The sequence below is a fragment of the Priestia sp. YIM B13486 genome, assembly GCF_042787865.1.
Taxonomy (GTDB): domain Bacteria; phylum Bacillota; class Bacilli; order Bacillales; family Bacillaceae_H; genus Priestia; species Priestia megaterium.
The window spans coordinates 575,421-633,091 of sequence record NZ_JBHZOZ010000001.1; the positions used below are offsets into that span (position 1 = coordinate 575,421).

55 protein-coding genes and 2 other annotated features (2 of these 57 cut by a window edge) are annotated in these 57,671 nt (G+C 39.4%); of the genes, 5 read left to right on the forward strand and 50 right to left on the reverse strand.

The window, feature by feature from the left end; genetic code table 11:
* Nucleotides 1-825, forward strand: partial view of a YsnF/AvaK domain-containing protein gene (locus ACFX4G_RS02945; protein ID WP_377572809.1) — the 3' portion only. The gene continues 255 nt to the left of window position 1, outside the view; the window shows 825 of its 1,080 coding nt (coding positions 256-1,080); its start codon lies beyond the left edge, outside the window; the stop codon is at nucleotides 823-825.
* Between the two features lie 104 nt (nucleotides 826-929).
* On the opposite strand, the gene ACFX4G_RS02950 is transcribed toward ACFX4G_RS02945, so the two are convergent.
* The 6 genes from ACFX4G_RS02950 to nadB all read right to left on the reverse strand — a co-directional run bounded on the left by ACFX4G_RS02950 (nucleotide 930) and on the right by nadB (nucleotide 7,665).
* Nucleotides 930-1,589 (reverse strand): YhcN/YlaJ family sporulation lipoprotein, encoded by a 660-nt coding sequence (locus ACFX4G_RS02950; RefSeq protein ID WP_013059324.1) that lies wholly within the window; start codon nucleotides 1,587-1,589, stop codon nucleotides 930-932.
* A gap of 94 nt (nucleotides 1,590-1,683) precedes the next feature.
* Nucleotides 1,684-2,649, reverse strand: coding sequence for a phosphotransferase (locus tag ACFX4G_RS02955; RefSeq protein WP_241771328.1), 966 nt, complete (start codon nucleotides 2,647-2,649; stop codon nucleotides 1,684-1,686).
* Nucleotides 2,639-3,919 carry a SafA/ExsA family spore coat assembly protein gene (gene safA, locus ACFX4G_RS02960; protein WP_043976124.1) on the reverse strand — a complete coding sequence of 427 codons (1,281 nt, stop codon included), beginning with the start codon at nucleotides 3,917-3,919 and terminating at the stop codon, nucleotides 2,639-2,641. The genes ACFX4G_RS02955 and safA overlap by 11 nt, the downstream gene beginning before the upstream one ends.
* 214 nt (nucleotides 3,920-4,133) lie before the next feature.
* The gene (gene nadA, locus ACFX4G_RS02965; protein ID WP_377572811.1) at nucleotides 4,134-5,234 is read right to left on the reverse strand and encodes a quinolinate synthase NadA; all 1,101 of its coding nucleotides are present in this window, start codon (nucleotides 5,232-5,234) and stop codon (nucleotides 4,134-4,136) included.
* Nucleotides 5,191-6,084, reverse strand: a complete 894-nt coding sequence (nadC, locus tag ACFX4G_RS02970; RefSeq protein WP_025750594.1) for a carboxylating nicotinate-nucleotide diphosphorylase — start codon at nucleotides 6,082-6,084, stop codon at nucleotides 5,191-5,193. The genes nadA and nadC overlap by 44 nt, the downstream gene beginning before the upstream one ends.
* Before the next feature lie 36 nt (nucleotides 6,085-6,120).
* Nucleotides 6,121-7,665 carry an L-aspartate oxidase gene (gene nadB, locus ACFX4G_RS02975; protein WP_097824630.1) on the reverse strand — a complete coding sequence of 515 codons (1,545 nt, stop codon included), beginning with the start codon at nucleotides 7,663-7,665 and terminating at the stop codon, nucleotides 6,121-6,123.
* Between the two features lie 89 nt (nucleotides 7,666-7,754).
* Here nadB and ACFX4G_RS02980 point away from each other — a divergent pair, with 89 nt between their 5' ends.
* Together ACFX4G_RS02980 and ACFX4G_RS02985 are read left to right on the forward strand one after the other, a co-directional pair.
* Nucleotides 7,755-8,891: an IscS subfamily cysteine desulfurase gene (locus ACFX4G_RS02980; protein WP_377572814.1), complete on the forward strand. Its 1,137-nt coding sequence runs from the start codon at nucleotides 7,755-7,757 to the stop codon at nucleotides 8,889-8,891.
* Nucleotides 8,892-8,906: 15 nt separating this feature from the next.
* Nucleotides 8,907-9,452, forward strand: a complete 546-nt coding sequence (locus ACFX4G_RS02985) for a transcription repressor NadR (RefSeq protein WP_047932161.1) — start codon at nucleotides 8,907-8,909, stop codon at nucleotides 9,450-9,452.
* A 28-nt stretch (nucleotides 9,453-9,480) separates the two neighbouring features.
* Here ACFX4G_RS02985 and pheA read toward each other — a convergent pair whose 3' ends face one another.
* The 23 genes from pheA to ACFX4G_RS03100 all read right to left on the reverse strand — a co-directional run bounded on the left by pheA (nucleotide 9,481) and on the right by ACFX4G_RS03100 (nucleotide 30,080).
* Nucleotides 9,481-10,353, reverse strand: a complete 873-nt coding sequence (gene pheA, locus ACFX4G_RS02990; protein ID WP_377572817.1) for a prephenate dehydratase — start codon at nucleotides 10,351-10,353, stop codon at nucleotides 9,481-9,483.
* A gap of 28 nt (nucleotides 10,354-10,381) precedes the next feature.
* On the reverse strand, nucleotides 10,382-10,831 hold the full coding sequence (locus ACFX4G_RS02995) for an ACT domain-containing protein (RefSeq protein WP_013059332.1): 450 nt from the start codon (nucleotides 10,829-10,831) through the stop codon (nucleotides 10,382-10,384).
* A 33-nt stretch (nucleotides 10,832-10,864) separates the two neighbouring features.
* Nucleotides 10,865-12,151 (reverse strand): GTPase ObgE, encoded by a 1,287-nt coding sequence (gene obgE / locus ACFX4G_RS03000; protein ID WP_013085117.1) that lies wholly within the window; start codon nucleotides 12,149-12,151, stop codon nucleotides 10,865-10,867.
* Nucleotides 12,152-12,202: 51 nt separating this feature from the next.
* The gene (locus ACFX4G_RS03005) at nucleotides 12,203-12,739 is read right to left on the reverse strand and encodes a Spo0B C-terminal domain-containing protein (protein ID WP_013085118.1); all 537 of its coding nucleotides are present in this window, start codon (nucleotides 12,737-12,739) and stop codon (nucleotides 12,203-12,205) included.
* 171 nt (nucleotides 12,740-12,910) lie between these two features.
* Entirely contained in the window at nucleotides 12,911-13,204 is a 294-nt protein-coding gene (gene rpmA / locus ACFX4G_RS03010) for a 50S ribosomal protein L27 (protein WP_013059335.1), read from the reverse strand.
* 16 nt (nucleotides 13,205-13,220) lie between these two features.
* Entirely contained in the window at nucleotides 13,221-13,553 is a 333-nt protein-coding gene (locus ACFX4G_RS03015; protein WP_013059336.1) for a ribosomal-processing cysteine protease Prp, read from the reverse strand.
* A gap of 9 nt (nucleotides 13,554-13,562) precedes the next feature.
* Nucleotides 13,563-13,871, reverse strand: a complete 309-nt coding sequence (rplU, locus tag ACFX4G_RS03020; RefSeq protein WP_013059337.1) for a 50S ribosomal protein L21 — start codon at nucleotides 13,869-13,871, stop codon at nucleotides 13,563-13,565.
* A gap of 14 nt (nucleotides 13,872-13,885) precedes the next feature.
* Nucleotides 13,886-13,957: a sequence feature (ribosomal protein L21 leader region), on the reverse strand.
* 78 nt (nucleotides 13,958-14,035) lie between these two features.
* Nucleotides 14,036-15,505: an Rne/Rng family ribonuclease gene (locus ACFX4G_RS03025; RefSeq protein ID WP_097824632.1), complete on the reverse strand. Its 1,470-nt coding sequence runs from the start codon at nucleotides 15,503-15,505 to the stop codon at nucleotides 14,036-14,038.
* 81 nt (nucleotides 15,506-15,586) lie between these two features.
* The gene (locus ACFX4G_RS03030; RefSeq protein WP_052500270.1) at nucleotides 15,587-16,453 is read right to left on the reverse strand and encodes a M50 family metallopeptidase; all 867 of its coding nucleotides are present in this window, start codon (nucleotides 16,451-16,453) and stop codon (nucleotides 15,587-15,589) included.
* Nucleotides 16,446-17,228 (reverse strand): M23 family metallopeptidase, encoded by a 783-nt coding sequence (locus ACFX4G_RS03035; protein ID WP_043976110.1) that lies wholly within the window; start codon nucleotides 17,226-17,228, stop codon nucleotides 16,446-16,448. The genes ACFX4G_RS03030 and ACFX4G_RS03035 overlap by 8 nt, the downstream gene beginning before the upstream one ends.
* A gap of 120 nt (nucleotides 17,229-17,348) precedes the next feature.
* Nucleotides 17,349-18,149: a septum site-determining protein MinD gene (gene minD / locus ACFX4G_RS03040; protein ID WP_013059341.1), complete on the reverse strand. Its 801-nt coding sequence runs from the start codon at nucleotides 18,147-18,149 to the stop codon at nucleotides 17,349-17,351.
* 2 nt (nucleotides 18,150-18,151) lie between these two features.
* A complete protein-coding gene (gene minC / locus ACFX4G_RS03045; RefSeq protein ID WP_013059342.1) occupies nucleotides 18,152-18,835 on the reverse strand; it encodes a septum site-determining protein MinC in 684 nt (227 codons plus the stop codon).
* Between the two features lie 116 nt (nucleotides 18,836-18,951).
* Entirely contained in the window at nucleotides 18,952-19,470 is a 519-nt protein-coding gene (gene mreD, locus ACFX4G_RS03050; protein WP_013059343.1) for a rod shape-determining protein MreD, read from the reverse strand.
* Nucleotides 19,470-20,351, reverse strand: a complete 882-nt coding sequence (gene mreC, locus ACFX4G_RS03055) for a rod shape-determining protein MreC (protein ID WP_013059344.1) — start codon at nucleotides 20,349-20,351, stop codon at nucleotides 19,470-19,472. The genes mreD and mreC overlap by 1 nt, the downstream gene beginning before the upstream one ends.
* A gap of 19 nt (nucleotides 20,352-20,370) precedes the next feature.
* The gene (locus tag ACFX4G_RS03060; protein ID WP_013059345.1) at nucleotides 20,371-21,396 is read right to left on the reverse strand and encodes a rod shape-determining protein; all 1,026 of its coding nucleotides are present in this window, start codon (nucleotides 21,394-21,396) and stop codon (nucleotides 20,371-20,373) included.
* A 229-nt stretch (nucleotides 21,397-21,625) separates the two neighbouring features.
* Nucleotides 21,626-22,312 (reverse strand): RadC family protein, encoded by a 687-nt coding sequence (radC, locus tag ACFX4G_RS03065; RefSeq protein ID WP_013059346.1) that lies wholly within the window; start codon nucleotides 22,310-22,312, stop codon nucleotides 21,626-21,628.
* A gap of 15 nt (nucleotides 22,313-22,327) precedes the next feature.
* A complete protein-coding gene (locus ACFX4G_RS03070; RefSeq protein ID WP_097824633.1) occupies nucleotides 22,328-22,897 on the reverse strand; it encodes a Maf family protein in 570 nt (189 codons plus the stop codon).
* Between the two features lie 110 nt (nucleotides 22,898-23,007).
* A complete protein-coding gene (locus ACFX4G_RS03075; RefSeq protein WP_377572820.1) occupies nucleotides 23,008-24,012 on the reverse strand; it encodes an SPOR domain-containing protein in 1,005 nt (334 codons plus the stop codon).
* 187 nt (nucleotides 24,013-24,199) lie between these two features.
* Nucleotides 24,200-24,955, reverse strand: coding sequence for a prepilin peptidase (locus ACFX4G_RS03080; protein WP_097824635.1), 756 nt, complete (start codon nucleotides 24,953-24,955; stop codon nucleotides 24,200-24,202).
* Nucleotides 24,952-25,143: a hypothetical protein gene (locus tag ACFX4G_RS03085; RefSeq protein ID WP_377572823.1), complete on the reverse strand. Its 192-nt coding sequence runs from the start codon at nucleotides 25,141-25,143 to the stop codon at nucleotides 24,952-24,954. The genes ACFX4G_RS03080 and ACFX4G_RS03085 overlap by 4 nt, the downstream gene beginning before the upstream one ends.
* Before the next feature lie 185 nt (nucleotides 25,144-25,328).
* Nucleotides 25,329-25,886: a DUF420 domain-containing protein gene (locus tag ACFX4G_RS03090; RefSeq protein ID WP_013059351.1), complete on the reverse strand. Its 558-nt coding sequence runs from the start codon at nucleotides 25,884-25,886 to the stop codon at nucleotides 25,329-25,331.
* A gap of 156 nt (nucleotides 25,887-26,042) precedes the next feature.
* A complete protein-coding gene (locus ACFX4G_RS03095) occupies nucleotides 26,043-27,341 on the reverse strand; it encodes a bifunctional folylpolyglutamate synthase/dihydrofolate synthase (protein ID WP_377572825.1) in 1,299 nt (432 codons plus the stop codon).
* Nucleotides 27,342-27,437: 96 nt separating this feature from the next.
* Nucleotides 27,438-30,080, reverse strand: coding sequence for a valine--tRNA ligase (locus ACFX4G_RS03100; protein ID WP_097824638.1), 2,643 nt, complete (start codon nucleotides 30,078-30,080; stop codon nucleotides 27,438-27,440).
* An 82-nt stretch (nucleotides 30,081-30,162) separates the two neighbouring features.
* Nucleotides 30,163-30,407, reverse strand: a binding site (T-box leader).
* Nucleotides 30,408-30,637: 230 nt separating this feature from the next.
* Here ACFX4G_RS03100 and ACFX4G_RS03105 point away from each other — a divergent pair.
* Complete coding sequence (locus tag ACFX4G_RS03105; RefSeq protein WP_013059354.1) at nucleotides 30,638-30,835, forward strand: hypothetical protein; 198 nt, start codon at nucleotides 30,638-30,640, stop codon at nucleotides 30,833-30,835.
* A gap of 11 nt (nucleotides 30,836-30,846) precedes the next feature.
* On the opposite strand, the gene ysxE is transcribed toward ACFX4G_RS03105, so the two are convergent.
* The 8 genes from ysxE to hemA all read right to left on the reverse strand — a co-directional run bounded on the left by ysxE (nucleotide 30,847) and on the right by hemA (nucleotide 39,484).
* A complete protein-coding gene (gene ysxE, locus ACFX4G_RS03110) occupies nucleotides 30,847-31,896 on the reverse strand; it encodes a spore coat protein YsxE (protein WP_025750608.1) in 1,050 nt (349 codons plus the stop codon).
* A gap of 77 nt (nucleotides 31,897-31,973) precedes the next feature.
* On the reverse strand, nucleotides 31,974-33,125 hold the full coding sequence (spoVID, locus tag ACFX4G_RS03115; RefSeq protein ID WP_097824640.1) for a stage VI sporulation protein D: 1,152 nt from the start codon (nucleotides 33,123-33,125) through the stop codon (nucleotides 31,974-31,976).
* Nucleotides 33,126-33,272: 147 nt separating this feature from the next.
* Entirely contained in the window at nucleotides 33,273-34,562 is a 1,290-nt protein-coding gene (hemL, locus tag ACFX4G_RS03120) for a glutamate-1-semialdehyde 2,1-aminomutase (RefSeq protein WP_097824641.1), read from the reverse strand.
* 16 nt (nucleotides 34,563-34,578) lie between these two features.
* The gene (gene hemB / locus ACFX4G_RS03125) at nucleotides 34,579-35,559 is read right to left on the reverse strand and encodes a porphobilinogen synthase (RefSeq protein WP_097824642.1); all 981 of its coding nucleotides are present in this window, start codon (nucleotides 35,557-35,559) and stop codon (nucleotides 34,579-34,581) included.
* 17 nt (nucleotides 35,560-35,576) lie between these two features.
* Nucleotides 35,577-36,350: a uroporphyrinogen-III synthase gene (locus tag ACFX4G_RS03130; protein ID WP_043976079.1), complete on the reverse strand. Its 774-nt coding sequence runs from the start codon at nucleotides 36,348-36,350 to the stop codon at nucleotides 35,577-35,579.
* Nucleotides 36,350-37,282 carry a hydroxymethylbilane synthase gene (gene hemC, locus ACFX4G_RS03135; RefSeq protein WP_043976077.1) on the reverse strand — a complete coding sequence of 311 codons (933 nt, stop codon included), beginning with the start codon at nucleotides 37,280-37,282 and terminating at the stop codon, nucleotides 36,350-36,352. Before hemC ends, ACFX4G_RS03130 begins: the two co-directional genes overlap by 1 nt.
* Nucleotides 37,283-37,295: 13 nt before the next feature.
* On the reverse strand, nucleotides 37,296-38,129 hold the full coding sequence (locus tag ACFX4G_RS03140) for a cytochrome C assembly family protein (protein ID WP_025750612.1): 834 nt from the start codon (nucleotides 38,127-38,129) through the stop codon (nucleotides 37,296-37,298).
* A gap of 14 nt (nucleotides 38,130-38,143) precedes the next feature.
* The gene (gene hemA / locus ACFX4G_RS03145; protein WP_097824644.1) at nucleotides 38,144-39,484 is read right to left on the reverse strand and encodes a glutamyl-tRNA reductase; all 1,341 of its coding nucleotides are present in this window, start codon (nucleotides 39,482-39,484) and stop codon (nucleotides 38,144-38,146) included.
* Nucleotides 39,485-39,813: 329 nt separating this feature from the next.
* On the opposite strand from hemA, the gene ACFX4G_RS03150 reads away from it, so the two are divergent.
* Complete coding sequence (locus ACFX4G_RS03150; RefSeq protein WP_377572829.1) at nucleotides 39,814-40,299, forward strand: LiaF transmembrane domain-containing protein; 486 nt, start codon at nucleotides 39,814-39,816, stop codon at nucleotides 40,297-40,299.
* Nucleotides 40,300-40,392: 93 nt separating this feature from the next.
* Here ACFX4G_RS03150 and yihA read toward each other — a convergent pair whose 3' ends face one another.
* From yihA to ilvB, 13 genes are all read right to left on the reverse strand, one after another.
* On the reverse strand, nucleotides 40,393-40,980 hold the full coding sequence (gene yihA / locus ACFX4G_RS03155; RefSeq protein ID WP_013059364.1) for a ribosome biogenesis GTP-binding protein YihA/YsxC: 588 nt from the start codon (nucleotides 40,978-40,980) through the stop codon (nucleotides 40,393-40,395).
* Complete coding sequence (gene lon / locus ACFX4G_RS03160) at nucleotides 40,977-43,301, reverse strand: endopeptidase La (protein ID WP_097824645.1); 2,325 nt, start codon at nucleotides 43,299-43,301, stop codon at nucleotides 40,977-40,979. Before lon ends, yihA begins: the two co-directional genes overlap by 4 nt.
* 259 nt (nucleotides 43,302-43,560) lie before the next feature.
* A complete protein-coding gene (gene lonB / locus ACFX4G_RS03165; protein ID WP_029320070.1) occupies nucleotides 43,561-45,228 on the reverse strand; it encodes an ATP-dependent protease LonB in 1,668 nt (555 codons plus the stop codon).
* 152 nt (nucleotides 45,229-45,380) lie between these two features.
* On the reverse strand, nucleotides 45,381-46,646 hold the full coding sequence (clpX, locus tag ACFX4G_RS03170; protein ID WP_153254652.1) for an ATP-dependent protease ATP-binding subunit ClpX: 1,266 nt from the start codon (nucleotides 46,644-46,646) through the stop codon (nucleotides 45,381-45,383).
* Nucleotides 46,647-47,030: 384 nt separating this feature from the next.
* Nucleotides 47,031-48,317 (reverse strand): trigger factor, encoded by a 1,287-nt coding sequence (gene tig, locus ACFX4G_RS03175; RefSeq protein WP_016765666.1) that lies wholly within the window; start codon nucleotides 48,315-48,317, stop codon nucleotides 47,031-47,033.
* Nucleotides 48,318-48,538: 221 nt separating this feature from the next.
* The gene (locus ACFX4G_RS03180) at nucleotides 48,539-49,540 is read right to left on the reverse strand and encodes a tetratricopeptide repeat protein (protein WP_097824646.1); all 1,002 of its coding nucleotides are present in this window, start codon (nucleotides 49,538-49,540) and stop codon (nucleotides 48,539-48,541) included.
* Nucleotides 49,541-49,641: 101 nt separating this feature from the next.
* Nucleotides 49,642-50,232 carry a 3-isopropylmalate dehydratase small subunit gene (leuD, locus tag ACFX4G_RS03185; protein ID WP_013059370.1) on the reverse strand — a complete coding sequence of 197 codons (591 nt, stop codon included), beginning with the start codon at nucleotides 50,230-50,232 and terminating at the stop codon, nucleotides 49,642-49,644.
* 14 nt (nucleotides 50,233-50,246) lie between these two features.
* Nucleotides 50,247-51,662: a 3-isopropylmalate dehydratase large subunit gene (leuC, locus tag ACFX4G_RS03190; RefSeq protein WP_013059371.1), complete on the reverse strand. Its 1,416-nt coding sequence runs from the start codon at nucleotides 51,660-51,662 to the stop codon at nucleotides 50,247-50,249.
* Nucleotides 51,663-51,720: 58 nt separating this feature from the next.
* Nucleotides 51,721-52,830 carry a 3-isopropylmalate dehydrogenase gene (gene leuB / locus ACFX4G_RS03195; RefSeq protein WP_013059372.1) on the reverse strand — a complete coding sequence of 370 codons (1,110 nt, stop codon included), beginning with the start codon at nucleotides 52,828-52,830 and terminating at the stop codon, nucleotides 51,721-51,723.
* 19 nt (nucleotides 52,831-52,849) lie between these two features.
* Nucleotides 52,850-54,385 carry a 2-isopropylmalate synthase gene (locus ACFX4G_RS03200; protein WP_013085140.1) on the reverse strand — a complete coding sequence of 512 codons (1,536 nt, stop codon included), beginning with the start codon at nucleotides 54,383-54,385 and terminating at the stop codon, nucleotides 52,850-52,852.
* Nucleotides 54,372-55,397 (reverse strand): ketol-acid reductoisomerase, encoded by a 1,026-nt coding sequence (ilvC, locus tag ACFX4G_RS03205; RefSeq protein ID WP_013085141.1) that lies wholly within the window; start codon nucleotides 55,395-55,397, stop codon nucleotides 54,372-54,374. The genes ACFX4G_RS03200 and ilvC overlap by 14 nt, the downstream gene beginning before the upstream one ends.
* 64 nt (nucleotides 55,398-55,461) lie before the next feature.
* Nucleotides 55,462-55,974, reverse strand: a complete 513-nt coding sequence (gene ilvN, locus ACFX4G_RS03210) for an acetolactate synthase small subunit (protein ID WP_013059375.1) — start codon at nucleotides 55,972-55,974, stop codon at nucleotides 55,462-55,464.
* Nucleotides 55,971-57,671, reverse strand: the 3' portion of a protein-coding gene (gene ilvB, locus ACFX4G_RS03215; protein WP_155660677.1) for an acetolactate synthase large subunit. Its footprint extends 27 nt past the window's final position; the window shows 1,701 of its 1,728 coding nt (coding positions 28-1,728); the start codon falls outside the window, past its right edge; its stop codon occupies nucleotides 55,971-55,973. The genes ilvN and ilvB overlap by 4 nt, the downstream gene beginning before the upstream one ends.

The window sequence follows — 57,671 nt, forward strand, 5'->3', positions numbered from 1 at the left end:
GGAAACGGCTTGAAATCAAAATTAATCCGCATGGGCATACCAGACTTCTCAGCCGTGCAGTGCGAAACAGATGTAGCTGCTGGTAAAATTCTAATCTTGATAGATGCCGTAAGCTCTGAACAAACTCCAGCGTACGGAACCTATACGGAACACAACGAGCATAGAGCCGTCCAACTACGTGAAGAAAAATTAGATGTCTTAAAAGAACGCGTCCAAGTGGGTGAAGTAAAACTCCACAAAAAAGTAATAGAGGAAGAAAGAACTGTACACGTTCCTGTTACGAGAGAAGAGTTTTATATTGAACGTCGCCCTGTAGTTGATGGAGACTATAACACTGGGCCACTTACAGAAGATGAAATTATTCGTGTTCCAATCATGGAAGAACGAGTGGAAATAACCAAAAGACCAGTTATTGTTGAAGAAGTAATTATAGGAAAAAAACTTATTCAAGAAACAAAAGAATGGACTGAAACAATTAAAAAAGAAGAAGCAAGCGTAGAACCTGATGGACTCGCGAGCCCTGAAGTATACGAAAATATGATGAACTATACAGACCATACTTACGCTCAAGTTTCTGCAGCTCTAGCAAGCGACGTGGAAGCTGAATACGAAAATAGTCAGACAACTAACAACGAGAAGCCAAACACACAAGCTAATGAGACAAGCTCTTCTGCAAAAAATGTAAAAAATACAAAGAGTGTCGCTACGGCACCAGCAGATACGAAAAAAAGAGAAGGTCGCCTCAAACAAAATGAAACTAACGCTCAAAAGGAAGAAGCGGAATCCAAAACAACAAACAAATCTGCTTCTAACAAGAAAAATTAATAGTTACATGTTCGAGGAATAGCTGCCTGGCTTCAATGGCAGCTTTTTTATATGTCTTCTCATCAAAAAAAACAGCCGTCCTTCACAGACAGCTGCTTCTTCATTTAACGATGTTTATGATTGACATTCTCATCGACTGATTCAAATAGACCATTGAAATTAGTTTGAATCGTATTTCGGTCTTTTCCATTTCGAATATCGTCATCAAGAGAGCGAGCGTTCATAAATACATCATGATCTACTTTTACTTGAACATTGTAGTCCTTTGCAATAGGCTTTACTTTATCGAGCACGTTTTGTTTTAAACGGCCGTTATTTATGTCTTTGGCCGGATCCACAGCAACTAATAGCTGATCTCCACGGACAACGGCGCGACTATTTTCTACACCTTTAACGCTTGCAGCCCGATCAGCCACTTTTTCCGTAAAGTCTCTTGGATAATCTTCACCATAATACATATTAGCAACGCCATTTGTACGATCATTTGTATTATTGATGTTTCCATAAGGGTTTGTCGGATTGTCAAAACGTCCATCACTTACGTTTAACGGATAATTAGGTGTTCCATTCCCATCTAAAACTTCAGTCATTGGACCTTTCGGATTATCTACGCGATGTTCATTCGCTTTTTCATTTGTATGATACCCAACAGGCTGTGTCGTATCTGTATAGCGCTGTTCCATACCTTGGTCTTTGTTATTGCAAGCGCCAAGTCCCATCATACATGCAAAAGCTAAAGAAGTTGCTACATACCTATTCAACATAATCGCCCCCTAATTTAAGCTCTATTTACTCTGAGCTTACTATTAGGATTAAAAGACGAGCCGTTTCTTATTCGATGAAGTGTTTATAAACTCTTTACATGTCATGTAGGTTTTGTAAGTGCTGGTAAATCACTCGATAAAAATGTGTACGCTGTGACCATTCTTCGACTGATTGTTGCATTAACCTTTGGCGATTTGCCCATGATAAAGCAGAGGCATTTATATTCCAGTTTCTCATCAGCATCGATGGAAATAGTAAAGAAGCAAGAAAAAAACGCTGCTTGCTTAATTCTTTTATTTTCGAGTGTTGAAGTAGTTCTTTCATCGACCACTGGACGTAAGGCAAAAAGCGCTGCACAAGCTGAACATAGTCATAAAGAGCAGGAGCTTTAGCCGATAAGTCAAAATCAATCATAACAATACCCAAGTGGTTTGTTTTCAAGAAATTATGTGAAGCAACGTCACCGTGAATAATGGAACAGTTCAACTCACTATCTTTGAAACGTTCCATTAAGACTAAAGCTTTTTCTCCCCAATTCACAATGTCTTTATATACATGAAATTGATTAAATTCCCTAAATATATGTGAGGTTTCTCGAAAAGAGGAAAGCCGCTTTTTCCATTTTAAAATAAGATCATACTCAGAAAGCTTGGTATACGCGGCTAGTTTCTTTTTATGAACTTCTCCATGATAGCGGATCAATGCTTGTAATACTTCTTCGCGATCCTGAAAACTTTCATACGTTACCTCTTTTACTTGCTTAACAAAAGGCATCATCGCCCAATACAAATGACGGTCCTTTATATAAAGTTCACCTTCTGGGTAAGCTTCGAAATTAACAGCGTACCCTTGTTGAATCTGAGATAAAAAATGATAAACATGTTCAATTTTACTTTTGTCTCTGTATGCTTTTATTACTTTTTTTCCTTTATTCGTATCCGCTATGATGACATGAGGCTTTTTCATACGATAGGTCTCAACGTGAATATCTCTTTTTTTCAAATAGAGAAAGAGACGATTTAAATTAAAATCGTCTCGTGTATAATAATCAATCTTCATCTTCGTCGTACTCATCATATTCTGGAATACTAAATGCATTTGGGTCAAACGCAGGATACGGAGGTACACCAATCATGCCATATGGGGCTGGATAGGGTGCCCTTGGGTCCTGAAAGCCATAAGGTACCTGCTGTTGGTACTGTGGATAAGGCTGCTGTGGTGCATAGTCTTCAGGTCTTGGTTCACCGCAGCCGCAGTCTCCTTGCTGCTGTGGCGCATAGTGCTGCCCATAATGGTAAGGCGCGTTTCCATAACCATCGGAAGAACTTTCATAATGGCCACCTGTCATAGCTCCTTGTACTTGTGGATACATCGGTGCTTGATGATAGGCCGGATAAACGGGCTGCTGATATCCCCATGGAGGCGGACAAGGAGAACATTGTACCGGTCCATAGCAGCTGTGTGGCATCATTGGATACATTGGCATCGGTGCCATGTGAGCGCCCATCGCATGTTCTTCGAACGACTCGTTTTCATAACCGTGATGATACATTGGAGCCTGTTGATACATTGGCATTGGATATGGCTGCGGTGCATACATTGGCGGATGACACGGCATATAATTAAATCCGCAGCCTGGCATTACAGGCGATATCGGCATGATTGGGTAACATGGCATTTGAGGAGGCATTTCTATACTCTCCATCTCTGGACTTTCTGGCGATTCATGCTTAGGTAGTTCTTTTGGTGCTTCTTTTTTTGGAGCCTGCATCGCCATATTAACGGTGTAATAATTGTTAATATCAATCTCAGGTGCAATTGGCTTTAATTTAGGAAGCTTTGGCGCAACTGGCATTTCTTTTTTAGGCTGCGCAATGGGTGCTTCTTTTTTAGGCTGCGCGACCGGCGCTTCTTTCTTTGGCTGCGCAATCGGCGCTTCCTTTTTCGGTTGAGCAATCGGTGCTTCTTTCTTTGGCTGTGCGATTGGTGCTTCTTTTATCGGTTGCATAAACGGTGTTTGAGCAGGCTGATTAGCTGACTTTTTCTCATCCGGACTTTCATCAATTTCCGTTACTGGATAAGCTTTTGTGGATTGGTCACTATAAGGGTGTTGAACTTTAGGCATTTCTTTTATACCAGGTGAAGGAGCTCCTTCTTTTTGAACAGGCACTCCGCTTGTCGGCACTTTAATTTTCATCCCAGGCATGATCATGTCTGGATTGCTTAATTGAGAATTCGCTTTTTTTAACTCTTCAAAATTAACCCCATACTTTTCAGCGATTTTCCAAAGGGTATCCCCTTTTTGAACGATATGGATTTTCAACGTCATTCCCCTCCCGAGTAGAGTCTCTGCCATCTATATGTGCAAAATCAAAGTAAGTTCTGTTTGTTCATCACAAGATATGCCTTGAACCATTTTTTTATTCATTTTGCCCACAGTTTGGTTCAAGTTTTTATGATAAAGAAAAAAAGACTTATCAACACAAACAATATGTCAATAAGTCTTCTTTTAGACCTTCTCTTTTTAATTGTCTTAAAAATCTTTATGCTCGTTCTAACATATTCGTTAGCGCTTTGATCGCCCCTTGTGCTGTATGTTTATCCACCTTGATTTGATTCACTTCTGTTCCTTCTTCGATGCTTTCTAAAGCCCAAAGCAAGTGAGGCAAATCAATTCGGTTCATCGTCAAACAAGGACACATATAGGGATTAAGCGAAACAATTTCTTTATCCGGATGACTGTTGATAATCCGTTTTACTAAGTTCATTTCCGTGCCAATGGCCCATTTAGAGCCTGAAGGGGCTTTTTCAATTGTATCAATAATATATTTTGTAGAACCTGCATAATCTGATTTTTGCACCACTTCATAAGAACATTCCGGATGAACAATAATATTCATCTCAGGCTGCTTCTCGCGTAAATAATCAATATTTTTAACCGTGAAATTTTCGTGCACAGAACAGTGACCTTTCCACAGAATCACCTTGATAATGTTTATATCCCCTTCATATTCAAGCATTTCTTCAATAGGATTCCAAATGGCCATTTCATCTAGTCCAACACCTAAATCATAAGCTGTGTTTCTGCCCAAATGCTGATCTGGTAAAAAGAGAATGCGCTCTTTTTTAGAAAATGCCCACTCCACCATATTTTTTGCATTTGAAGATGTTACAGTTGCCCCATCATGTTCGCCCACAAAAGATTTAATTGCAGCTGTAGAATTCACATACGTAAGCGGAATAATCGTATCTCCGAAAAGATCCTGTAAGACAGGCCATGCCTTTTCTGTTTGCTGAATAGTAGCCATATCAGCCATTGAACAGCCAGCTCGCATATCGGGTAAAATGACTTTTTGATTTTCAGCTGTTAAAATATCAGCTGTTTCTGCCATGAAGTGAACGCCGCAAAACACAATATGCTCAGCTTCTCTATTTTCAGCTGCTATTTGAGCCAGCTGTAAGGAGTCTCCTACCGCATCTGCAAATTCGTACACTTCATCTTTTTGATAATGATGGCCGAGCAGAAACAATTTGCTTCCGAGCTTTTTCTTGATTTCTAGTACTCTTCTTTTCATTTCATTTTCTGTGAGCTCTATATATTTAGCGGGCAGCGTTTGCTGCTGAAGCGTTTGTAATAAACTCATGATTTCCTGTTCCCCTTTCTGTTAATAAGTCCAAGCTGATATCGATAGCCCCTGCTGAATGCGTTAAAGCTCCAAGTGAAATATAGTCCACTCCGCTGTCCCTAAAAGAATGGAGCGTGCCAAGCGTAATTCCACCGGATGCTTCTGTGACAATATGAGCGGGAACCAGTGGTATCCAATCTTTAATGACTTCTGGAGAACAGTTATCGAACATAATGACATCTGCTCCTGCCTCTATTGCTTCTAGCAACTGACTTTTGTTTTCAATTTCTACTTCCACCTTAACCATATGTCCAACCTGCTCTCTTACTTTCACAACAGCGTCTAGAATAGATCCTGCATGTGCAATATGGTTATCTTTTAACATGACGCCATCGTACAATCCAAAACGATGATTATAACCTCCTCCAGCACGAACGGCATACTTCTCTAACATTCGCATACCAGGCGTTGTTTTTCGCGTGTCACATATACGCGTATGTGAGCTGCCAAGCAGCGCTACGGCTTTGTGCGTCATCGTGGCAATGCCACTCATTCTTTGAAGTAAGTTTAAGATTACCCGTTCACCGGTCAAAATAGATCGCACGGGTCCTGAAACGGTAGCTATTTTATCTCCAGGATTAAGAACATCTCCATCTTTTTTCTCCAAATTCACTTTCACGTCAGGGTCTATTAAATGAAATCCTTCTTTAATCAATTCCACACCTGCGATAATACCTGATTGCTTTGCCGTGAACACAGCTTCCCCTTGGTCAGACGGAGAAAAAATAGCTTCACAGGTTATATCTCCATCTCCAATGTCTTCTATAAAAAAAGACTGCAATAGTTTTTGTAATTTCAACGTGTTCATTGTGCTACCTTCACCTTTCTTTTTAGATTTTCTTGCTTATAAAATCAATGATTGTTTTGTTGAAGCAGCAGACTGCTTAATAATTCGCTTATGCTCCCATTCTTGGTTTTCATGCGGAAAGTCACTTCGGTAATGACCTCCTCTACTTTCTTTTCTAGCAAGAGAGGACTCGGCAATAAGCAGACCTGCAGCTAGCATATTGCAGATGGTCGCAGCTTTCCTCGAATATATAACTTCTTGGTCAAGAGGTATTCCATCTAGATAATTTGTGAATTCATGCACAATAGTAGACAATTCGTTTTCATGACGAATGATTCCTACACAATCCATCATTTTATGCTGAATTTGTCTTGTGGCAGGCAGTGTTTTAGGCATGTCTTTATAGACGTAACGGACGGGGGGATAACGAGATATCGTTCTCGCTTTATGTAAAATATGACGCCCTGTCCGTTTTCCAAATACAAGACACTCTAACAATGAATTGCTTGCTAGACGATTTGCTCCATGAACGCCTGTAGAAGAAGCTTCCCCCACGGCATACAATCCTTCAACGCTTGTTTGTCCGTAACCATCTACTTCAATTCCACCCATTAAAAAATGTGCGCCGGGAGTAACAGGTATTCGTTTTTTGTCCAGTTGAATTTTATACTTCCGACACAGTGCCGTAATCGTAGGAAATTTTTGTTGGAAATGAGCCACTTTTTCAATGTCTAAAAATACGGATCTTCCTTTTTTCATTTCATTAAAAATTGTCCTTGCTACAACATCTCGCGGTGCTAAATCCTTAAAGGGATGAACGCCTTCCATTATGCGTTCATTCCATTCATTTACCAGTACGCCACCTTCACCTCGAACCGCTTCGGATACTAGACCTTTCGCTTCATTTTGATACAAAAGCGTCGGATGAAACTGAACAAATTCTAAGTCCGCTAATTTTGCTCCAGCCCTGTACGCAAGCGCTAGCCCATCTCCCGTCGCAAGCGGCTGGTTGGATGTATGCTTGTACAAAGCGCCGATTCCTCCGGTAGCAATAACCGTTTGACGAGCATGATATATAGTAATTTTGTTGTTTTCACCTTGTCCGATAGCACCTCTGCACGTTCCATCTACAGTTATTAAATGCTGAATCATTTCGTTTTCAATGACTGTAATATATGGCAGTACTTCTTTTTTCAAAAAAGCGAACAGCGCTTGTCCTGTTGCATCCCCACCTGCATGGAGAATACGATTCGTACGATGGGCTCCTTCTTTTCCAAAATGCAGCGTACCATCTGGATTTTTATCAAACTTCATTCCTTTATGAATCAATTCATTTACTACAGCCGCACCTTCTTCCACTAAAGTGCGTACCGCTTGTTCATTGCAATGCTTATTGCCCGCAACCAACGTATCATAGAGATGTTCACTCCAGTGATCGCTGCTTCCAATAGCAGCTGCTACTCCGCCTTGAGCAAGAACTGAGTTATTGCGGTCAATTTTCCCTTTCGTTACCATTACAACTCTGTTATGACGACACAGTTCATAAGCTGCAGAAAACGCTGCTAATCCGCTTCCAATAATTAAAACATCCGTCTCTAACATTTTACACCTCTTTATTTACATGTGTCTTGACACCTATATTTACATATTATTAAATGAAAGACAAGAAGTTTTTTTATCGGAGGGAGAAAATGATTTATCTGGACTATGCAGCAACAACGCCAATGAGACAAGAAGCAATTGAAGTATATACTGAAGCGGCAACAAGCTATTATGGAAACTCCAGCAGTCTTCACACACTTGGAACACAAGCAGAAAATTTACTGACGCTATGCAGAAAAAAATTAAGCCTGTTAGTAAATTGCCGAGAGGATGATCTTTTTTTTACAAGTGGGGGAACAGAAGCTAATTACTTAGCTATTCATTCTCTTTTAAAAGGAAAAAATGATGAAAGAAAACATATAGTGACAACGAAGCTTGAACATTCTTCGGTGCTTCATACGTTGCAGCAGCTTGAAAAAGAAGGATTTTCCCTATCTTATGTACCTGTAGATCAAAGCGGAGTTGTGTCTGTAGACGACTTAAAGAAGACGATTCGACCTGACACTGTGCTAGTAGCCATTCAGCATATCAATCATGAGCTCGGTACAATTCAGCCAGTTGAGGATATTGGCCATTTTTTATCTAAAAAAGAAATTCTCTTTCACTGTGATTGTGTTCAATCTTTTTGTAAGCTTCCTATTGATGTTAAAAAGCTGAAAGCTGATAGCATCTCAGTCTCTAGTCATAAAATTTACGGACCAAAAGGTGTAGGAATGGTATACATGAATTCAAGTTCTTCTTGGAAGCCTATTTACCATAAAGCAACTCATGAAAAAGGCTTTCGCCCTGGGACTGTAAATACAGCGGGCATTGCTGCCTTTACTGCAGCAGCTGAATGCGCATATGCAGAAATGAAGACCGCCCGAAGCCATTATGAGCGCTTAAAATCGTACTTACTGGAAAACCTAGAGCCTCTTGCTCCTTTTATAGAAGTAGAAGGCCTTGGGAACTCTCATTTTCCTGGAATTATGGGACTGACGTTTTCAAACATACAGGGTCAATATGTTATGTTACAATGTAATCGTCACGGAATTGCTATCTCTACGGGAAGTGCCTGTCATGTAAATCAGCAGGAACCATTAGCTTCTCTGCTTGCAATTGGCAAATCGACTGCGAATGCTAAGAATTTTGTCCGTATTTCATTCAGTCAACATTCAACGTTTAAGCATATTGATCGACTCATATCCGTTTTTCATTTATTACAGCAAGAATTTATGACAGTGTAAAAGGAGGGATTAAAGGTGCCAGGAACTCAAAAGAAAATTCTTGGAGAAGAAAGAAGAGAACTTATTCTACAATGGTTAAAAACAGAGAATAAACCAATGACAGGCAGTGAGCTTTCGAAACGAACGAACGTTAGCCGCCAAGTCATTGTACAAGATATTTCGCTGCTGAAAGCTAAAAATGAGCCCATTATCGCAACAAGCCAAGGATATATTTACATTCAAAATCCATCTCAAACTACCGTGCATCAGCGAATTATTGCCTGTCAGCATACGCCAGAAGATGCTGAAAAGGAGCTTCTCCTGCTTGTTGACCACGGCGTTCTCGTAAAAGATGTAACCGTTGAACACCCTGTGTATGGTGAATTAACCGCTTCCGTTATGATTCAAACCCGAAAAGAAGTAGAAACGTTTATAGAAAAAATTCAAGAAACAAACGCAACTTATTTATCTCAGCTAACAGATGGGATTCACCTTCATACGATTGAAGCAGATACAATTGAAAAACTGAATGCTGCCTGCTTAGCTCTTGAAGCGGAAGGCTATTTAGTTTCGAATGAATAAAAAGGTGTTATAACAAAAAAATCCCGCTTTAAAGCGGGATTTCTGTTTCAAGTAGTGTATGGGGATAGCTTCCTAAAAGCTCTACGCTACAGCCTAGTGCCTCAAGTTCAGCCATAGCCCCAGGGATTAATACTTCATCCATTTTTTGTTCAATATCAACGATAAAGAAATAGTTTCCAAGCCCTGTTTTCATAGGACGGGATTCAATTTTAGACAGATTTAGCTTACGCCAGGAGAAGGCTGAAAGCACTTGATGAAGCGCTCCTGCCTGATCAGATGGAAGTGTAATCATTAACGTTGTCTTGCACCCGTTTCCAGCTAAAAATGACACCTCTTGCGCTCCATCTTTATGCAAAATAACAAACCTTGTTGTATTATGATCATAATCATGAATGTTCGGGCAGGCAATATGTAATCCATATTCATGGGCTGCTAACCCATTCGCAATAGCTCCAATATTAAGCTCAGGGTGTTCGCTTACATACTTAGCAGCAAACGCCGTTGATGTCATCTCTTCTACTGCAGTTGACGTACATTCTCCGTGTAAAAATTTATGACACTGCGCAATTGCATGAGGATGAGAATAAATCGTTTCAATGTTTTTCCACTGTTCTGCACGAGATGGATGAACCATTAAATGCTGACGAATCGGAAGCACAATTTCCCCAACAATCGGCAGACGACGTTCATGAATAAGATAATCAAGTGTTAAATTTACAGATCCTTCAAGTGCATTTTCTAACGGTACAATTCCATACTCAATTTCTCCGTTATCCACTGCATCAATGCATGCTGGAATTGTTTTGTATGGAATATGGTCGTGCTGTTTAAATACGCCTTGGACGGCTACATGTGTAAATGTTGCCTTTGGTCCTAAATATCCTACTTTCCCCACAATCATGCCTCTCCTTATCTATATCTGTTTGCCATTATGCCCCTGAACCAAGCACGTCCACTTTATCTACAAACTCTAAGCTTTTCAGTCTTCGCAGCATTTCATTTAATTCAACATTCATGCTTGCTGTATCTAATGAAAGAGTTACGTTGGCACGCCCTTGTAAAGGGATGGTTTGGTGAATCGTTAACACATTGCATCCCGATGATGCAACGGTGCTCAATAAATGTGATAAAGTTCCTGATCGATCTTCAATATGAAAAAATAGTGAAATAATTCGCTGTTTGACAACCGTCTGAAACGGAAAGACCGTGTCGCGGTACTTATAAAAAGCACTGCGACTCAAGTCTACGGCTTGTACAGCATCTGCTACCGATTCAGCTTTTCCCCGTTCAATTAACAGCTTCGCATCCAATGTTTTTTTCATCGCTTCTGGTAATACATCTTCGCGAACTAAATAAAACTGCTTATCGCTCTTATGCAAGTAAAGCCCCTCCCCTTATCCTATGAACAACAATTAGTCAATAAATTCAAATTCATATTCAAACAGCTTTACAATATCGCCATCTTTTGCTCCTCGTTCACGAAGGGCTTCATCGACGCCCATGCCTCGAAGCTGACGCGCAAATCGACGAACTGATTCTTCACGTGAGAAGTCGGTCATCTTGAATAATTTTTCGATTTTTTCACCGCTTAATACGTATGAGCCATCGCTATCACGCGTAATAACAAATTCCACTTCTTTCTTTTCATGCTTGTACAATACGCGGTGCATAGATAGATCTTCCTCTTCTTGCATTGGGAATTCCGGCGTAGTTTCTACAAGATCAGCTACTGTAAATAACAGTTCGCGGATTCCATTACGCGTTGCTGCAGAAATTGGAAAGACTTTCACTTCGTCTCCTACTTTTTCTTTGAATGCAGCTAGATTCTCTTCAGCTTGCGGGATATCCATTTTATTTGCTACCACTACTTGCGGACGTTCAGTCAAACGCATATTATATTGACGCAGCTCTTCATTAATAGTTAAGTAATCTTCATACGGATCGCGGCCTTCTAAACCTGACATATCGATTACATGGACAATAACGCGGGTACGTTCAATGTGACGTAAAAACTGATGACCTAATCCTACACCTTCATGTGCACCTTCGATTAGCCCTGGTAAATCTGCCATCACAAAACTGCGATTATCTTCTGTTTCGACTACTCCTAAATTCGGATTAATTGTTGTAAAATGATATTCAGCAATTTTTGGCTTTGCAGCAGACGTTACGGATAATAACGTTGACTTTCCAACACTTGGAAAACCAACTAATCCTACATCGGCTAATACTTTTAATTCAAGAATTACATTTCTCTCTTTACCTGGCTCTCCATTTTCTGAAAGCTCCGGTGCTGGATTTGCAGGTGTAGCAAAACGCGTATTCCCACGCCCTCCGCGTCCACCTTTAGCAATCACTGCGCGCTGGCCGTGCTCAACTAAATCAGCAATCGTTTCGTTCGTATCTTCATCTAACACAACCGTACCTGGTGGAACTTTTACAACCATCGGCTCAGCGTTACGTCCGTGCTGTCCTTTTGACATTCCATGTTCACCGCGGCTTGCTTTAAAGTGACGCTTATAGCGGAAATCCATCAGCGTACGCAATCCTTCTTCTACTTCAAAGATGACATCTGCACCGTGACCACCGTCACCACCTGCAGGACCTCCTTTTGGTACGTACTTTTCGCGACGAAAGGCAACCATTCCATTTCCTCCGTCGCCACCTTTTACATATACCTTGACCTGATCTACAAACATTTCTTTTTCACTCCGTTCTATATCTTAGCTCCTGCAATAGCAAAAGCGCTGTTAACTTATTGTGAGCATAAGGCTAAATTCATCTTCAGACATATGCTGTTCAACCAATGCAACTCCTTGAGCGCACTCATAACATTGTAGCTTGTTTTGTAGCTTCTGTATATCTGTTAGTATTCCACTAAAGTCAAAAAAGAAACGAATTCCCTGTTCTTCAATGCATACTGAAATACTCAAATAGTTTTCTGCATGATAATCAACATATTTTTCGAGTGCTTCTGTCAAATAGCAACACCAGTTGTATACGAACTCATCGTATTGTGATAAATCCTTCAATTCTCCGAGCACTTCCACATCTAAGCGAACAGCATGGTTATTCCAATGATAGGTCATAACAAAGCCCGCAAACAGTCGCATATTGATGTTTGTTAACTTGGATTCATGTTTGGATTCATTTACAATTTCTTCAATGATTTCATTCGCTCGATCAAGCCGATTCAACGCTAGATTGCCTTTGATTAATTGCAGCTTATTTAACCAATCATGCCGCGCGTATCTTAATACCTCTACGACATCCCATTCTTTTTCCATCTTAGCACTCCTAACTTTGACTCGAGCATAAGTATTTCACAACGCTGACAAACATCTCGTATCAATCTTCTTAGATATGTTCGATTATAACAAATTCCAATGGGTAATAGGTGAAATATTCTACAAAAAGAAAACTCTAACCTACTTGGGTTAGAGTTTTCTTTTTGTATCTTATGCTTCTTGAGCAACAGGGTATACAGATACTTTTTTACGGTCACGACCGAAACGTTCAAATTTAACGATACCGTCGATTTGAGCGAATAAAGTATCATCTCCACCACGACCTACGTTTGCACCTGGGTAAATTTTAGTACCGCGTTGACGGTATAAAATTGAACCACCAGATACGAATTGGCCATCAGCACGTTTAGCACCAAGACGTTTCGAGATTGAATCACGACCGTTTTTAGTACTACCTACTCCTTTTTTAGAAGCGAAGAATTGAAGGTCTAATCTTACTAACATGACATCCACCTCCTGTTTAGTTGTCGTTAATTTTTATATAATTACTGTAATCTAATTCGATCGTTTTCAGTGAAACAACCATACCTTCTAATAGCAATTGAATCTGTTCCAATGTGAACGAATCCACATCTTTTGGAATCTCACAACGGAGATACCCACCATCTCCACCTTGCTCTAAGTGCGGTTCAACCCCACTTATTGAAAAGATAGCATTAATTGTCCCAAATGAAACTGCAGATGCTCCCGCACAAACAAGATCTTTTCCGTGTTCGGAAAAGTCAGCATGTCCACTCATCGTGAACCCGTCAACTTTCTTATTTGCATCACGAGAAATCGTCACCTTAATCATTTGTTATAATTACGCGTTGATAGCGTCGATTACAACTTTTGTGTAAGGTTGACGGTGACCTTGCTTACGACGATAGTTTTTCTTTGCTTTGTATTTAAATACAGTGATCTTTTTAGCGCGACCTTGTTTTTCAACTTTAGCCGTAACTGTTGCACCTTCTACGAAAGGAACACCAACTTTCACGCTGTCGCCACCTACAAATAATACTTTGTCAAAAGTAACTGTTTCGCCTTGTTCACCAGCAAGTTTTTCAACGTAGATTGCTTGACCAGCCTCTACTTTAATTTGCTTACCACCAGTTTCAATAATTGCGTACATTCTCTGCACCTCCTCTAAAAACTAAGACTCGCCATCACAGGTGTTCAAGTGAACTTAAAACCTGTTCTGAGCGGTTGTAGCACGGGTGCTACAAACCAACATATTAAATCTTACTACAAATCAAAGGTTAGTGTCAATTGGAATTCATGTTTTCTTCTAAAATTTTATATAGAAGCAGAGACCCTTTTTTGGATCTGCTCATTCGACCCCAATTGACGCAAAACAAATGCGTTTGTATAATCATCGCTTGGCGTAAGATATACGGTTTTTTTTACCATTTTCTCTAAAGCGTTGAGAAATCCTTGAGCCTTCATTTCATTTATAACATCACTTCGCGCCTCAATCCAAATAGCCTCTTCTTCCGCGCCGCGATGTTCCCAAATTACACGTTCAATTTGAAAAGCAGCCGTTTTGGAATCAATCATTTTACCGGTTCCTTCACATACTTCACAAGGCATAGTTAATGTTGATCCAATACTATTGCGCACTTTCTTCCGCGTTAATTGCAATATGCCAAGCTCTGTAAAGCCAACTACATTCGTCCGCACTTCATCTTGTTCACATAGCTTTTTCATGTATCTTTCTACTTCTGTCCGATCTTCTTTATGAGGCATATTTATAAAATCAATTAAGATCATGCCGCCTAAGTGACGTAATTGCATCTGTTTGGACAGTTCATACGCAGCTTCCATATTTGTTTGAAGCATTGTCTTTCGAATATTATCTTTTCCTGAAAACTTCCCCGTGTTCACATCCACGACCGTCATCGCTTCCGTTTCGTCAATAACGATATAGCCTCCGCTTTTGAGCCACACGATTCGCTTTAAAAGCTTCTCTATTTGCCGTTCCACATCGTAAAAAGAGAAAATATTTTCATTTCCTTTATAGTACTCTATTGACGAGTTAGGGTAGGTAGTTTGAAGATGCTGATATAGGTCGAAGTCATCTACTACTATCCCATCAATTCCTTGTTGAAGTGCAGCTTCCACTCTTGTTTCGAGAAAATCTTGTCCTTTGCTGACTAGGGCAGGAGCTTTCATTCCCTGTGTCTGTCGTTCAAGGCGCTCATATTTTTTCTGTAGCTCTTTTATTTTATGTTGGACCGCGGCTTCTGATTTTTCTGCAATCGCTGTTCGAAATAAAAAGCCTTCCATCCCTTGTTTTAACCGCTCACCAAGCTGTTTCCACTGTTGTCGTTTTGGCTCAGCTATTTTTTTGGATACAGCGACATAGTTTCCGTGCGGTAAATATACAAGCTCATCAGAAGAAAATTCAATGATACCCGTCAGCTTGGGCCCTTTTGTCCCAATGCCTTCTTTTACAACTTGAACCAATACTTTTTCTCCTTCACGGATAAAAGCAGACATCGGCTGCTGATCTTTGTGAGGATTCTCTGACTGCTGATAGGATACAAGTTCATTTCGATGAATAAATCCGTTCATTGATAAACCGATATCGATAAAGGCTGCTTGCATATGCGGTAGTACTTTTACTACTTTACCCCAATATATATCACCAATAATCTGATTCTCGCTTTGTTCTTGTAAATAGATTTTTTCTAGTGCTTTATCGTTTATCACGGCTATACGTTTTGAAGAAGTAGCCGCGTTAATAATACATGCCTTCACATACATTGCCTCACTTTAATCTAAATTCATAGGAAAAAGTTCGGTCAGTGCACCGAACTTTTTCATTCTATTCTATGTTACTAGAAATCAATAAACTGTTACAAGTTCGTCTAGTTGGCTATTTGTTCTTTTTTCTACAAAGTAAGCGTGTAAAAGTTCATTTTCATCAATTTGTACATGCTCGCCTGTTTGAGATGTAGCAATAATCATATGCTTACAACCTCTTTGGAATTTTTGCAGAACTTGATGGAGCGTCTCACTGGTTGATACACTTAGTGTTTTTAAAGCTCCAATTGGATGCTCTTTGCCATGATATCTCTCCAACAAAAAGCGCATGTAGACAAATTGCCTGCTCTTCCATTCTAAATATCCGGATATAATTAAAAATGAAATAACAATCCATAAGTGCAGCTGAAAAGGATGCATAATGACGGCATAAATAATACCGACAGCTAAAAAAAACGTTGATAACCGGAGCGCAAGCTTATGCGCTTCTAAAAATGGTAAAGACCGACTGCAAATTAAAAAAAGCAGCTTCCCTCCGTCCAATGGCCAAATGGGCAAAAGATTAAACAGTAAAATCACCGTGCATTGAAACATAAATTGCTCATACGTTTCCAAAGACAACACATTTATTTTCATTAATAAGAAAGCAGCTCCAAACATCCAGAGATGCTGAAGAGGTCCACTTATTATCACAATAAACTCTTCTCGAAATGGACGATTCCCATGTTCATCTACTTCTGCTACTCCCCCAAAAGGTAAGAGCATAATTCTGCGAATCCGCCAAGAAAAACACTGAGCCGCTACGGCGTGGCCCAGTTCATGAATAATTACAATAATAAATAACAAAAAAAGCTGCTTTACCGTAGCCGTTAAGATACCAATTACGAAAATCCCCCAAAACAATGGATGAATGTGAATTTTCATCAATAACGAAAAAGCACTATTCAAATTGAATCACCTGACTAGGATCAACAAACTTATCGCCTTTTTTAATAGCAAAATAGAATGTTCCAGCATCGCCTTTTTTACTGTTTTCCACAATTCCTACTTCTTTGCCTTTATTCACAAAATCATACATACTAACATTGATTTTTTTGAGCTGTCCATACCAAGTTTCGGTTCCATCGGCATGTTGAATAATAACGGTATTCCCAGTATCATCACGTTTCCCTACATACCTTACGATACCTTCACTCATTGCTTCTACAACCGAATCCACTCCTGTTTGAACCGTCACGCCTTGCTTACTTTGAGCAAATGTTTCCGTTACTTTCCCTGAAGCTGGAGTAGCATATTCTCCGCTTACACTTTGCTCCGTTTTGCTAGACTGTTTATTCGGCAATAGCGTTAACGGCTTCCCAAACTTATCTTCGTACCAGGAGGAAACAGCTGCAAACTGAAATTCTTTATCCATTGTTTGTTGAACCACCACTCTGGCATGTTCAAAAGTAGGAGAAGCGTTCTTGAACATAATCCCTACAATTAACACTAAGCAGGCTGAAGCTAAAATTTTAAATAAAAAGCGTTCTTTTCGAAATAACGGGTGATATTCCTTTGCTGATGGTGTGTATTCAACCGCAGAATAATCCATCGATCCATATTTTTCTTCTTCACTCATTAAGGACGTATGAAGAGGTTCTTGAGGAAGACGCTTTGTTGTATTTAATTGTTTTCGCTTACGCTCAGCAATTCGTTTACGGATTTCATCAGCACGTCGATTCATGATTCATCATTCTCCTTGTTCTTATCGTATAATCAACTATATGACTTGTCCGTGGAGCTTATGACAGCTTGACTCTACAAAATCAAACAAATAAAAAAAGCTTCCTCTATCGGAAGCTTTTTAAGAACGGACACCAAAGAATCGTTTAATACGTGCAAACATTCCCTTATCTTCTTCATCTAACGATTGAAGAGGAACCGTTTCACCTAGAATACGTCTTGCAATATTACGATATGCAATTGATGCTTTGCTTGATGGGTCCATGACAATTGGTTCACCGTTGTTAGAAGCACGAATAACATTTTCATCGTCAGCAACGATTCCAATTAAATCGACAGCTAGAAGCTGAGAAATTTCTTCCACGTCCAGCATGTCTCCATTTTTCATCATATGACTACGGATTCGGTTAATAACCAGTTTTGGAGACTCGATATCCTCTTGCTCCAATAATCCAATAATACGGTCAGCATCACGAACAGCTGAAACTTCCGGTGTTGTCACAACGAGTGCCTTATCAGCGCCAGCTACGGCGTTCTTATAGCCTTGTTCAATACCAGCTGGGCAATCAATAACCACATAGTCATAGTCTTGCTTTAACTGAAGAACTAACTCTCGCATTTGTTCTGGTTGAACAGCTGTTTTGTCACTCGTTTGAGCAGCAGGAAGTAAGTACAAACATTCAAAACGCTTGTCCTTAATCAAGGCTTTTTGCGGTTGGCATCGACCTTCTACCACGTCTACAAGATCATAAATAATACGATTTTCAAGCCCCATTACAACATCCAAGTTGCGTAAGCCGATATCAGTGTCTACTAGACACACCCGCTTTCCAGCTAATGCTAGAGCAGTACCTAAATTGGCTGATGTCGTTGTTTTTCCAACTCCACCTTTACCAGACGTAACAACAATAGCCTCTCCCACTGTCAAATTCTCCTTTCTACCCTGGTCAAATTCGGTCTTAGATGCGGTAAAGTTTGCACGCGATCTATTACCATTTGATCATTATCATCTAAGTATGCACATTCCATTATATTCTCTTCCTTCTCACTGCGCTCTTCTTCTGATCGGGTAATAATATCAGCAATGCGCAGCTGTGAAGGTTTCATTAACGATGCAGCAATAACGGCGTTTTTATTGCCGCGATATCCTGCATGAGCAATCCCTTTTAAAGCACCTAATACAAATAAATTTCCTCCAGCTACAACGGTTCCTCCGGGATTTACGTCTCCGACTAGAAGCAAATCGCCTTCTACATGGAGAACCTGTCCTGAACGAACTACCTTTGTAACAGATACTAATTCACTTTCTTCTCTTACGCGGACTGCATCTTGCTTTAAAATAACGTTACTATCAATTTGTTTAACTACTAAATACTGATTTTCTTCTATGAGCGCCTTCAATTCGGTTTCCTGCTCTGTAGTTAAATAACGATTTCCGATTTTGACATACACTGTGACGATCTGATCGGCATCGCCATGCTTATTTGTCAAAAGCTTCGTCTTAAGTTCCGTCAAAAGCTCTGCAAATGAACATGTATCATTGAGATGCAACGTTAATCCATCTTTTGTTCCTTTAATTGTCACATTTTGTTGCTTTTGTTTATTCAAGACGCTCACCTCAACGAATATATAATTTCGACAGAGACTTACTCAATTCCTTTTTTTCGTTTCTTCAATCAGCATTTTTATCCTATCATGAACGAGAAGCGTAATGTATGTTCCGATCAGCGTTCATCGATAAATTTAGCAAAATATTGAAAACATCTTTGAAGCGGAAATGCAAAAATGAGTGCAAATATGGCATTTAAAATGATGGTTGCGTAAAATCGCTCTTGCAAGAAGCGACCAATGGTCATATCGGATATATTAATAATGCTATTAATTCCATATACATAAAACTCAATAATGGCTACAGCTAATAGCGACATGCAGATTACGATAAGCGTATTTTGCTGAAAAATCTTCATTAGTTTTGATACGATATAGCATACGGCCGGCAATCCAAGCGCGTATACTCCTAAGACATCCGTAAAGGCAATATCATACATGAATCCAAGGATTACCCCATATAGCATCGCTTGCTTTGGGTGATAATACACTGACATAAAAGCCAGTACCACTACAACAAAGTGAGGCGATAGAATCCAGTCTCGCCATGGTGATGCCATGGCGACAAAATTAACAAAGATACTTTCAAACATAAAAACGACAAGCACGAGAATAGGAAGGACAAACCGCTTCATCAGTTAGCCTCCTCCGCCCCTAAATCGTCTTCAGCAGCGGGGGCACTTCTTTTAGCTACAACTACGTTATCTAAGTCATACAAGTCAGCAGCAGGTTTGATATAAGCTTTTTTCGTTAATCCATATTCATCAGGCTCAATTTTTGTGATAACGCCAATTGGAAGATTGCTAGGGAAAATGCCGTCTTCTTGTCCTAAACCAGACGTTACTACTTTTTGCTTTTCTTTAATATCAGCATCAAATGGAATACGACGCATAACAAGCGCCTGTTCTTTATCATCATAGCCTTCAATTAAACCAAACACTTCTTTTTTAGCCTGAATTTTAGCAGATACACGGTTTGTACGATCTGATGAACTAATTAACTGCACAGTAGATGTGAACTTAGATGCATGCTTCACTTTACCAATCAGCCCTTCAGGAGTCATAACAGCCATATTTTCCTGCACATTATGAACCGTCCCTTTATCAATGGCAATTACCTCATGCCAACGGTCTGGATTACGAGCAATAACTGTTGCTTCGATTGGGTTGTATTGACTTAAATCCGTTTTTTTGTCGAGCTGTGCTCTTAATTTTTTATTTTCTTGCTGCAAAGCGTTGGCTTTCGTTTCTAATTGCATGCGTTCGTCTAAACGGGCTTTTAATACCTCGTTTTCTTCGTATGTACGCTTTAAGTCACCTACATTCTGAAAGAAACCCGCTACAAATTGTGCGGGTTCATTAAAGGTAGCCTGAACAAGACCAACCGTATCTTTGACAAACTGTTCAGGCCACGTTACATTTTTACGACCATTTAACGAAAAACCAATCAATGCCACTAATACAATAATACTGACTAATAAAATAACTAAACGTTTATTTAAGAAAAATTGTGGCACGATCTACACCTCTTAATATTTAGCGATATGAATCGCTTGTACGATTTTTAAATAAATCAATGTGTTCTAACGCTTTACCAGTTCCAATTGCAACACAGTCAAGCGGATCTTCTGCGATGACAACCGGCATATTTGTTTCTTCACTAATAACTTTATCTAAATTACGTAGCAATGCGCCACCGCCTGTTAATACAATACCGCGATCCATAATATCTGCCGCAAGTTCAGGTGGTGTTTTTTCTAATGTACTTTTTACTGAATCTACAATAGAAGCCACTGTATCTTTTAGCGCTTCTGCAATTTCTTCTGCTGAAATTTCGATTGTTTTCGGTAGACCTGTTAGTAAGTCACGTCCGCGAATTTCCATGTTTTCAATACCTTCAGGAATTCCGGCAGAACCGACTTCTACTTTTAATGCTTCTGACGTACGCTCACCGATCATTAAATTGTAATTCTTGCGAATATATTGAATAATCGCTTCATCCATCTCGTCCCCAGCGATACGGATTGACTGACATGTTACGATTCCTCCTAAAGAAATAATCGCAACTTCTGTTGTTCCTCCGCCAATATCTACTACCATACTTCCCGTTGGCTCCCAAACCGGTAGATTGGCGCCGATTGCTGCAGCAAACGGTTCTTCAATTGTATACGCATCACGCGCGCCAGCCTGACGAGTCGCATCAATAACGGCACGTTTCTCAACAGCTGTAATGCCAGAAGGTACACAAACCATTACATACGGCTTACCCGCAAACAAACTTTTTGTTTTTTGAGCTTGATTGATGTAATATTTCATCATCGTCGCAGTTGTTTCGTAATCTGCAATAACTCCATCTTTCATTGGACGAAGGGCTACTACGTTCCCAGGTGTACGACCAATCATATTTTTTGCATCGTTACCTACCGCAACGATTTGTTTTGTATCAGTTTGCAAAGCCACAACAGACGGCTCACGCACAACAATTCCTTTTCCTTTTACATAAACGAGCGTATTTGCAGTACCCAAATCTATTCCAAGGTCTCTAGTACCGATTCCAAACATGTGTCTCTTCCTTTCTCTTACCAAAATGCAAAGGTAAAAATTCCATAATTCAATTTCTTCATTTCATAAGTAACATTTTTTATTTTCTATACTTTTTTCATAGATGTCAACGCCAAATATTGTATGATAAAAAGTCATACTTTGTCTATTAATAACGAATGATTGTAAAGAACTTGTCATTTAAAATCATGACTACTATTATAACCCAAGGATTTTAAAAAGCATAGCCTTACATGTATCCTTTTTCTTTTAAACTAATATATTTTCGATCTCCGATAATTAAATGATCTAACAATTCAATTCCTATGATAAATCCGCACTCTTTTAAGCGCTTCGTTACCTCTATATCTTCTCTGCTGGGAGTAGGGTCGCCGGAGGGATGATTATGAATACAAATAAGGGATGCAGCTGAACGACGAAAGGCTTCTTTAAATACTTCTCTTGGATGGACAATAGATGAATTGAGGCTTCCGATAAAAATGGTTTGCTTGTGGAGAACTTGATTTTTCGTGTTGAGGTATAAACAGACGAAATGCTCTTGAGACAGCACGCGCATTTCTTCCATCACATAATTAGCTCCGTCTTCAGGGCCATGAATGGTATATCGCTGACTAGATTTCCGCTGTACAATCCTCTTACCTATTTCAATAGCCGCTATAATTTGAATTGCTTTTGCAGGTCCGATACCTTTAATATTCATCATTTCATCAAGCGATGCATGCTGCAAAAGTTGAAGACCTTCAAAATGCGTTAATATGCGATTGGACAGCTGAAGAACAGATTCATCTTTGGTTCCAGTGCGCAGCAAAATAGCAATAAGCTCGTGGTTAGAAAGACTAGAAGCACCCATTGACACCAGGCGCTCTCGAGGTCTTTCATCTTGAGGAAAATCTTTAATTAACAATGATTGATCCAATTTCGCCACTCCTTTTTAGTAAACGAAACCGTATTGTTTTAGCTCACGTATTGTTCGGGAGAGCGGCAAGCCCACCACGGAGAAATAGTCTCCTTCAATTTTTTTAACTAGCGCAGCACCGAGACCTTGAATTCCATAAGAACCAGCCTTATCCATAGGCTCTCCTGACTCTACGTACTGTACGATTTCATCTTGTTCAATCGGCCAAAACTCTACATCTGTTTGTTCATAAAACGTATGAACTTTTGCATTTGATACGAACGCTACTCCAGTTAATACCTGATGTTTTTGACCTGACAGCATCGTAAGTGTTTTAATCGCTTCTTGGTTCGTTTTTGGCTTTCCTAAAATACGATTGCCATATACGACAACTGTATCGGCACCTAGGACAATATCCTCTTTATGATGCGAAGCGACGTCCACTGCTTTTTGCCTAGCTAAATCCATTACTACCTCGGACGGAGTGTATAATGGATTGACGATTTCTTCAATTGTACTAACGTGAACCGTAAAGGGAATGTGAAGCTGCTGAAGTAATTCTTTTCGACGAGGAGAGCCTGAGGCTAAAATTAATGTTTGTTTCATACATCTCACCTTTGCATTTTGATTTAAAAAAGAAGGACACACCGTTATTTTAGCAATTTCATCTCCAAATGACAATAAACAAGTGAGGCAGCATTACACTACCTCACTTGTTAAGACGTTACAAGGCTTTCATACTGCTGAAGAGCTTTTAACACGTATCGCTGAGCAAGCCAAGCATCTTTACTGCTTTTATTGTCTTCATATGAAGAAAGAGAAGCAGCAGCTTTTTGAAGGGTGCTCACCATGGTTTTAATGTCTTCATTTGACGCTTCTTTCTGAACTTTTGTCAGCTCTTTTTTCAGAGATTTGATATCGGCTACCCGCTGTCCTTCAATCGCTTTAACAGATTGATCTAAGAGATTAGCCATAAACGGCTGCGCTGTTGTTATAACCGTTTGATCTTTTTTCCCTAATTCGCTAGTGGGCTTAATTTCATAAGACTTTACATATACATCTTTACCTTGTTGTTTATAAGTTTTACTAAGTGCGTTCGCTTTTTCTTCTCCAGTGGCAGCACCAACGACAAGAGAATAGGTTTTAGGTGAAAAGATCTCGCCTGCTTCGTTCTCTTCTTTCCATTTATCCATTGCTTTATTTGCAGCAGTTTTTGATGAAAAAGCACCTGCTTGAACAATGTAAAAGGAAAAAGGTTCTAAAGTAGAAGCAGCAGCTGATGTCCCCTTCGATTCCTGTTCGCTTTTCTTTTCAGCTTTACCAACACTTTCAGTGGTAGACGCTGTTTGAGAAGTTTTTTCTTCTTTCGTTTGCTCACTTGTTTGTGCTTTACTTACAGGCTGTTCGCTTCCTGTCATCATTTTCACACCAACCATACCGATGCCGCTGCCTATTCCAACTGCTAGCAGTACAATCACAGCTGTTCGTTTGATCACACCGCCGCTTACCGTTTTAATCGAAACATTTTTAGGATGTAATCGCGGCTTTTTCTTTTTTTCATTTCTTACATCTTCAATAAACACCACTTTATTTTCTTCCACATGAGAATCTGTGGATCCCGGTTCCGGAAGAACCCACGTAAACTCGTCTTTTTCTGGCACTTGTTCTTCCTTGGATTGACCGTTGATTTTAATTGAAACTTTTCGTTCCTGCTTGTCCACTGCCCCACCGCCTTTAGTTAACGTAGTCTTAGTACCGGTTGCAAGCTAAGGTAAACCGACATAAAACATACACTTTTTTCCATGCTATCATAGAAGAAAAAAAAAATAACAAGACATTTGTCGTCTTGTTACAAAAGGTTTTCGCTATTTAGTTACAGAAATTTTAAATTTGTCGAAGACTTGAAGCTCAATAAAAATAGTTACTAACATACCAATCTATCAATTCGTTTCCATGAAAATAAGCAGCGATTGTGCCTATAAAAATAAATGGAACGAAAGGAATTGGTACACCTACCTTTGCCTTTTTCATTAATAACGCTCCTATACTAACGATTCCGCCTATTAATATAGCTAAAAAAAGCGACAGCAAAACAAGCTTTACTCCAAGCACAATACCAATCAAAGCATACAGTTTAATATCTCCTTCTCCAAGCCCTCCTCTGCTGAGAAATGCGATTAGAAAGAGGAGAAAAAATGCGATTCCTCCTCCCATTAAGGAATCACTCCACGAATTTAATGGAATGAAAAGACGCTCAAGTAGAAAGATAGGCAAAAAGAAAAGCAGCACCTTATTTGGGACAATCATATAGGCTATGTCTGAGACAACTATAATTGTTAAAAAAGAAACAAAGGTTAATATGACAATCAGTTCTAACGTCATATTCAATCTAAAAAAAGCATATACAAATAAACTTCCTGTCGAAAATTCTATGAATGGGTAGATGAAGGAGATTTTTTTGTGACACATACTACATTTTCCTGCATTTTTAATGTAGGAGACTATGGGAATTAATTGTTGTGGAGAAAGAACGTATAAACAGTGTGGACAATGGGATCTTGGAGATAAAATAGATTTTTTCTGAGGTATTCTAAGTCCTGCTACGTTATAAAATGAACCTAACGTGATACCTGAAACAAAGGCATAGAGGTAAATTAAACTCATACTATTTCTTCCATCTCAGGCCCGCTGCTTAATTGTAGGTTTTCTTTTGAGTGAAGGAATGTATCTCGTTCCCTTAAATAGCTGCCAAGAAACGGAATGAGAAAAGCTGCAAGAAGACCTATTACGATAACCAGTACGATCACTTTCATTAGAGAAATTCCTTTATTCCTCGTTGACAGTTTATCCATTTCAATATCTCTCCTTTATTGATTAGTATCAAACAGCTCCTTGGTTAATAAACTGAATCATAATACCCATAAAAGTAATATTCTGTATGCCTCCTTCCTTAAAACACACTTTTTATAGGTAATAAGGATTATACCACTAAAAAACAAAAACAGCATAAAAAAACGTCTGCAAAAGCAGACGTCTTTTAATAGTAAGGAGCCATAAATAAGTAGACAATTACACCTGTAAGACTTACATAAAGCCAGATTGGCATTGTCCATCGCACAATTTTTTTGTGTTTTTCAACTTGCATTGTCCAGCCCCACACAAGTGCAAACAGTGCCAGCGGAACAATAATCGCTGCTAGGAAACTGTGTGTGATCAAAATGAAGAAGTAAATGGGACGAACGATTCCTTCTCCACCGAACGTAGCTGTTTCTGTGGAAATGTAATGGAATGTTAAATATGAAACTAAAAAGAGCAGTGTGGAAGTGAATGCTGCTAAAATAAAACCTTTATGAGCATTAATATTTTTCCTAAAAATTGAAATCAACGCTGCAACTAAAAAAATAAACGTAAAACTATTCAAAATAGCATTTAACCGTGGAAAGATAGTCAAATCAAAACTTACTTTTCCTTGATAGCCAATATTCGAAAAGAATAGCAGTAAAATAATAACATTCGCTATCACTGAAAAGGTAAGAATAATACCGGTAAAGTTTTTATTACTTTTTGGTACAATTTTTTCATTATTCTTACTCATGTTAACAATCTCCTTATTTAGTGATGTACATGTTTATTATATATCACTTACCTAGGGGGTGAAAGTGACAATACTTTGAACTTAGTGCTTCCTTATTATCCGTATCCCTTCCTCACATTATGTTAAAAGCAGCAAGATTTCACTTGCTGCTTTTGCTCATTTTAGAAGAAAAGCCCTTACTTCTGATATAAAATACAGAGACCCTGTAATCACGACCATGTCTTGTTCACCTGTCGCCTTTTCCTTTACGTAAGCAATTGCTTTTTTCCACTCTTCATCCATATGTTTATTATGATGAGTACTCATCTCATAAAGCTCCCCAGCTGCGCGAGCACGAGGAAAGTCAAACGACGTAAATGTAATACTTGCAGCGATTGTTTCAAGTTCTTGAACCATTCGATCAGCACTTTTATCATTTAAGCAGCTGAAAATTAAATGAATGTTTCGATTTTCATAATGAAGGCGTAAAGTAGATAACAAGCTATCAATGCCTTCTGCATTATGAGCCCCATCAATAATCGTTAAAGGATGCTCATTTACTATCTCAAAGCGGCCGTTCCACTTTGTATGCTGAATCCCTTTTATCATTTGCTCATTGGAGATAGAAAGCTTTTTCTTTTCTTTTAAATAACAAACGGCCATGAGAGCCAAAGCTGCATTTTTCACTTGATGATAGCCAAGCATATTTAATTCTAAATGTTCAAATGTGCCATACGGCGTTTTTAACGCAAAGCCTTCTCCATTTGCTAATGGCTCATAGTTTTTAATGTCAAAATCTTTTCCTAACACAAATAACGAAGCATGCTTTGACTTTGCTTCTTCAGTAATGACATCAAGCGCCTTCACTTGCTCTGCACCGGTAATAATAGGGACTTCTTTTTTAATAATCCCCGCTTTTTCTGCTGCAATTTCTTCTACCGTATCACCTAGTATTGCCATGTGATCAAATCCAATGTTTGTAATAATACTCACCATAGGATTCACAACGTTTGTTGAGTCATATCGTCCTCCAAGACCTGTTTCAAACACAGCATAGTCAACTGACTCATGATAGCCGAAATAAAGAAAAGCCATGACTGTAATCACTTCAAATTCCGTTGCTGATCCTAAGCTTGTATGTTCTAGTCGCTCCACAACAGGCTTTATTTCCTGAACAAGAGCGGTCATTGCTTCATTTGAAATAGGCTGTCCATTCACGCTGATCCGCTCATTAAATGTTTCGATATAAGGAGAAGTAAACGTTCCAACTTTATACCCTGCTTCTTCTAACATGTTTCGCAAATAAGAAACGGTAGAACCTTTACCATTCGTCCCAGCAACATGAATAGCATTTAGATTTTGCTCCGGAAAATCAAGCTGCTCTAGCATCCATTCCATTCGTTCTAACCCCGGCTTGATTCCAAAGCGAAGTCTGTTATGAATCCAATCAAGCGCTTCTTCATATGTCGTTATCATCTTTTATTCACCTTTCTTTTCCATCGCTATTATTATGTAGAGAAAAAGCGTCGCTATACAAGCCACGCTTTTTCTGTTGGTTCATTAACCCGTCGATTATCCGCGTAATTCAGCAATACGAGACTGAACAGCTTCGCGTTTTTCAACATAATCCTGCTCTTTTGCACGCTCTTCTTCTACTACTTTAGCAGGCGCTTTTGCAATAAAGCCTTGGTTGTTTAATTTCTTTTGTACACGTTCTACTTCTTTGTTTAACTTGTCGTATTCTTTTTCTAAACGCGCGATTTCTTCTTCAATATTAATTAAACCTTCAAGAGGTAAAATTAATTCTGCGCCTGTTACAACAGCAGTCATTGCTTTTTCATCTAATGAAACATCTGTTGAAATCACAAGCTCACTTGGATTACAGAAACGTTCTACATACGCACGGTTCTTTTCAAGCTGGTTTTGAATATTTTCATCTTTAGCTTTGATAAATAATTTTACTTGTTTGCTCATCGGCGTGTTCACTTCAGCACGAATGTTACGAACAGCACGGATAATATCTACAAGTAAACGCATATCGTTAGCAGCTTCTTTATCAGAAAGCTCAGGGCGTACTTCCGGCCATTTAGCTACTGTAATCGATTCGCCTTCATGCGGCAAGCTTTGCCAAATTTCTTCGGTAATAAACGGCATGAATGGATGTAAAAGTCGCATTGTATTATCAAGTACATAAGCTAAAATTGAGCGAGTTGTCTTTTTAGCTGCTTCATCTTCTCCGTAAAGAGGAAGTTTAGCCATTTCAATGTACCAATCGCAGAAATCATCCCAAATAAAGTTATAGAGAATGCGTCCAACTTCACCGAATTCATATTTGTCAGCTAATTTTGTTACGTGCTCAATCGTTTCATTTAAGCGCGTTAAAATCCATTTATCAGCAACTGACTTTTCGCCTGATAAATCAAGCTCTTCAAATGTGATGCCGTCCATGTTCATTAATGCAAAACGAGAAGCATTCCAAATTTTATTTGCAAAGTTCCACGTCGCTTCGACTTTTTCAAAGCTGAAGCGTAAATCTTGTCCTGGTGAGCTTCCTGTAGATAAGAAGTAGCGAAGAGAATCTGCACCGTATTTCTCGATTACTTCCATTGGGTCTACACCGTTACCAAGTGATTTACTCATTTTACGACCTTCAGCATCTCGTACAAGACCGTGAATGAGTACATCGTCAAACGGACGTTTACCCGTAAATTCAAGACCTTGGAAAATCATACGAGATACCCAGAAGAAAATAATATCGTAGCCTGTTACAAGCACGTTTGTTGGGTAGTAGCGTTTGAAATCAGCTGCATCCACATCGGGCCAGCCCATTGTTGAGAATGGCCATAGCGCTGAACTGAACCATGTATCTAATACATCTGAATCTTGTTCCCAGTTTTCGATATCTGCTGGAGCCTCATGATCTACGTATACTTCTCCAGTTTCTTTATGATACCAAGCTGGAATGCGATGTCCCCACCAAAGCTGACGCGAAATACACCAGTCGCGAATATTTTCCATCCAGTGTAAGTATGTCTTTTCAAAACGATCAGGCACGAAGTTTACTTTTTCTTCTTGCTTTTGAAGATCTACTGCTTTATCTGCTAACGGCTGCATTTTTACAAACCATTGAGTTGATAAATAAGGTTCAACAACGGCACCGCTTCGTTCACTGTGACCTACTGAATGCATGTGGTCTTCAATGTTGAACAATACACCGTCTTCTTGAAGGTCTTTAACAATTTGCTTACGGCAAGCAAAACGATCCATTCCTTCATATTTACCTGCTTTGTCATTCATCGTACCGTCCTGATTCATCACTAAAATACGCTCTAAATTATGGCGGTTTCCAATTTCAAAATCGTTCGGGTCATGAGCAGGCGTAATTTTCACCGCACCAGAACCGAATTCCATATCTACATAATCATCGCCTACGATTGGAATTTCACGACCTACAATCGGAAGGACAACCTTTTTGCCGATTAAGTGCTTATAACGATCATCTTCAGGGTGAACAGCTACAGCCGTATCTCCTAGCATTGTTTCAGGACGAGTTGTTGCGATTTCAATATGTCCAGAACCATCTGCCAACGGATAGCGCATATGATAAAACGCACCTTGTACATCTTTGTAAATAACCTCGATGTCTGAAAGAGCTGTTTTTGTAGCTGGATCCCAGTTAATAATATATTCTCCGCGATAGATTAACCCTTTTTTGTAAAGCGTTACGAATACTTCGCGCACTGCTTTAGAAAGGCCTTCATCAAGCGTGAAGCGCTCGCGTGAATAGTCTAAGCCAAGTCCTAGCTTCGACCACTGCTGGCGAATAAAGCTTGCATATTCTTCTTTCCATTTCCATGTTTCGGCTACAAAATTTTCGCGGCCTAGATCGTAGCGGCTTTTCCCTTCGCTGCGAAGCTTTTCTTCTACTTTTGCCTGCGTTGCAATCCCCGCATGGTCCATGCCAGGAAGCCATAAAACGTCATAGCCTTGCATGCGCTTCATACGCGTTAAGATGTCTTGTAACGTTGTATCCCAAGCGTGGCCTAAATGTAGCTTGCCCGTTACGTTTGGGGGTGGAATTACAATTGTATATGGCTCTTTTTCAGGGTCATTTGTTGCTTCAAAAAACTTCCCGTCTAACCAATACTGATAACGATTTTCTTCAACGGCTTTTGGATCATACTTCGTTGGAAGAGTCACTTCTTTTTCAGACATAATGTATACCTCCATAATATAAAGTTTCAGTCTTTAGAAACTGTGTAAAGCTTTTATAAACATAAAAAAACTCCTTTCCTAATAAAAGGACGAAAGGAGTTGATTTCGCGGTACCACCTTTTTTTATAGACGTATCCCGTTTGATAAGCCTATACACTTCATTTCATAACGGTTGATTAACCGGCTTTTTCTACTGAGCTATGCAGCTGTTCAAAAAAGCTACTCATAGGCGACATTCCGAGTGCACATTCTTAAGAAATCTCACAGCAGCTGATTTCTCTCTCTGAAAGACGAACATCCCGTACTCTTCCTATTCACTGTATTTATGTATGAATTTCTCTTAATTATACTATATGAAAAAATGTTGAATCGTCAATAATCTTCTCCACTTTTTTACGATTATATTCATAATTTTTTTGTTCTGCTCTTTATTTTTTCATTCACTCGCTAATTTTGGAAATAAAATGAAGAGTCCGCTCAAAAAAATGACACCATTTCTTTCTTTTTTCATATACTTACTTTAACCTGGGCACGTGGATTGAAAGGGGCATGTACAAATGAAGAAACGAATAAATGTAAATTCGTATCAGCTGCAGCGGTGGCTCAAAACAGCAGGAGCGGCTTGTGGACAGTTTATTGTTCCTTTAACAATTTTTCAAGGTATACGTACACTATTTTTCCCTACAACCTTTGATGTACTGTTGTTGGCACTGCTTGCCATACTAGCGGTTGCTTTATATTCGGACTGGATTTAAAAACCCAAGCGCTATTCGTTCGCTTGGGCTTGTGCAGCTGCTTCCGCTGCCATTTTTTTTTGCTGATCTACTTCAAATATTTTAATATTGAGCTGTTCAATGTTTTTCGTCAGCCAGTATGCTCGAATAAATGACTGCATATGTTCAAGCTCTGTTTTACTTTCTTTATGCTGCCTATATTGAACGATACACTGATACAAGGGTTCTGGAAACGCCAAATAACTGTGTAAAAGCAGCCGTTCCTCTTCTCTGAGAGCAAAATGTTTTTCATACGTACTAAACCACTCATAGCTGTCATAGGTAGTTACTGGGTATGTGCGAAGAGTACGGAAATAAAATGAGACCAAATCATAAATCGGTGAAGCATCTTTTGCATGTTCAAAATTAATAAAAAAACCATTTCCCCGTTCGTCATAGATAAAATGTTTAGCCGATAGCTTTCCATGAGACGTAACCAGCCGGATCTTTTCCTTTTCTTCCATTTCATCGTTCCACTGATCGAGCTTTCCAAAACCAAATTCAAGCGCTCTTGTCATTTCATAATAAAACGTACAGTAATGCAATTCAAACGGGGACATATAGATTTTTTTCTCGCATTCTGCTACATACTGCTTCAGCTCTTCCTGACGTTTTTCCCACGTTTCTTTCATCGATGTATAATGATTTTCTATATCTTCTTTTTTCACTTCTACTTCCTGCGCCGAAGCGCCGTGAAGCTTAGCAAGCTCTTGAAATAATTTATGATATCGAATATCACGCTCTTCGGTCGGATTATTTGGGAGCCACGGCATTAAGTAATACGAGCCGCTTTCATCTGAAACAATGGGTTGAGAACGCTTTGTTTGATAAATAGGGACAAATCCCATCCATCCTTTTTGATACACGTTCTGCAGCTTTTGAATGAAGTTTTGATTTCGTTCTTGATGATTCGCCATTTCTTTAAGCGCAAATACGCCGGTTTTCGTATAGACTTTTTTTACTTTTCCGTAGTCTTCGATAAAGTCAACATCTAAGTCATATTCTTTTAACAATACTTTGTAGTCTGCTACTGTCCGCTGCATCTATATTCTCCTTCCTCGTAAAAAATAAAGAAAACAGTTAAGACATTATATGCGTCAAAACTGTTTTCTTTCCGACTTTAACGAACGGGAATATTTAAGATGCTTCCTTCTTCCAGCTCATATTCATCTTCTAAATTATTCACTCGTAAAATGTTTTGTACATTCGTATTATAGCGGTTTGCTATCGTATCAAGCGAATCTCCGTCTTGAACAATACAAAGCTTCCACGTTGAAAAAGCTTCTTCTTCCCGCGAAAAGAGCTTTGTTAAATAAAGGGCGTTTTCATTTCGGCCGCTTTCATTTTCTTCTTTCCGAAATTCAACAATAATCTTTTCCTCTTCTTGTTCAGCTTCTTCTTGCCTAGCCTCTTGTTGAACGTCAGCATACGTATTCAATTCACTAGCTTGCGATTCTTCGAAGCTTTCTTGCTCTTGACGAAGCTGAAACAGTTCAATCACATTGTCTTCTCTTTCTTCCTCGATTTGGGCCTCTTTTTTCACTTCGACTTCAAATGGTTCATATGCTTCCTCTTCATATTCCACAACCGGCTCAGCACGAGATTCTTTTTTAAATACAGATGAAAAATAACTAGGGGTCTCTTCTGAATGCTCTTCTGAATGCTCTTCTTCAATAGCCTCTGCCTCTAAAAGTGCGGGAGCTTCACGATAGCTTACGTCAAACTCTTGTTCTTCTTCTTCTTGAGCAACGTTTTCAGTATATACCTCTTCACCATCGTCCACTTCTTCATAAGAGACGATGTGCTGTTCCTCCGAAAACTCTTCCTCTTCTTCTCGTTCCTCATGCTGTTCTCCGTACAATCCTGTGATGGACAAGTCAGCCATTAGCTGCAGCTGATTTGTGTCTGGCAATTCATAATCAAATAAATCAATAGATACATATACGTCTTCAATACTTTGAATACGATTTTTAGGAATGGTAATATCAACAGGAAATTGATGTGATAATTCAGCCGTTCCGTCTTCACGGACAGAGATAGATTGCACTTGATTCTCATTTGTATATTCGCGTAACGAGTGCTCTCCCTCGTACGTTTCGTATTCACCTGTTAATTGTAATGCTCCTCGAATAGACACGTATTGGTCATATTCTTGAATAGATACTTGAGGCTCTAAGGAGATAGACAAAAGTTGTGAGACTTCCTGTCCTTTTTGAAACCATACTGATTCTTCTACGGAAAAACGCAGACATGATAAATTATCCTGCGACAAATTGTTCTCCCCCTTCCAACACCCGCCAGGTAATAGCGCGGTCATTAAAGATGTATGAACAAATAAATTAAAATATGTCTTTAAAACTAAAAAAGCTTACGGAATACTCCGTAAGCTTTGATATAAAATTCAATCTTATTTATCTGTTTATCCACGTAACTTCGAAAAGGCTTTTTCAGCTGCTGCAATTGTATGTTCAATGTCTGCATCTGTATGAGAAGTTGATAAAAACATTCCTTCGAATTGAGAAGGAGGTAAAAACACGCCTTCATTAGCCATTTCACGATAGTAAGCTGCAAAATAATCTAAATTCGATGTTTTCGCTGTTTCGTAATTTATTACCTGTTCGTTTGTAAAGAAGAAACCGATCATTGAACCAGCTCGGTTTACCGTAAACGGCACATCATATTTTTCAGCTGCTGCCATCAATCCTTCTTCTAAGCGATCTGCTTTACGAATGAACTCATCGTAGGATTGAGGTGTCAGCTGCGTTAACGTCTCGTATCCAGCTGTCATCGCAAGCGGATTACCTGATAATGTACCTGCTTGATAAATCGGGCCGCTTGGTGCAACTCGCTCCATAATTTCAGCTTTACCACCGTAAGCACCTACTGGTAAACCGCCACCGATTACTTTTCCTAAGCAAGTTAAGTCAGGCATAATGTTGTAGTATCCCTGTGCACAGTTGTACGCTACGCGGAACCCTGTCATTACTTCATCAAAAATTAGCAGTGAGCCATATTCTGATGTGATATCACGAAGCCCTTGTAAGAAACCTGGCTGAGGCGGTACCACACCCATATTTCCTGCTACCGGTTCAACGATTACTCCAGCAATGTCATCTCCGAATTCTTTAAAAGCATATTGTACGCTTTCTAGATCATTGTACGGCACTGTAATCGTGTTTTTAGCGATTCCTTCAGGCACTCCCGGGCTATCTGGTAGGCCTAACGTTGCAACGCCTGAGCCAGCTTTAATTAGAAGAGAGTCACCATGTCCATGGTAACAGCCTTCAAATTTTAAAATTTTGTTGCGGCCCGTATAGCCACGTGCTAAACGCAGTGCGCTCATCGTTGCTTCCGTACCTGAACTCACCATACGGACGATTTCAATTGAAGGAACGCGCTCAATAACAACCTTAGCAAGCTCATTTTCAATTAATGTTGGTGCACCAAAGCTTGTACCAGATTCCGTTACTTTTTTTACTGCTTCAACTACTTGATCGTTGGAATGTCCGTGAATTAAAGGTCCCCATGATAAGACGTAGTCAATATATTTGTTGCCGTCAATATCGTAAATCGTAGCGCCTTTTCCTCGTTCCATAAAAATAGGATCCATATCTACTGATTTAAATGCACGAACAGGACTGTTTACTCCACCCGGCATTAATTGCTGCGCTTCTAAAAAAGCTGCTTTTGACTTTTCATAACTTCTCATGTGTAAGCCTCCTTAATTACTTGTCAGATAACCAGCGTGCTGCGTCTTTAGCATGATACGTTACAATTAAATCCGCTCCTGCACGCTTCATGCTAATTAATTTTTCAAGAACAATCTCTTTTTCATTTACCCAGCCGTTTTGAGCTGCCGCTTTAATCATTGAATATTCACCGCTCACATTATAAGCTACTACCGGTAAATTAAACGTATTTTTTACATCGCGCATAATATCTAAATATGATAGAGCCGGTTTTACAATTAAGAAATCTGCTCCTTCTTCGACATCAGATTCCGCTTCTCGAAGTGCTTCTAAGCGATTGGCTGGGTCCATTTGATATGTTTTACGGTCTCCAAATTGAGGAGAAGAATGCGCTGCATCGCGGAATGGTCCGTAAAAAGCAGATGCATATTTAACAGCATAAGACATCACGGGCACATCTTCAAATCCAGCTTCGTCTAGACCGTGGCGAATAGCTGCCACGAAACCGTCCATCATGTTTGAAGGCGCAATAATATCCGCTCCTGCTTTAGCTTGACTGACCGCTGTACGCGCTAATAAGTCAAGGCTAGGATCGTTTAAGATTTTTCCGTCTTCAATTACACCACAGTGGCCATGATCTGTGTATTGACATAAGCATGTATCTGCGATAACAACAAAGTCTGGAAAATTTTCTTTAATTTGACGAATACCTTTTTGGACAATTCCGTGGTCATGGTATGCCTGTGAGCCGACCGCATCTTTTTCAGCGGGAACACCAAATACCATAGCTGACTTGATTCCTAAATCGACTAACTCTTGGATTTCATCATTCAAGTAGTCTAAAGAAATTTGATCCACACCTGGCATTGATTTTACAGCATTTCTTTTTTGTTCACCTTCTACAATAAAAATAGGATATATAAAGTCTTCAGCATGTAAATGTGTTTCACGTACAAGCGCACGCATATTTACAGAATTACGAAGACGACGATGACGTGTAAATTGTAAATCTTTCATGTTAAAATCCTCCTTTATTATTCAAAACAACTAACCAACATATCTATCATACCATTTATTGTGTATGTGTTAGGAACAAGATGCTTAATTCCATATTCGCTCGCTGTCTGACTCGTAATAGGACCGATGCAAACAACTTTGGTTCTATTTATAAGCTCAAGCCAATTAGGAATATCTTTAACTGACTCGACAAAAAATCTCACTGTAGAAGAACTTGTAAAAGTAATGGCATCAATTCCTGTTTCTAAATGTTGCTTAACCAAGCGTTCAGAGTCTTGATTTCGAATGGTCTGATATACAACTAAATCCGTTACCTCACAGTCTTTTAAGCCATCTTTTAAAACAGAGCGGGCTAATTGTCCTCGTACAAGGAGAACTCGCTCGTGATGTGACACATTTGCTTTTAACGACTCAAGAAGTGATTCCGCAACGTATTCTTTTGGAACAAGTTGCACGTTAACATCATGTTTTTCTAGCAATTTTGCGGTTTTTTCTCCAACCGCAGCCACTTTTAATCTTTTTAAAGCACTCCAACTGATATTTAACTCTTGTAGCCATTCAAAGAAAAAAGAAATGCCGTTTTGACTTGTAAAAACAATCCAATCAAAACAGTCAATCGACAGCAGGACATCTTCCACTTCTTTTTCATTGTTAGAACGTGCGAACGTGAGGACTGGTAAGCTTAAAGGTATGCCTCCAAGCTTTTTAATCTGTGCTGCAAATGAATGAGCCTGCTTCGCTTCTCTTGTAATCAAAACTTTTTTTAAAAAAAGAGGAGCCTCATGACTCATTATTTGTCCAGCTCCTCTTTTACACGGTCAATTAAAAGCTTAGCTCCTTGAGATGTTAAGCGCTCAGCAGCTTCTGAACCGATAGCAACGGGGTCTTTTCCCGTAATTTGCTCTTTGTAAATCGTTTTGCCATCAGGAGACGCGACTAGCGACGTTAGCTCAATGTTTCCGCCGTTTAATATACGCCCATAACCCGCAATCGGCACTTGGCATCCGCCTTCCATCTCTTTTAAAAATACGCGTTCAGCTCTAACAGCACGAGCGGTTTCATCATGATTTAGAGCTTGAAGAAGCGATAATAATTCATGGTCATTTTCTCGGCATTCGATAGCTAAAGCTCCTTGTCCTACAGCGGGAACGCTTATTTCCGGCTCTAGGTACTGAGTGACCGTATCTCTCGACCAGCCCATACGAGATAACCCTGCAGCTGCCAAGATAATTGCATCGTAATCTTCATTTTTTAATTTCTCTAGGCGTGTGTCGATATTTCCTCGAATCCATTTAATTTCGATATCTGAACGCATAGATAGAAGCTGTGCCCCTCGACGCAAGCTGCTTGTCCCAATCACAGCACCGCTTGGTAGCTCCTCAAATCGTTCACCATTTTTTGAAATAAGCGCATCACGATGATCTTCTCGTAAAGGAATACATCCAATCGTTAATCCTTCTGGCAAAACAGCCGGCATATCTTTCATACTATGAACGGCCATATCAATTTCTTCATCTAACATGGCTTGTTCAATTTCTTTTACAAAAAGACCTTTACCGCCTACTTTGGACAGCGTTACATTTAAAATTTGGTCCCCTTTTGTAACCATTTCTTTAATTTCAAACTCAAAAGGAAGACCTTGTTTTTTTAACTGTTCAATGACCCACTTGGTCTGTGTTAACGCAAGTTTGCTTCGACGAGAGCCGACAATAATTTTTCGCATGTTGTCCTCCTAATTACGAACCCCAAAAGTGAAAATTCGATAAACTGCCAAATAAAAAGAAATTAATAAGTAAGACTAAGAACAATCCAATATTCCACATTGCGATTGCCTTTCCTTGAATACCTCTACGCAGTCTAGCATACAAGTAAGCGCTGTATGCAACAAACATTAAAAATGAACCTAACACTTTTGTATCGTACCAATGAAAATCTACGTATTTAATATAAGCCCATATGATTCCTAAGATTAACGAAAGCAATAACAGCGGTACACCAATTAAAATTAATACATAGGACATGTAATCTAGCTTTGTTAAATCTTCAATTCTTAGCAAGCGCTTGCCCCACTTCTTCTTTTTCAATAAATTATACTGAACAAGATACAGAGCGGAAAAAACAAAAGAGACTGAAAAAGCGCCGTAAGATAAAATAGCCATGGTAATATGAATGATTAATAATTCTGACACAAGGCGCTCCGACTGGACAGCAGTGTATGTTTCAAGTGGAGCAAACGTATGAATAGCCATAATTAAGAAACCAATCACATTTGTAAAAAACACCATAAAATCAACGCGAAACAGGCGATTAATCACAAGTGAAAGAGTAATTAAGACCCACGCGTAAAAATACAGCCCTTCAGAAACGGTAAGAATAGGAAACCTTCCCGTCTCAAACATTCGTAAAATTAAAAAGGCTGTTTGCAAAACCCACACAATAGAAAGTAACCAGAAGGCTATCGAGTTTGCCTTCCGGTTATTTTGTACAAAATCAATAAAATATAATAAAACGCTCGCCGCGTATAAAATCACAATCAATTCATAGATTCTGGTTAATTCCATATCAACCATTATTCAATCCTCACTTAAGACTGATAAGCTACTGAATGAGACGTAATCGATGTATGAAGCTGCTCTTCTTTTTCTTTTTGCAAAGCAACTTCCTGTTCAATATTAAAAATCTTCATGAACAGCTCTAAAGACTCTTCAGCATGTTTCTCTCCAGCCAATTCTTTCGCGTGTAAAATTGGATCGCGAAGAAGTTGATTAATTATACTTTTTGTATGTTTATTTAAAACTTTGCGCTCACGCTCAGATAAATCTGGGAGCTTACGATCAATGCTTTTCATCGTTTCAGCTTGAATGGTAAGTGCTTTTTGACGAAGTGCAGAAATAACAGGCACAACGCCTAATGTACCAAGCCAAGACTTGAAAGCAACAATTTCAGCTTCAAGCATAATTCCAATTTCATCCGCAGCTTTTTGACGCTCTTGCAAATTGGATTCTACAATCCCGTTTAAATCGTCGATATCATATAAAAAGACCGTCTCTAGCTCATCTAGTTCTGGATCTAAGTCACGCGGAACGGCGATGTCTACCATAAACAATGGACGACCTTTACGCGTACGCTCGGCTTCACTCATCATTTGTTTCGTTACTACATAGTCATTAGCCCCTGTTGAACTAATTAAGATATCTGCTTCGCTTAAAGCATGTTGAAGATCAGCAAATGGTTTGGCTTCTCCAGAAAAACGGTTTGCTAGCTCTTGTGCCTTTTCAAATGTTCGATTCACTACCGTTACTTTTTTAGCTCCGCTGCCATATAAATTCTGTACGGCAAGCTGACCCATTTTTCCCGCACCAAGAATCAACACATGTTTGGACGATAAGTCTCCAAAAATCTTTTTAGCAAGCTCTACGGCTGCATAGCTGACAGAAACTGCATTTGCACCAATTTCTGTTTCATGATGAGCTTTTTTGGCTAATGTCACAGCTTGTTTAAACAGCTGATTAAAAACCGTTCCAATTGTTTCTTCTTCTTGAGCAAGCAAAAAGCTTGAACGCACTTGTCCAAGAATTTGTGTTTCACCAATCACCATTGAATCTAATCCACATGCTACTCGGTATAAATGTTCGATGGCTCCATCATTTTCATAGATGGTTAAATAAGGCGAGAACTCTTCTTTATCTATTCCGAACCATTCAGCTAAAAATGCTTTTACATAATAACGGCCCGTGTGTAATTGATCAACAACAGCATAAATTTCCGTACGATTGCATGTTGAAACAATGATGTTTTCCAAAATACTTTTTTGGCCGCTTAACGTTTTCATGGCAGATGCTAGTTCTTGCTCATTAAAACTAAGCTTTTCTCTTATTTCAACAGGGGCTGTTCGAAAGTTTAAGCCGACTGCTATAATATGCATTTGTACATACCCCCTATAATTGAAATGTGCTTATTTATCCGAATTTGACGGGCAGTAACCCCTAAATTCCCAAAGAGCTACAGTGAGATAACTGCCCGTAAAATCCGGCGTTCTTCATTCTACTATTCGTAAAAAGCGGCGTACATTACACAGGTGTAAGCTTCGCCTTATCTCTAACTATTATAACATGTTCTATAAGTCATTCGAAAAAAAAATGTGAACAGTCTTTGAAAACATGTGTTAAGATATTAACTGTTATTCCGTAATAAATTGTATCAAAAAAGCAGCGTTTTATCACGTTTTCTGTTTTGAAACACCTGGAGGTTACTATGAAAAAGCAATCAATGTTTTTTGGTGTCTTACTAGTTGGATTTGGAATCTTTTTCTTACTGAATGAACTACATATGAGCATTGCAGCAAAGGTATACACGTGGCCTGTACTGTTAATTTTAATAGGAGCAGCCCTGTCAACTGAGTCTGCTTTATCTCAAGATCATTCAAACTTGCTTGCAAGCTACATATTAATCACTTTAGGTATTCATTTCTATGTAAGTGAACAAATTCCCTTTTGGCCTACGAATATTAGCATGGTCGTTTTTATGGTGGCCATTAGCTTTTTACTCAGTGCTAGAAAAGCCAAATCAGGCTTTTTCCAAGGCGGCACTCTTTTAATTATTGCCATTTTAATGATGTTTTCAGACCGTCTTAAACTATTTTTGCCAAAAGTTGAAGACGGCGTAAATTATTTAACAACCTTCTGGCCTATTTTATTGTTACTAGTTGGGCTATATTTATTATTTTTCAAACGAAAGTAATCTATGTAAACAAGTTAAAAAAATGGAACGTTTGACTCACTTCCTGTTAGAGTGATGATAAACGTTCCATTTTTTTAGATTCTATTCCTTTGTTTAGTGAGTCATGCGATACTGCAAAGATTTCCACGCTTTATCTTTTCCTTCACCTGTTTCAGATGAGAAATGAATTAATTCATCATTTGGATCTAAGTCCAGCGTTTCTCTCACTACTTTTAAGTGCTTTTGCCATTTTCCTTTAGGAATTTTATCAGCTTTCGTTGCAATAACCATAACGGGAAGGTCATGGTGCTTCAAAAACTCATACATCATAACGTCATCCTTTGAAGGAGCATGGCGTAGATCAACAATCATTAACACAGCTTTAAGCTGCTCACGATTTGTTAAATACGTTTCAATCATTTTCCCCCATGCTTCACGCTCTTTTTTAGACACTTTTGCAAACCCGTACCCAGGTACGTCTACAAAGTGAAGGATTTCATTAATTAAAAAGAAATTAAGCGTTTGAGTTTTTCCGGGCTTAGACGACGTACGCGCTAAGCTTTTGCGATTGAGCATCTTGTTAATAAAAGATGATTTTCCTACATTTGAACGGCCTGCTAACGCAAACTCTGGCAGGTTTTCTTTAGGATATTGTTCAGGGCGTACGGCACTGATAACAATATCGGCTTGAGTTACTTTCATTTTACCTCTCCTACTAGCGCATGTTCCAATACTTGGTCCACATGTGACACAAGAACGATGTCTAATTCCTCTTGTACACTGTCAGGGATATCTTCAATATCACGTTCATTATCATGAGGGATTAATATTTTAGTTAATCCGGCACGATGTGCACTAAGTGACTTTTCTTTTAAACCGCCGATTGGTAATACGCGACCTCTTAGTGTAATTTCTCCTGTCATTCCTACTTCTCTACGCACTGGTTTACCCGTTAGTGCTGATACTAGAGCAGTGGCAATGGTAATTCCTGCAGAAGGTCCATCCTTTGGTACAGCTCCTTCTGGAACATGGATATGAATATCATGTTTTTCATAAAACTTTTCATCAATTCCTAGTTTCTCTGCATTTGAACGCACGTAGCTAAATGCTGCCTGAGCTGATTCTTTCATCACGTCTCCAAGTTTTCCAGTTAGCACTAGTCTTCCTTTACCAGGGGACAAGCTTACTTCAATGGCTAGCGTGTCTCCTCCTACAGTTGTGTAAGCAAGACCTGTAGCAACGCCGACTTGATCTTCCGTCTCAGCCTGTCCGTAACGGAACCTAGGCTTGCCAAGGAATTCTTCAAGCGTTTTGGCCGTCACCACCACGCGTTTTTTCTCGCCAGAGACTACGATACGAGCTGCTTTTCGACAAATGGAAGCAATTTCGCGTTCAAGGTTACGAACACCCGCTTCTCTCGTATATAAACGGATGATTGCTGTTAACGCGTCATCGCGAATCTGCAAATTGCCCTTTTGTAATCCGTGATTTTCTAGCTGGCGCAGCAATAGGTGACGCTTCGCGATTTCAAGTTTTTCCAGCTCCGTGTAACCAGCAATTTGAATAACTTCCATTCGATCGCGCAGCGGCCCCGGAATCGTAGCTAAGTTATTGGCTGTAGCCACGAACATCACTTTTGATAAATCATACGTTTCTTCTATATAGTGATCGCTGAAATTATGGTTTTGTTCAGGATCCAATACTTCTAACAAAGCAGAAGACGGGTCTCCACGGAAATCATTTGACATTTTATCGATTTCATCAAGCAGAAATACCGGATTAATCGTTCCTGCTTTTTTCATTCCTTGAATAATGCGTCCAGGCATAGCTCCCACGTACGTGCGACGATGACCGCGGATTTCTGACTCATCTCTCACGCCGCCTAGAGACACTCGTACAAAATGACGATCTAGAGACGTGGCAATTGAACGGGCTAGGGATGTTTTTCCTACGCCAGGAGGTCCTGCTAAACATAAAATAGGGCCTTTAAGAGATTTTGTCAACTGCTGCACAGCTAGATATTCTAATACGCGTTCCTTCACTTTTTCAAGGCCATAGTGCTCATCGTTCAGCACTTGTTCAGCATTATGAATATTGAGCGTATCTTCCGTTTCATTTGTCCAAGGTAGCGCAATCAACCACTCGATATAATTTCGAATGACTGAGCTTTCAGCGGAGGTAGCAGGAATTTTTTCATAGCGATCCAATTCTTTAAACGCCACTTGTTTGACATGGTCCGTCATCCCACTTGCTTCAATTTTTTCGCGAAGTGTTGCTACTTCTCCTGTCTTTCCTTCTTTGTCTCCAAGCTCTTTTTGAATCGCCTTCATTTGCTCACGAAGATAATACTCTTTCTGAGTGCGTTCCATTGATTTCTTTACACGCTGTCCAATTTTTTTCTCCAGCTGCAAAACTTCTTGCTCGTCTTGAATATGAGAAATGATCGTATTTAATCTTTCCTTCACATCAGTTATTTCTAAAATTTCTTGTTTAAGCTGAATTTTTATTGGTAAATGAGAGGCTACAATATCCGCTAATCTTCCTGGTTCTTCAATGTCGCTTACGGTTGAAAGAGTTTCAACGGACACCTTTTTGGAAAGTTTTATGTATTGTTCGAAATAGTCTAAAAGCGTGCGCATCAGCGCTTTATCTTCTACATCAACCTGATGTTCTTCGTTTTGCTTTTCCACGTGCACAACAAAATATTCTTCGCTGTCTTCAAATTCTGTAACGGTTACGCGATTTAGTCCTTCTACTAAGACGCGCATCGTTCCATTCGGCAGCTTTAGCATTTGTTTAATTTTTGCTAACGTACCGGTTCTATATAAATCCTCTTTTGTTGGCTCATCGATACCCATATCTTTTTGTGATACTAAACAAACTAAGTGATCATCCATCATTGCTTTTTCTAATGCTTGCACAGATTTATCTCGCCCAACATCTAAATGAAGCACCATTGTCGGATAGACGATCAAACCTCGTAAAGGCAATAGCGGCATTGTCAATTTTTCTTTTTCTGCCATGCAATGAACACCTCCAATGCTCGTCAATTAAAGTATGTAAAGTGTGAATTCTTTTAACAATTTTATCTCATTTGTATACACATGTCTAACAATAGTAATTACTAATTGTACCATGAGAAAGAATTAAAAGGCAAAACATATCTTTTTAAGCTCTTTTCATAAAAAAACGCCTTTTTCGTTGGCTGTGTATAAAGGTTTTATACGCGAAAAAGGCGATGAATATTCATCTGACCATTAATTTTTAATTATCATGATAGAATTAGCTAGATTCTCTATTTGAAATAGCTGGATCTACCGACAAATGTGCAACATGCTCATGTACAGACAATAGCGCTTGTTCAAACACCTCTGTTAAATGATGGACAGGAATAATATCGATACCTTTTACCTTTTCTACCATTGCATTCATATTTTCCTTTGGCACAATCACCGTCTGAACGCCTGCTTGTTTTGCTGCCTTGATTTTTGGAATCACACCGCCAATTGGCTTTACGTTACCGTGCAGACCAATTTCTCCTGTCATTGCTACCGTATGTTTAATTGGCACTTCATAAATCGCTGAGTAGATCCCTGTTGCCATCGCAATACCAGCAGAAGGTCCATCAATTGGCACGCCTCCCGGAAAGTTTACATGAATATCATACTCATCGGCTGGAACATCCATTGAACGAAGAACCGTTATGACATTTTCAATTGAGCTTTTAGCCATACTTTTACGGCGAATAGACTTCCCTTGAGTCCCTATACTTTCCTCTTCAACGATACCTGTAATAATAATGTTCCCTTTCTCTTTTGCAGGAATCGCTTTGACTTCAATTTCTAAAAGTGCTCCAGAGTTGGGCCCGTACACTGCTAATCCATTAATAAGTCCCACTTTTTCCTCATCTGCAATTTTCGGATCGTGCCTTGGAGACAGTTGACTAGAATGAACAATCCATTCAATATCTTCATTTTTAATGTCCGTTCGTTCCTCTGATATCGCTAATCCAGCCGCAATTTGCATCATATTAACCGTTTCACGTCCATTGCGTGCATATGTAGAAAACAGAGATAAACCTTCTTCTGATATATCCATTCTTACTTTATTTGCTGCTTTTTTTGCAACTGTAATAATTTCGTCGCGATCAAGCTCACGGAAAAATACCTCTACGCATCTGGAACGAATGGCAGGCGGAATTTCATTAGGCGTTCTAGTCGTCGCACCAATCAAACGAAAGTCTGCTGGCAACCCATTTTGAAAAATATCGTGAATATGTGTTGGGATTTGTGTGTTTTCTTCGCTGTAATAGGCGCTTTCCATAAACACTTTTCGATCTTCTAGAACCTTTAACAGCTTATTCATCTGAATAGGATGGAGCTCTCCAATTTCATCAATAAATAAAATTCCCCCGTGTGCATCTGTAACCGCTCCTTGTTTTGGCTGCGGAATTCCAGCTTGGCCCATGGCACCTGCTCCTTGGTAAATAGGATCATGAACAGACCCAATCAAAGGATCAGCAATGCCTCGCTCATCAAAACGCGCCGTAGTTGCATCTAACTCTACGAATACAGCCGATTGTTTGAAAGGTGATTTTTTATTTTTTTTTGCTTCTTCTAACACTAGACGTGCTGCTGCCGTTTTTCCTACTCCAGGCGGCCCATATACAATCACGTGCTGTGGATTAGGGCCGCAAAGGGCCGCCTTTAGTGACCGAATTCCATCCTCTTGTCCGACAATATCGGAGAAGCTAGACGGCCTCACACGTTCGGCAAGCGGCTCAGTTAAAGAGATGGCTCTCATTTTCTGCAATTGCTCCATTTCTTTCTTTGAATCCCGGTCAATTGAGACTTTTTGCGTACGCTGATTGCGTAATAAATTCCAAAAATATAAGCCAATGATGATACCAAAAAAGAGTTGGACCATTAAGGCAATATTCGTCCAGTTCATAGATAAACCTCCTGCGCAGTTTAGTAAGATAATTATCAGTTATTATCTCCCTGCAGCAGTAGGAATAAACAAGATTCTAGTAAAAAGTAAAATTTAGTTGTGCTTCATCAACAGAAAAAAGCCGGGTACTCAAATTGAGTACCCGGCTTTTTTTATGCTGATGTTTTGCTGCCTTCTTGAATAGTAGATCCGTCTTCTAATACGAACTTAGGAGCCGCTTGATCACGAACAGTTTCACCTGTGATAATACATTTTGTAATATCATCACGTGAAGGAAGATCAAACATTACATCTAACATAATACCTTCAATGATTGAACGTAGACCACGAGCACCTGTTTTACGCTCGATTGCTTTTTTAGAAATTTCTACTAAAGCCTCGTCTTCGAACTCAAGTTCAACGTTATCAAGTTCAAGCATTTTTTGATATTGTTTCACTAGTGCATTTTTCGGTTTTGTTAAAATCTCAACTAGCGCTTCTTCATCAAGAGGCACTAAGCTAGCAGTAACCGGTAAACGACCAATAAACTCTGGAATTAAACCAAATTTCAATAAATCTTCCGGTAATACTTTTGCTAGTAACTCTTTTTCTGTAAAGTCTTGTTGTTTTGTTTCTGAACCGAAACCAATTACTTTTTTACCTAGACGACGCTTAATAATAGGTTCGATTCCGTCAAATGCACCACCGCAAATAAATAAGATATTTGTTGTATCAATTTGAATAAATTCTTGATGAGGGTGTTTGCGTCCACCTTGAGGAGGAACGCTTGCTACAGTACCTTCTAAGATTTTAAGAAGAGCCTGCTGCACACCTTCACCTGATACATCACGTGTAATAGATGGATTTTCAGACTTACGCGCTACTTTATCAATTTCATCGATGTAGATGATGCCTTTTTCAGCTTTCTCCACATCGTAATCAGCTGATTGAATTAATTTTAATAAGATGTTTTCAACATCTTCTCCTACATAACCCGCTTCTGTTAGAGATGTTGCATCTGCAATCGCAAACGGTACGTTTAAAATACGAGCCAATGTTTGAGCTAGTAAAGTTTTACCGCTTCCTGTAGGTCCAATTAATGCAATATTACTTTTTGATAACTCAACGTCATCAATTTTACTGTTTGAATTGATTCGTTTGTAATGGTTGTATACCGCAACGGATAACGATTTTTTCGCATCCTCTTGACCAATTACATACTCATCTAAAATGTCACGAATTTCTTTTGGTTTTGGTACATCTTTAAATTCTACTTCTTCTTCTGTACCTAACTCTTCTTCTACGATTTCCGTGCAAAGTTCAATACATTCATCGCATATGTAAACACCTGGACCCGCAACTAACTTGCGTACTTGTTCTTGTGTTTTACCACAAAATGAGCATTTTAACTGCCCTTTTTCATCGTTAAATTTAAACATAATTTTCACCCCTTGTAGTATTTACTAAAGTGCTCGAAGCTGATTTCTATCCGCGCTATAGCCCAACAACATGAACAACTCATCTATTTGTAGGTAAATGCCCCTCTTTATTACATAGTAAAAGCGCTATGAAAAGATTTGTATTGCATTTTACCATACATTTTCTTGAATAGATACTAAAACGTTTTATGTATATGTTGTTGATGAGCATAACAGAATGGAGATCTGCTATTATATAGTGTCCTCTTATTGGGCCTATTTCATAACCACGGATTTCAAACAATGGGTTAAAGCTGCTTCTACGGTGTTGGTTATGATATAAAAAAACTATTGAAGTTTATAAAACAAGGCACGATCAAGTCGCGCCTTGTTTCTTACTTACTATTATGCAACAGCTTTGCTGTTTTCTACAAGAAATTCAACTGCTTTACGTACTTTCATGTCTTCTTTAATGCTATCAAGACTGCCAAGCACTTTCTTAATTTCTTCGACAGGCATGTTGTACATTCCTGCCATGTTTTCTAATTCTTTTTCTACTTCTTCTTCGCTTACTTCAAGATTTTCAGCTTTTGAAATAGCTTCTAGCGTTAAGTTGATTTTCACACGCTTTTCAGCATCCGGACGCATTTGGTCGCGAAGAGCTTTTTCATCTTGACCTGAGAATTGGAAGTAAAGTTCAAGGTTAAGACCTTGCATTTGTAAACGTTGTTCAAACTCTTGCATCATACGATCCATTTCAGTGTTGAACATTGCTTCTGGAATTTCTACTTCAGCATTTTCAGCAGCTTTTTCTACTAAAGTGTCGCGAAGAGCTGATTCCGCTTGATTCTCTTTATCGCTTTGTAATTTTTCTTTTGTTTTTGCTTTTAACGCTTCTAAAGTTTCTACTTCTTCATCTACGTCTTTTGCAAACTCATCGTCTAAAGCTGGAAGCTCTTTAGATTTGATTTCGTGTAATTTCACTTTGAATTTAGCAGCTTTACCAGCTAGCTCTTCAGCGTGATACTCTTCAGGGAATGTTACTTCCACTTCTTTTTCAGCGCCTACTTCAAGACCAACTAGTTGCTCTTCAAAGCCAGGGATGAATGTGTTAGAACCGATTTCTAAAGAATAGTTTTCGCCTTTTCCGCCTTCGAATGCTTCGCCATCAACGAAACCTTCAAAGTCGATTACAGCTGTATCACCTTCAGCTACAGTTCCTTCTTCTTTAACAACTAGTTCAGCGTGACGCTCTTGAAGTGTTTTTAATTCAGCTTCAACGTCTTCGTCTGTTACAGTTGTATCTACTTTTTCTACTTCTAAGTTTTTGTATTCGCCTAATTTAACTTCAGGCTTAACAGTTACTTTAGCAGTGAAAACTAGAGGTTGTCCTTTTTCGATTGTTTCAACATCGATTTCTGGACGATCAACCGGCTCGATACCAGCTTCAACAATTGCATTGCTGTAAGCTTCAGGTAATAAGATATCTAGTGCATCTTGGTATAAAGATTCTACGCCAAAACGTTTTTCGAAAAGTGGACGAGGCATTTTACCTTTACGGAACCCTGGTACGTTTACTTGTTTTACAACTTTTGTGAATGCTTTATCTAAGGCTTTATCAAACTCAGCAGCTTCAACTTCTACTGTTAAAACGCCTTGATTTCCTTCTTGTTTTTCCCATTTTGCAGACATGAATGTTTCCCTCCAAAATCATTTTAAGTAGTGATTTCTAAACTAGATAATGCAGATAGCCTATCAGTTCAACCCTCAATCATTATCTATTTAACTCCCTATTACTTTAAAGTACGTAGGAATGTAATGTAAAGATGAAATTCTACTATACGTATTTAAGTGCATTTTACAACCATTATATTATAACATACAACAATGACGTTTCAACTAAACACCACATTTTATATAAAAGAAATTTCTTCAATTTCTTTTAGCTCTTTAATTGCCTTTCTTAATTCAGCTGCGGAGAAACTTCCATCTTCCTCTGCTACAGCTGCATCTGACTCTTCTCCTTGCATCATCAGACTAACAGCATACACCGCTTCTGTCCAAAGTTTTACATTATCACCCGGTAAAAACGGAAATGTAATAAATAAATGACGCTGCCATATTTCAACGGCAACCTGCAGCAATGTAGGATTTTCATGCTCCAGCTTTTCCGTCAGCTGCGCTTCTACTTGCTCGGCAAACAAATACGGTGTTGTTCGTTGAAGTTGAAGCGCATTTACTTTTTTCGTCTCTCCAAACTTACTAATCATAAAATCAATGTCTACTTCTTCTTCCATGACTGTTTTTAAAGCGACTGTTTTTACGATAGGGTGAACAGCTTCAGATGAAAATAGCTGTTCCAGAAAGAAACGCTGCTTTTCAATTCTCTTTGTTTTTAATGAATGAACCCATTCAAGCTGATCTTGAATATTGTCTAGAGCTGTGAATGATTTAAACTGCTCTAGCTGTTCTTCTTCTGTTTGTTCTTCTATGACTTGTTCTTGATTCATTCTATTCTTGCAGAACTCCAATAGCTGATAAAGCTGTTCAGCATGTTCAGAAGGGAGTTTGTGTTCTTGAATAACTGCTTGTAGAGTGACATATCCTTCATGATAGTGACCAAGCTGAATTAACACCATGAGGTACATTTGCAAATTATGATAATAATCGCCAATATCTTCTTTCAGCATTTGCTCACACAATTCTTTAGCTATGCCTGCATCACCGAGCTCCACGTGACAAATAACAAGACCAAGTAAAATTTCATGATGCTTATTATCAAGTTCATAGGCCTGCTCAAATAAAGGAAGTGCTTCTTGAAACTGCTTGTGCTGCATATGATCTGTAGCTTTTTCAACCAACCGTTCTTTTAATAGAGGAAAAGCTACAATTTTGTTTTGTTGTTCATTCGACATGTTTTCTCCCCACTTCGCGGTCCATTTGCTTTACAGTTTAGCAATTCGGTTAACGGAACGCAAAAAAATCGAGCAAAATCATCATTTTGCTCGATTTTTGGTTAATATCTTACCGTTTTTGCTTCATAAGCAGAAATGTCGTCTTCAAAAGAAAGCGTATAGCCAATTTCATCATATCCGTTAACAAGCATATATTTCCAATGGCCATTGATATCAAACGTACGTTCAAAGCCTGCTTCATCGGTAATTTTTTGCTGATGAAGATCGATTGTACAGGCGTAAGAAGCACTTTGAGACTCTTTCATTAAATAGGAAACATCTTCTTTTGGTAAAACAATAGGTAAAATACCATTTTTTAGACAGTTTTGTTTAAAAATATCCGCAAATGAAGGTGCGATAATGGCACGAAACCCATAGTCTAAAAGCGCCCATGGCGCGTGTTCACGTGACGAACCACATCCGAAGTTCTCGTCAGCTACAAGAATTGTTGCTCCTTGATTTTGAGGCTGATTTAATTCAAACGTTTCATTTAACGTTTCATCTTCATTATATCGCCAATCAAAAAATAGAAATTGGCCAAACCCAGTACGCTCAATTCTTTTCAAAAATTGCTTTGGGATAATTTGATCAGTATCTACGTTTGCTCGGTCGAGACCTGCTACTTTCCCTGTGTGGATTGTAAAAGCATTCATCTGTGTTCTCCTCCTTATCGCACCGCTTGTTCTTGTAGTTTGCGCACATCAACAAAATGTCCATATACCGCTGCCGCTGCTGCCATTACCGGGCTTACTAAATGCGTTCTGGCGCCTTTTCCTTGACGTCCTTCAAAATTGCGGTTAGAAGTGGACGCACAGTGTTCGCCTTGTGGAACTAAGTCAGAGTTCATACCTAGACACATGCTGCAGCCTGAGTCTCTCCAATCAAAACCTGCTTCAATAAAAATAGCAGATAACCCTTCTTCTTCAGCCACTCGCTTTACTTTTTGAGAACCTGGTACAATGATCGCTCGCACATCTGGTGACACTTTCTTTCCTTTAATAAAGGCTGCCACGTCACGAAGATCAGACAAACGAGCATTCGTACATGAACCGATAAATACATGCTGAACTGGAATCTCTTCTATTGCCATGCCAGGCTGTAAGCCCATATACTCAAGTGCTCGTGACAAAGACTTTCTCTCAGCTTCTGTTTTACACTCTTCTAATGTAGGAACTTGCTTGCTAACATAAGAACTCATCGCCGGGTTTGTTCCCCATGTTACAACAGGTTCAATTGTATCTGCATCAATTTCCAGCGTTTCATCGTACGTTGCACCTTCATCTGTTGCTAAAGCTGCCCAAGCTTCCACTGCTTTTTCAAACTGTTCTCCTTTAGGAGCATACTGACGTCCTTTAATATAAGAGAACGTGACATCGTCTGGACTGATTAAACCAGCTTTTGCACCGGCTTCAATAGACATATTACAAATGGTCATGCGCTCTTCCATTGAAAGATCGCGAATACATTCGCCCGTAAATTCCACGATTGAACCCGTTCCAAAATTCACGCCGAATTTTTGAATTATTGCTAACACAATGTCCTTAGCATAAACGCCAGGCTGCTTTTTGCCATTCACTTTCACTTGTAGCGTTTTTGGTTTCGCTTGCCATAGCGTTTGTGTTGCTAAAACATGCTCTACCTCACTCGTTCCTATCCCAAAAGCAAGCGCTCCAAATGCACCGTGAGTAGATGTATGACTATCTCCGCACACAATGGTTTTTCCAGGCTGAGTTAATCCTAATTCCGGTCCAATGATATGCACAATTCCTTGCTCTTCACTTGTTAAATCTAAAAGCTTCACACCAAACTCATGACAGTTTTCAGATAGTTTGTCTACTTGTTTCTTTGCAATTGGATCTTTAATATTAAAACGGTCAACCGTTGGAATGTTGTGATCCATTGTAGCAAACGTTAAGTCTGGACGCTTCACTTGGCGATTTGCCACGCGAAGACCTTCAAATGCTTGAGGAGACGTTACTTCATGAATAAGATGAAGATCGATATATAATAAGTCCGGCTTCCCCTCTTCTCGACGTACAACATGTTGTTCCCAAAGCTTATCAATAATTGTTTTTGGTTTCATACTGCTCCTCCTTTCTGATTATGAAAAACGTTTCTCACAAAACGTGAGAAACGCATGATTAACTGTAAGCTGTCATAATGCTTGAAATGGCAGAATCATTGGCAATTACCGCAGTTATCGCCTCCACCATTTTATCGGTACCTAAATAATGATTACCGTCTGCTAAGTCAGCTGTTCGATGACCTGCATGTAATACACTTTCAACTGCTTGTTCAATCACTGCTGCTTCTTTTTCTAATCCAAACGAATGTCTAAGCAACATTGCTGCAGATAAAATAGCAGCAATCGGATTAGCTTTGTTTTGACCAGCAATATCTGGTGCAGAACCGTGAACCGGTTCGTATAGAGACGGACCATCAGCCGTTAAGCTCGCAGATGGCAACATTCCTAACGATCCTGTCAGCATAGAAGCCTCATCACTCAAAATATCACCAAACATATTTTCAGTTACCACTACATCAAAATACTTCGGATTACGAATTAACTGCATAGCAGCTGAATCTACAAGCATATGCTCAAGCTCTACATCCGGGTAGTCTTTTGCTACTTCTTCAGCTACTTCACGCCACACTCTACTAGACTCAAGCACATTCGCTTTATCAACAGACGTTACTTTTTTACGTCGATTTACAGCCGTATCAAATGCTTGGCGAATAATTCTTTCTATTTCTGTACGCTTATAAAATAATGTGTCGACAACTGTTTCTTCATTTCCTTCTGTTCGGCGCTCGCTAGGCTTACCAAAATATAAGCCTCCTGTTAGCTCACGGACGATAATGAAGTCAACACCTTCAATGTATTCTTTTTTCAGAGGAGAGGCATCCGCTAAGCTATCATAAAACGTCACCGGACGAAGATTAGCATATAAATCCAGTTCTTTTCGAATAGCTAGCAAACCTTTTTCCGGTCGCAAATGTGAAGGGTTACGATCCCATTTTGGCCCTCCAACCGATCCAAGTAATACAGCATCCGCCTGCTTACAAGTCTCAATTGTACTTTCTGGAAGAGGTGTGCCCGCCTCATCAATTGCAGCTCCGCCAATTAGTCCATACGTAAACTCAAATTGATGATCAAAGCGCTCTCCAATTGCTTTTAAAACGGCAACAGCGCCTTTTGTTACTTCTGTTCCTACGCCGTCACCCGGTAATACAGCGACTTTTTTTGTCATGGTGGTCTCTCCCTTCAGTTCACATTACTTCTTGCTTTGTACGATGCTGCTGAATAGCAATTAAACGATTAATGGCGTTCAGATATGCTTTTGCTGACGATTCTAATACGTCAAATGCTACTCCGCGTCCGCTTGCTTCAGTTCCTTCGCTTTCAACCTTCACAAATACTTCAGCCAGTGCGTCCGGCCCACCGTTAATAGACTGAATACGATAGTCTAATAGTTTTACATCTTGTTCAACACAGCGCTGCAGCGTATTATAGATAGCTTCCACGCTTCCAGATCCCGTAGCTGCTTCTTGAATCTCTTCGCCGTTTTCTTTGCGAAGGGTAATCGTAGCCGTTGGAATATTGTTCGTACCATACTGAACTTGCAGACTTTCAAGCTTATATTCACTGTCTTTGCTAACTTGCTTTTGAATGACTAATGCCAATAAATCATCATCGGTAATGTCTTTTTTCTTATCTGCTAAGTCTTTAAACTTCTCAAAAAGCACGTTTGCTTCTGTATCTTCCAATGTAAATCCAAGCTCTACTAAGCGTGTACGGAACGCATGACGGCCTGAGTGTTTACCAAGCACAATTGGATTTTGTTTAACACCCACAAGTTCTGGGGAAATAATCTCATATGTTAACGGATTTTTTAAGACGCCATCTTGGTGAATACCTGATTCATGAGCAAAAGCATTTTTTCCGACAATTGCTTTATTTGGTGCAATATTCATTCCGGTAAGCTTACTGATAATGTCACTCGTACGCTTAATTTCAGGCAAGATAAGACCTGTGCTCGCTTGATAGAAATCTTGACGGACATGAAGCGCAAGTGCTACTTCTTCAAGAGCTGCGTTACCCGCACGTTCTCCGATTCCGTTAATCGTTCCTTCAATTTGAGTAGCTCCTGCTTCAATCGCAGCCATTGAATTGGCCACAGCTAGCCCTAAGTCATCGTGACAGTGAGCTGACAAATCAACTTTATGAATATTTGACACATGTTCTTTTAAGTAATTAAATACTGATTGATAGTCACCAGGAGTGATAAATCCTACTGTATCTGGAATATTAACGACTTTTGCACCAGCATCAATAACGGCTTCTACAATTCTAGCTAAAAACGGTAAATCTGTTCGACATGCATCTTCAGCAGACCATTGAACAACCGGGAATTTTTCACTTGCGTACTTCACCATTTCCACTGCTGTTTCAAGTACTTCATCAGGTGTTTTTTTCAATTTATGCTGCATATGAATTTCGGAAGTAGCGATAAAAACATGCAGTCTTGGTTCTGCACTTTCTTTTAACGCTTCCCATGCAATGTCAATATCTTTTGTAACAGACCTTGCAAGGCCTGTTACAGAAGAATTTTTGACAATAGACGCAATTTCTTTTACGGATTGAAAATCACCTTTTGAAGAAGCGGGAAATCCGGCTTCAATGATGTCGATACCTAATCGCTCTAACTGCTTAGCAATTTCAAGCTTTTCTTGTAGGTTCAAATTGACTCCAGGTGACTGTTCACCATCGCGTAGCGTCGTGTCAAATAGTTTAATTTTTTGCACTAGCGATCACCGCTTCTTTCTTTTGTTTTTTAACAAATGGCATCATTTCACGTAATTGAGCGCCAACTTTTTCAATTAAATGTTCGTTTTCACGGTTATTGATAGCTGTAAATTCCGGACGATTTGCTTGGTTTTCTAGGATCCAGCCTTTTGCAAATTTACCTGTTTGGATATCTTCAAGCACTTTTTTCATTTGTTCTTTTGAACGCTCATCTACAACGCGTGGTCCTGAAACGAAGTCACCCCATTGAGCTGTATCAGAGATTGAATAACGCATGCCTTCCATTCCGCCTTCATACATAAGGTCAACAATTAATTTTAATTCGTGTAAACACTCAAAATATGCAACTTCCGGTTGGTAGCCAGCTTCTACAAGCGTTTCAAAACCAGCTTTAACTAATGAAGTTAAACCACCGCAAAGTACTGCTTGCTCACCGAAAAGATCTGTTTCTGTTTCTTCTTTAAATGTTGTTTCTAACACACCCGCACGAGCTGAACCGATTGCTTTAGCATAAGCTAACGCTACGTCTTTTGCTTCTCCAGTTACATCTTGGAATACTGCGAATAACGCCGGTACGCCAGCTCCTTCTTCATACGTTCTTCTTACAAGGTGACCAGGGCCTTTTGGAGCTACTAAGAATACGTCAACGAATTCAGGTGCTACGATTTGGTTAAAGTGAATGTTGAAACCGTGAGCAAATACTAAAGATTTTCCTGGTTTTAGTCCTGGAAGAATTTCTTCGTTATAAACTTTTGGCTGATACTCATCTGGAAGTAATACCATTACTACTTCTGCTTGTTGAACTGCATCTTTTACAGATAATACAGTGAAACCGTCTTGCTCTGCTTGGTCCCATGATTTACCTTTACGTAATCCTACTACCACGTTTACTCCGCTGTCGCGTAAGTTTTGTGCATGGGCATGACCTTGTGAACCATAGCCTACGATTGCTACTGTTTTACCTTGTAATAATTGATCCTTTGCATCTCCGTTATAATATACCTTTGTCATAATAAATCTCTCCTCTTAGTTTATATAGTTTTATATAGTTTACTTGGTTAGTAACTAGCTAGAATTAAATGATTGATGAAAGTTTGGCTGCCGCTTTTTGCGTACCGCGCGGAACAGCTACTGTTCCCGTGCGCGTTACTTCTTTTAATCCATAAGGCTGAAGCAGATCAATCATCGCTTCAATCTTGCTGGATTCACCTGTTACTTGAATAATTAAGCTGTCGCGGCTTACATCAATGATGGTTGCACGGAAAGGTTCAATTACTGCATAAAGTTCGTTACGGCTCGCTGGGGTAGAGGCTACTTTCATTAAAGCAAGCTCTCTTGATACCACCGCTTGATCCGTAATATCTTGAACCTTCAACACGTCAATCTGCTTATTTAACTGCTTAATCACTTGTTCAGCAGCGTTATCATGCTCTACGTTCACAACAAACGTCATGCGTGATACATCTTCAGATTCAGTGTGACCTACCGAAATACTCTCAATATTGAAATTTCTTTTTGTAAATAACCCCGTCACGCGATTTAATACGCCCGCACGGTTTAATACAGTTGCTGTAATAATTCGCTTCATGGTTTCACCCCTACCATTTCATGTAATCCTTTTCCAGGTGCAACCATTGGATATACGTTTTCTTTAGGTGCGACAAAGAAATTTAGTAGAACAGGTCCATCTGTTTCCATTGCTTCTTTCAAAGCCGCATGCGCTTCTTCTTCAGTAGAAGCTTGTAAACCTTTGATATCATAAGCTTCTGCAAGCTTCATTAAATTAGGCTGATTCGGAATTAAAGAGTGTGAGTAGCGTTCTTCATAGAAGATTTCCTGCCACTGACGAACCATACCAAGCGACTGATTGTTAAGTACAACCACTTTTACAGGTAAATTTAATTCTCTAATAACTCCTAATTCTTGAAGCGTCATTTGAAATCCACCGTCACCAACGACTGCTACCACTGTTTTATCTTTGTTTGCCAGCTGAGCGCCGATTGCAGAAGGTAATCCAAAGCCCATAGTGCCAAGACCACCTGAAGTTACCCATCGATCTGGATTATTAAATGTGTAGTATTGAGCTACCCACATTTGATGTTGCCCAACGTCCGTTGTAACAACGGCATCTCCATTTGTATACTTGTGAAGCAACTCAACTACTTTTTGTGGTTTTAACACGTCCGCTGAGTTCTGATACCATAATGGATATTCTTGCTTCCACGCCGCTAATTTCTCATGCCATTTCGTATAATCTCCAACTTCTCCTTCTTGCAGAAGCAATTGCTTCAATACTTCTTTTGCATCTCCAACAATTGGAATCTTGGTTGGAACATTCTTTCCAATTTCCGCAGGGTCGATGTCAATGTGCGCAATTTTTGCATTTGGTGCAAAATGCTTTAAGTTACCTGTTACTCGGTCATCAAAGCGTGCACCGATACTAATGAGAAGATCACTCTCATAAATTGCCATGTTTGCTGTGTACGTTCCGTGCATGCCAGCCATTCCTAAATGAAGCGGATGATCTGCAGGAAAACAGCCCAATCCTAAAAGCGTATTAATAACGGGAATATTTTGACGCTCAGCATAATTTTTTAATTCTTCTGAACCTTTACTCAATAGCACTCCCGCACCTGCTAGGATAACAGGTTGTTTTGCAGCTGCTACTGCGTCTGTTAATTTTTTAACCTGCAGCTGATTTGGAAAATAAGTTGGCTGATAGCCAGGTAAATCAATTTCTCCTTCGTAATTAAATGTTCCATCACCCTGTGCCATATCTTTTGGAATGTCGATTAAGACTGGACCAGGTCTTCCTGTTGTCGCAATATGAAATGCCTCTTTGATGATTCTCGGCATATCGCTGATATTGCGTACTTGATAGCTATGTTTTGTAATTGGCATTGTGATCCCTAATACATCTGCTTCTTGGAACGCGTCAGAACCAATTACACTTGAAGCTACTTGACCAGTAAAAACAACTAAAGGAAGTGAGTCAATCATCGCATCTGCCAAACCTGTTACGATATTTGTTGCACCAGGACCACTTGTTGCGATAACTACACCGGGTTTGCCTGAAATTCTTGCGTACCCTTCTGCTGCGTGAATTCCACCTTGTTCGTGACGAGCAAGTACGTGAAACATTCCTGAACCATATAGCTTATCGTAAATCGGTAAAACGGCTCCCCCTGGGTAACCGAAGATGACGTCAACATTTTCTCTTCTTAGAGATTCAATCAACATGTCAGCTCCATTCATTTGTGCCCCAGTGCTTACAGGTTCTTTCGT

What these genes read in the sequence shown, in the direction of transcription:
- ACFX4G_RS02950 (WP_013059324.1), bottom strand. Translation starts at nt 1,589, where the DNA reads ATGTTGAATAGGTATGTAGCAACTTCTTTAGCTTTTGCATGTATGATG.
- ACFX4G_RS02955 (WP_241771328.1), bottom strand. Translation starts at nt 2,649, where the DNA reads ATGAAGATTGATTATTATACACGAGACGATTTTAATTTAAATCGTCTC.
- safA (WP_043976124.1), bottom strand. Translation starts at nt 3,919, where the DNA reads ATGACGTTGAAAATCCATATCGTTCAAAAAGGGGATACCCTTTGGAAA.
- nadA (WP_377572811.1), bottom strand. Translation starts at nt 5,234, where the DNA reads ATGAGTTTATTACAAACGCTTCAGCAGCAAACGCTGCCCGCTAAATAT.
- nadC (WP_025750594.1), bottom strand. Translation starts at nt 6,084, where the DNA reads ATGAACACGTTGAAATTACAAAAACTATTGCAGTCTTTTTTTATAGAA.
- nadB (WP_097824630.1), bottom strand. Translation starts at nt 7,665, where the DNA reads ATGTTAGAGACGGATGTTTTAATTATTGGAAGCGGATTAGCAGCGTTT.
- ACFX4G_RS02980 (WP_377572814.1), top strand. Translation starts at nt 7,755, where the DNA reads ATGATTTATCTGGACTATGCAGCAACAACGCCAATGAGACAAGAAGCA.
- pheA (WP_377572817.1), bottom strand. Translation starts at nt 10,353, where the DNA reads ATGATTGTGGGGAAAGTAGGATATTTAGGACCAAAGGCAACATTTACA.
- obgE (WP_013085117.1), bottom strand. Translation starts at nt 12,151, where the DNA reads ATGTTTGTAGATCAGGTCAAGGTATATGTAAAAGGTGGCGACGGAGGA.
- ACFX4G_RS03005 (WP_013085118.1), bottom strand. Translation starts at nt 12,739, where the DNA reads ATGGAAAAAGAATGGGATGTCGTAGAGGTATTAAGATACGCGCGGCAT.
- rpmA (WP_013059335.1), bottom strand. Translation starts at nt 13,204, where the DNA reads ATGTTAGTAAGATTAGACCTTCAATTCTTCGCTTCTAAAAAAGGAGTA.
- ACFX4G_RS03015 (WP_013059336.1), bottom strand. Translation starts at nt 13,553, where the DNA reads ATGATTAAGGTGACGATTTCTCGTGATGCAAATAAGAAAGTTGACGGG.
- rplU (WP_013059337.1), bottom strand. Translation starts at nt 13,871, where the DNA reads ATGTACGCAATTATTGAAACTGGTGGTAAGCAAATTAAAGTAGAGGCT.
- ACFX4G_RS03025 (WP_097824632.1), bottom strand. Translation starts at nt 15,505, where the DNA reads ATGTATGTGAAGGCATGTATTATTAACGCGGCTACTTCTTCAAAACGT.
- ACFX4G_RS03035 (WP_043976110.1), bottom strand. Translation starts at nt 17,228, where the DNA reads ATGAATCGACGTGCTGATGAAATCCGTAAACGAATTGCTGAGCGTAAG.
- mreD (WP_013059343.1), bottom strand. Translation starts at nt 19,470, where the DNA reads ATGAAGCGGTTTGTCCTTCCTATTCTCGTGCTTGTCGTTTTTATGTTT.
- ACFX4G_RS03060 (WP_013059345.1), bottom strand. Translation starts at nt 21,396, where the DNA reads ATGTTTGGAATCGGTACTAGAGACCTTGGAATAGATTTGGGTACTGCA.
- ACFX4G_RS03070 (WP_097824633.1), bottom strand. Translation starts at nt 22,897, where the DNA reads ATGAAACAAACATTAATTTTAGCCTCAGGCTCTCCTCGTCGAAAAGAA.
- ACFX4G_RS03080 (WP_097824635.1), bottom strand. Translation starts at nt 24,955, where the DNA reads ATGAGTTTAATTTACCTCTATGCCTTTGTTTCAGGTATCACGTTAGGT.
- ACFX4G_RS03085 (WP_377572823.1), bottom strand. Translation starts at nt 25,143, where the DNA reads ATGGATAAACTGTCAACGAGGAATAAAGGAATTTCTCTAATGAAAGTG.
- ACFX4G_RS03090 (WP_013059351.1), bottom strand. Translation starts at nt 25,886, where the DNA reads ATGAGTAAGAATAATGAAAAAATTGTACCAAAAAGTAATAAAAACTTT.
- ACFX4G_RS03095 (WP_377572825.1), bottom strand. Translation starts at nt 27,341, where the DNA reads ATGATAACGACATATGAAGAAGCGCTTGATTGGATTCATAACAGACTT.
- ACFX4G_RS03100 (WP_097824638.1), bottom strand. Translation starts at nt 30,080, where the DNA reads ATGTCTGAAAAAGAAGTGACTCTTCCAACGAAGTATGATCCAAAAGCC.
- ACFX4G_RS03105 (WP_013059354.1), top strand. Translation starts at nt 30,638, where the DNA reads ATGAAGAAACGAATAAATGTAAATTCGTATCAGCTGCAGCGGTGGCTC.
- ysxE (WP_025750608.1), bottom strand. Translation starts at nt 31,896, where the DNA reads ATGCAGCGGACAGTAGCAGACTACAAAGTATTGTTAAAAGAATATGAC.
- hemL (WP_097824641.1), bottom strand. Translation starts at nt 34,562, where the DNA reads ATGAGAAGTTATGAAAAGTCAAAAGCAGCTTTTTTAGAAGCGCAGCAA.
- hemB (WP_097824642.1), bottom strand. Translation starts at nt 35,559, where the DNA reads ATGAAAGATTTACAATTTACACGTCATCGTCGTCTTCGTAATTCTGTA.
- ACFX4G_RS03130 (WP_043976079.1), bottom strand. Translation starts at nt 36,350, where the DNA reads ATGAGTCATGAGGCTCCTCTTTTTTTAAAAAAAGTTTTGATTACAAGA.
- hemC (WP_043976077.1), bottom strand. Translation starts at nt 37,282, where the DNA reads ATGCGAAAAATTATTGTCGGCTCTCGTCGAAGCAAACTTGCGTTAACA.
- ACFX4G_RS03140 (WP_025750612.1), bottom strand. Translation starts at nt 38,129, where the DNA reads ATGGTTGATATGGAATTAACCAGAATCTATGAATTGATTGTGATTTTA.
- hemA (WP_097824644.1), bottom strand. Translation starts at nt 39,484, where the DNA reads ATGCATATTATAGCAGTCGGCTTAAACTTTCGAACAGCCCCTGTTGAA.
- ACFX4G_RS03150 (WP_377572829.1), top strand. Translation starts at nt 39,814, where the DNA reads ATGAAAAAGCAATCAATGTTTTTTGGTGTCTTACTAGTTGGATTTGGA.
- yihA (WP_013059364.1), bottom strand. Translation starts at nt 40,980, where the DNA reads ATGAAAGTAACTCAAGCCGATATTGTTATCAGTGCCGTACGCCCTGAA.
- lon (WP_097824645.1), bottom strand. Translation starts at nt 43,301, where the DNA reads ATGGCAGAAAAAGAAAAATTGACAATGCCGCTATTGCCTTTACGAGGT.
- lonB (WP_029320070.1), bottom strand. Translation starts at nt 45,228, where the DNA reads ATGAACTGGACGAATATTGCCTTAATGGTCCAACTCTTTTTTGGTATC.
- clpX (WP_153254652.1), bottom strand. Translation starts at nt 46,646, where the DNA reads ATGTTTAAATTTAACGATGAAAAAGGGCAGTTAAAATGCTCATTTTGT.
- tig (WP_016765666.1), bottom strand. Translation starts at nt 48,317, where the DNA reads ATGTCTGCAAAATGGGAAAAACAAGAAGGAAATCAAGGCGTTTTAACA.
- ACFX4G_RS03180 (WP_097824646.1), bottom strand. Translation starts at nt 49,540, where the DNA reads ATGTCGAATGAACAACAAAACAAAATTGTAGCTTTTCCTCTATTAAAA.
- leuD (WP_013059370.1), bottom strand. Translation starts at nt 50,232, where the DNA reads ATGAATGCTTTTACAATCCACACAGGGAAAGTAGCAGGTCTCGACCGA.
- leuC (WP_013059371.1), bottom strand. Translation starts at nt 51,662, where the DNA reads ATGAAACCAAAAACAATTATTGATAAGCTTTGGGAACAACATGTTGTA.
- leuB (WP_013059372.1), bottom strand. Translation starts at nt 52,830, where the DNA reads ATGACAAAAAAAGTCGCTGTATTACCGGGTGACGGCGTAGGAACAGAA.
- ilvC (WP_013085141.1), bottom strand. Translation starts at nt 55,397, where the DNA reads ATGACAAAGGTATATTATAACGGAGATGCAAAGGATCAATTATTACAA.
- ilvN (WP_013059375.1), bottom strand. Translation starts at nt 55,974, where the DNA reads ATGAAGCGAATTATTACAGCAACTGTATTAAACCGTGCGGGCGTATTA.